We start from the raw sequence: 54,111 nt of genomic DNA, 5'->3' as shown, positions 1-54,111 counted from the left end.
AACGTACAACGGCGCGGCTGAGCACTGAACGTGCCCATCTCTGCCATCTGTCGTGCTCACTTCGCTACGCACAACAAATGACAGGAACACACACCAAGTTCTTTTCCAGAAAACCCTTCGGGTTTTTCTGAAAAACAACTGACTGGTGCTCAGCCGTGCCGTTAGACAACATATATAAAAGGCTTACTGAATGAATAATAATCTTGACAAATACAAAAAAGATTTGGAAAAACTTATTGCCAAAGGTAATAAACTTCATATGGCTATGCAATATGAGTGCTATTCAGATGATAGTGACGAAGCTGCAAAAACAGACGAGAAAATAGCAAAAATAATCAAATCACTTCCAAAAGTCAATGACGAATACCAAGCTTGGTATTCAGAAGCGAAAGTTTTAATAAAACAACTACTTCCAGATAGATTAAATGATTTCACTCGTCATTATGAAAAACCAAAACCACGAAAAGATATTGACTTTGAAAACTATAGAATAGAAGATTATCTTCAAGGTCTACATGTTACGCGTGGTGGAAGTCACATAGTTGTAGACAAAAGTGCTGCAATTCCTCATTTCAAACAACAACAAGCAATTTTAAATGCTGTTTCATTACGCTTTGAAAGTACGCTTTTTGATATTAAACAATTAGTACAAGCTGATCTATTTGATTCAGAGCTTGAAACCGCTAGAGAATTAATAAAACATGGCTTTCTTCGTGGAGCCGGTGCTATCTCTGGTGTTGTTCTCGAAAAACATCTTGCACAAGTTGCAGTTAATCATAATGTTAAAACTCGTAAAAAAAATCCTACTATTAATGATTTCAATGAATTACTAAAAAATGAAGGTATTTTAGATGTTCCACCTTGGAGACAAATACAAAGGCTTGGTGACATCCGTAATCTTTGTGACCATAATAAAGAAAGAGAACCAACTAAAGAAGAAGTTGAAGAACTTGTTGATGGAGTAGAAAAATTCACAAAAACACTATTTTAGATAGTCTAACAAAACCTTGGAGAGAAATAGTTTACCCTGCGGGCAAAACTATTTCTCAACTCAAACGTTATGATAAGGAATTCATATGAAAAAGTTATCAATACTTGTAATTCTATTACTTTTAAATGGAGTACTAATGTCTAATGAAAATAAAAATAATGAATATATTCCGAATGATTACTTAGTTGATTTTATATTGCAGTCTATTCTAGAAAGTGTCCCTCATCCTTGGATAACAGCAAAAATGATAGTTACTATAGGAAAGAATGAAAAAAACAGAAATGTTATTGATACTAAATATACATTTAAACGATTAGAGAATAGTGATTTTATTCCATTTCAAGTAAAAAATAAATTTGGACCTATGAATGCAGCAAATAAGTTAAAACAACAAATGAGTGAAGAAGGAAAAAATTGGTCAACTGCAATTATCATAATTCATTCAACAGGGAACTATAAAGTTGACTACAAATGAAATTTATAAATCATAACAACACATTGGAGAGGAATATTTGACACTATGGGTACAACTCTCAATTCAAACGTTAAACATACAAAAGGATAAATTTGCCAGAATCAGATGATGATAGACAAAAAAGATTGTTAAAAGAGCTAGAAGGAAAAAATATTGCTCACTATTCTGTTTTGTTAGGAGCATGGATACAAACCAAAATGGAAAGAGACAAAACACTTGTAACTCTATCCTCTGCGGCTATTGGTTTGTTAATTACTGTATTAACAACCGTAGGTGTACAATCTATCTATGAAATAGTTTTATTTATCATTTCAATTGTCGCATTTATTATAACTATTTGGAGTGCATTAGTAATATATCAATTAAACTCAAAGCATCTTGAAGATGCTTTAAGAGGTTCTTCAGAAAGTGATCCAAACCTTGAAAAGTATGATAAACTTTCCATACGTGCTTTTATATCTGGGACAGTTTTTGCACTATTAGTTGGAACTGTATCAGCTTATAACAAAATAACATTAAAGGAAGAAAAAATGGGAAATCAAGAGCAAAATAAAAGTAAAACAGTCATGATAAATGATAGTATAAATGGTATCGCAGGATTAAGTCCTCAAAATATAGAAACAAAAAGTATTAATGGTGTTACAAACTTAAATCCTGAAACAATCCAACAGCCAAAAGCTGAAATTTCTCAACCTCAAGAGCAGAATGTAACAAGTAATGATACTAACTCTTCAAATGGCAAATAAACAAAAAGTTTAACAAAACATAGCACACCAATAAGATACCCTAGCGGGTACTTATTGGTGTATTCAAACGTTATACAAATAAAGGATTTAAATAATGGATAATTCAAACCAAAGACTAAATGATGTGTTCTTCTATGGATTATATATGGATGAAGAAATACTAAAAGCTAAAAATGTAGAACCTAGAAATAGAAGAATTGCTTTTGCAAATGATTATCAACTCAGAATTGGAAATATGGCAACACTCTTGAGAAAAAAAGATTCACAAGCCTATGGATTAGTATATTCATTAACACATGATGAAGTTAATGTTTTATATCAAAAATCAGGATTAACTGATTATATTTCAGAATCAATATTAGTTGAATTAGAAGATGGATCAAAAATTGCAACTTTATCTTGTATTTTATTAAATCCACCAGCAAGTGACGAAAGTAATCTTGAATATTTTAAAAAATTAAAACTATGTATGGAAAGTTATGATTTACCTGTACCAACTACAGTATAACAAAACATTGGAGAGAAATAAATTACCTTGTGGCTAATTTATTTCTCATTTTAACATTATGTTTATTTGGAGAAAATTTTGAAAATATCGATTTTTTATTACTCTGGTGCAGGAAATACAAAATTTGTTGCAAAAAAGATAACCAACTCATTTAAGAAAACACATAATGTCGTGAGTACAAAAATCAAAAGTAACCTTTTAGAAAGCACCGTAGATGATGACTTTGATGTGCTTGGCATTGGTTTTCCGATATATTTTAGAAATGCACCTGAATTAGTCGGTGAATTTTTAAAAACACTTGATGGCAAAAGTAGAAAAGTTTTCTTTTTTTGCACAAAAGGACTTTACTCCGGAAATGCTATAAAAAAGATAATGGAGTTATCAATAAAACAAAACTTTATACCTAGTAGATACATAGAGTTTTATATGCCAGGAACCGATGCGTTACTGTTGTTAGCAAAGAAAGGTTCTTTGCTAGAAAAATTTTTCAAATCAATTTACAGTCGTAATATAGAAGTTAAAATAGAGAAATTCACAAGCAATATTGTCAATAGTAATACAAATATACCAAATAAAAAATGGTACACCTTCTTGGACAACTTAATAGTAAAAAACTTTGAAAAAAAGTGGACAGATCAAAATAAAAAACTCATCCCCCAATTCTATTCAAAAAAAGATATATGTATCGGATGTATGAAGTGTGTCAAAGATTGCCCTAGAAATAACATTTTCTATGATCAACATATTCAATTTGGCTTAAATTGTGATACCTGCTTTTATTGTATACATAACTGCCCTGTTGAGGCAATCCAAATTGGAGATATCACAGAAAATACAGTAAGATATAATAAAGTAACAATTACAACATAACAAATCAGTGGAGCTAATAAATTACCCTGCGGGCAATTTATTAGCTCATTTTAAACGTTATGTTTCACTACACTTAATGAAAAGGCAAATTATGGCACAAACAAGTAAGAACATATTTACCAATCTGATGTCTATGGATGAAGCGACATGGGAGCGGCATGCTAGTCCTCTAAGTGTTTGGACGAGAGTGATCACAGGCCTTCCTGTAATACTTCTTTCGGCATGGAGTATAAAGTCTATCGGTTGGTGGAGCTTAATTCTGATAGCTATTTCATTTTTTTGGATTTGGCTGAACCCTAGATTATTTTCCCCACCAAAAAATACTAACAATTGGGCTTCAAAAGTAACCTTTGGGGAAAGAGTGTGGTTAAATCGTTCAGAACATCCGATCCCTGATCACCACAAGAAATGGGCAAACTTTCTTTCCATTGTTGCAGGTGTTGGTTTTCTAATAGCTATCATTGGCGCTTTTTTTCATATTTCTCTTCTTGCAATTTCAGGTGGACTTATTTCTTGGTTTGGTAAAATGTGGTTTTGTGATCGGATGGTATGGCTTTATGAAGATATGAGAATCACTAATAAGCAATATGATAGTTGGTTGAAAAACAAATAAACATAACCAATCGTAGCAGTGGACAGCAAGGGGCTAACACCCCTTGTTCCCTCCCTACGGTCGGCTGTTCCTGAAGACGAGCGTTCTATTATGCAAGGAGAAAGTTTTAAGAGGATTCAAGAATTAAACAGACAATCTGATTCAATAACAATAATCAATATTGGGTATGCAGGAAAAAATGTAACTTCTCAGTATATTACAGGAGCTCCTGAACATGAAACATCAAACTTAATTCTTTCTTTCTTAAATAATCCATAGGTTGTGACCATTGGTGCTGGCTTAATTCTAGCAGCCTTGGGCACATGGTTATGATTAAATTAAATGCTAACAAATCAGTAGAGCCAATAAATTACCCTACGGGCAAGCAAAAGGAGTATGTACCATTGAAATTAAATAAATTTAAATATATTTCTTCTTTATTGGCATTTGTAATATGGTCTATATGGACATATTTTGTTAACTTACAAAGTGATCATGTATTGATTTCTTCAATGACACAAGGTCTATATAGTGCTGTAGTGACACTTTTTATGATTTCTCTAATCCAATATTTTTATAATCTTTTACCTAAAAATGGAATTTATTTCGTATTACCTAGTATATTTACAGTTACTATTACAACAATTTTGATTGTTTTTATTCATTTATTAATTAATACCTATGATGTCTTTTATACTGTTTTACCAACTATATTTGTTGCATTTTTATTTTCACTTTACACGACAAAACAACTTACTAAAAAGGAACAAAATGTCTAATACCCAATCACGAAGACCTTTAAAGGTTAGAAGTACTACCTGGTCAAAAAACATAGCAACTTATTTGAGTAAAAAGAACATCACACCGAATCAGATTTCGATAGCAAGTATCTTTTTTTCAATACTATCTGCCCTATGTATTTTATTTATACCTGATGCCACATCTTTTGATATATGGTTATACTCAATTTTATCTGCGATATTCATACAAATGAGACTTTTATGTAATTTATTTGATGGAATGGTAGCTATTGAGGGTGGGAAAAATACCAACTCAGGTGAACTCTACAATGATATTCCAGATAGAGTATCTGACAGTATTTTATTTATTGCATTGGGTTATGCTATTTCACATATTGACTTAGGGTATTTAGCTGCACTGTTCGCAATAATGACAGCTTATGTTAGAGTTTTAGGTGCAAGTATGCATGCTGGTTCTATTTTTAAAGGTCCTATGGCAAAACAACACAGAATGGCTATTTTAACTATTGGATTATTATTAACACCTATAGAAATTATCTTTTTTGAACAATTCTATTTACTGTACATTGTATTAGTAATTATTACTATTGGGTCTTTAATTACTGTCCTGAATAGAATTTACACTATTTATCGAACTTTAGAGGATAAAAACAATGTTTAATATTGCACAAAATGCTCAGTATGCGATGTTGTCTATTATTATTTTATTAGTCATATCTACATTGATTTATATTTACAAAAAAAGAGCCAATAAACAAAAGGATTTTACAGAATTAAAATTACGTATACAATCATGGTGGTGGATGATTGCTATTGTTTTTTTCTCACTTAGTATTAGTTTCAAAACTGCTGTGATATTTTTTGCATTTTTATCATTTTTAGCACTTAAGGAATTTCTATCAATTATTTCAATTAGGCATGTTGATAGAAGAGCAGTTTTTTGGGCGTATTTATCAATTCCTTTACAATATTATTGGGTTAGTATTGGATGGTATGGCATGTTCATTATTTTTATACCTGTATATCTTTTTTTATTAATCCCTATAAGACTTGTTTTAATTGGACAAACAGATGGTTTTATTCGATCTTCAAGTTTGATTCATTGGGCAGTAATGCTCACTGTTTTTAGTATTAGTCATATTGCTTATTTGTTAGTATTACCTGTTCAAAACGAGCTTGCTGGAGCTATTGGACCTGTGCTATTTTTACTTTTTATGACTCAGTTTAATGATGTTTCTCAATATGTTTTTGGAAAAATGTTTGGTAAACATAAGATTATTCCAAAAGTAAGTCCAAATAAAACTTGGGAAGGCTTTCTTGGTGGTCTTGTTACCATTACAATTATCTCTGGCTTTCTAGCACCTTTTCTTACTCCTTTGAATACTTTTTATGGCTTTATTGCAGGGTTTATTATTGGAATTAGTGGTTTTTTTGGTGATGTGGTTATTTCAAGTGTTAAAAGAGATATTAAAATAAAAGACACAGGAACATTTATCCCAGGACATGGGGGTATTTTAGATAGATTAGATAGTTTACTATATACCGCTCCTTTGTTTTTTCATTTTTTATATTATGTAAGGTATTAAAGCTATGAAGAAAATTACAAAATTGTTATTTTTTGCTCTTATTATGAAACCTATCATTTTTATTATTCTAGGGTTAAATATTAAAAATAGGGATAAACTTCCCACAAAAGGTGGTGCAGTAATTGCACCCAATCATAATAGCCATTTAGATACTATGGTTATTATGAGTTTATATCCTTTGTCATTAATAGAGAGGATAAGACCTGTTGGTGCCGCTGATTATTTTATGAAAAATAAAATATTAGCGTGCTTCTCAATATATTGCCTTGATCTTATACCTTTGCATAGAGATGGATCTACATCAAAAGAAGAGTTGTTTACAAACTGTCATACTGCTTTAAACAACAAAGATATATTAATACTATTTCCTGAAGGAAGTCGTGGGAAACCAGAGCAGATGAGTCGATTAAAAAAAGGACTTTTTTATATGGTTAAAGATTTGGAAAATGTATCTGTTACACCTATTTATATGGAAGGACTAGGAACCTCATTACCAAGAGGTGAAGCTTTATTTGTACCCTTTGTTTGTAATGTTAGTATTGGTGATCCTATTGTAGTATTTGAAACCTCTAAACAGCTAAATACCGAATTAAATGAATTTTTTACTCATGCAATTACATAACAAACCCTAGCACCGAACAAAGTACCTTGTCAGTGAAGTCAAACGTTATAACAAAAAGGATTCAAATGGACAATTCAAGTCAAAGATTAAATGATGTATTTTTTTATGGATTATATATGGATGAAGAGATACTAAAAAGTAAAAATGTAAATCCAAGAAATAAAAGAGTTGCAGTAGTTCATAATTATGAATTACGAATCGGAAAAATGGCTACATTGCTAAGAAAAATAGATGCTAAAGCATATGGCTTAGTCTATTCTTTAACCCATGATGAAGTAGATATTCTTTATGCAAAATCAGGTTTAACTGATTATGTTGCAGAATCTTTACTAGCAAAAATTGATGATAAATCATCAATTCCAGTATTGTGTTGTAATCTATTGAATCCACCAGCAGAAGATGAAACTAATAATGAATATTATGAAAAACTCAAAAACTGTATGGAAAAATATAAATTACCATTCCAAGGCTCCGTGGTATGAAATAAAAGATGATCTTCCTCAATTTAATAAAAGGCCACCAAAAACACTGGAATCTCAAAGCAAATAGCACAAGACATTTTTTATTATTCGACAGTTAACTGTAAAAACTTATTTTGATATAATATTCGTTAAATAATTATAATTTAAAAGATACTTATGAGAAATGCTACAGAAAAAGATTTAGAAGATATAGTTACCATATATAACTCAACTATAGCAACAAGACAATCAACAGCAGATACAAAAGAAGTGTCTGTTGAATCAAAACTAGAATGGTTTAGAGAACATAATCCTGAAAAAAGACCTTTATTAGTTCATGAAGATAATGATAAAATTGTTGGTTGGGTTAGCTTTCAATCATTCTATGGTCGACCTGCTTATGACAATACTGCTGAAATAAGTATTTATATCTCCCCTGTCTACAGAGGAAAAGGCTTAGGTCGTTTACTCTTAGCGGAGTCTCTTGAATTAACCACATCACTATCCATAAAAAATATAGTTTGCTTTATCTTTTCACATAATCTAGCAAGTATTAAACTTTTCAAATCCTTTGGATTTGAAAACTGGGGCAAACTTCCAAATGTTGCCGAGATGGATGGAAAAGAATATAGTTTGTCTATTATTGGAAAACGTGTTAATTAATAAATTTGGAGGGAATCATCATGATTCTTTAACTGATAAAGAATGTATGGAAGCATTTAAATATGCAGAAGAAACAGATTGTATTATTAGCTAATTAAAAAAAGTACAAATACATAGAAACGACACATGATATATTTTTTTTTAATGCAATCAGTGCTATCATCCATGATTATTTTGTGATTATAACACTACGAAAAATAGGTAAAAATGTTTTTTAGTAAAGCCAGTGAGTTATATTGAAAATCTCACAAGTTGCTTAGTTCAGAAGGAGCACATCTGAAAAGTCGCTCCTAACAAAAGTAAACAGAAGGGATAAAGATGTTTATAGTGTCATTAACTTATATAGGTGACTTAAAAGAGGTAGATAAAATATTATCTGAACATGTAGAATATTTAAAAGACCAATATGAAAAAGGTAATTTTATCGCATCAGGAAGAAAAATACCAAGAACAGGTGGAATCATATTGTCAAAATTGGATAATATAGAAAAACTAGAAGAGGTTTTAAATGAAGACCCATTTAAAATCAATAATCTAGCAAAATATGAAATTCAAGAATTTATACCAAGTATGACAAGTGATGAATTCTCGAATTTAAAGGAAGTATAACAAAGCAATAAATGGTTTATATTATTCAATTTTAAACATTTAAAATGGTATTTTATTTTATCATCTATAGCATTTTCATTCTTTCATGTTTTTCATTCACTATTTCTTTATAACTGATTTTATTAATTTACTTTATAAGAAGATAAAAACTAATTTATGATAATATTAGCTAATATTAAGTTATCTAACATGTAAAGGAATACTATGTCTTCGTTAAGTATTAAAATCAAGGCTTTGATTATTTTTCTAATTTCTATTTTCTTTGTGGCGGGCACCTCATTGATTGTAGTTATTTATAAAACAAATCAGCTAGGGCAAACACAAATCAAAGATGAGAAGCAACTCATTGTAGATATGAGTAAAAATGAACTCAAATCCTATACTATAATGGCAGAAAAAGCCATTAGTGTCTTATATGAAGCTTCTGCTTCAGAAAAAAATATTGCCCAACAAGTTAAAAATGATGCTTTAAAATTTAAAAAAATCTTAGATGACGTCTACTCGGTAAATAAAGATACCCTCTCTCAAGAAGAACTCAAAATGTTGCTTTTTAGTCTTATTAATGGCTATCGATACAATAAAGGTATTGGGTACTTTTATGCTTATGATATGAACGGTGTCAATGTTGCACATCCTATCAAAAAATCACTTGTGGGTAAAAACCTTATTAACTTTCAAGATAAAAAAGGTAATTTTATTATCCAAGACATCATAAAAGCTGTAAAAAATGGCACAGGAACTACAAAGTTCATTTTCCCACACCCAATAACGAAAAAAAATGAACTTAAATTTTCCTATAACTTCTACTATGAGCCCCTAGGTATCATTCTTGGCACGGGTGATTATGCTTCAAATATAAAAAAACATTATCAAGATCAAGCAGTTAAAATTTTAGAAAAACTTCGTTTTACAGATGATAACTCTGGATATTTTTATGGTTTAACACGAGATAACAAAGGCAATTATGTCCATGCTTTTCATGGTGTTGCTCCTTCACGACGAGGTTCAGCTAGTCCACTTACTGCGGTTGACACAAAGGGAAGACTTTTTAAAAAAGAGTTAGTTGAAGGCGCTATGAAAAATCCTAAAGAAGGGGTTTTTGTACCTTACCTAACAGAGCATCCTGTCACGAAAAAAAATGCTGAAAAAATAACCTATGGAAAATACTTTAAAGCGTGGGATTGGACACTTATCTCTGGAATTTACCTTGATAAGATTGAAACACATGTTGAAAAACAGAGTAAAAAAATTAATTCCAATATTGACACAATGATCTTTGGAACAGTTGTAGCAGGCCTCATTGTTGCACTTTTAGCTATTATAGCAATCTATTTTCTCATTACACGTCTTATTGCTAAACCATTGTTCAACCTTCAAGAAGCAGCAAACAACTTAGCATCAGGTGATGGAGACCTTACCAAAATGCTAGAAATTAAAAACGATGATGAGATAGGTAAAGCATCTCAAGAGATTAACAACTTTATAGAGAAAGTACATTCAACTATCATTCTCGCAAAAGACACAAGCGCTGAAAATGCTTCTATTTCTCATGAACTCTCAACAACAACTCTAGAAGTTGGAAAACGTGTAGAAGAGTCTACAGCTATTATCAATGATACAACCATGATGTCAAATAACATCAAAGAAGAGATTGCTACTTCAGTCACAAAAGCTAAAGAGAGCAAAGAAGAAGTCATTAAGGCCAATGAAGAACTTAAAACTGCTCGTGGATTTGTCCAACAGTTAAGTGAACGAGTTCAAAATAGTGCACAAACAGAGATGGAACTTGCTACTAAGATCCAACAACTTAGCAGTGATGCTGATCAGGTCAAAGATGTTCTAACAGTTATCAGCGATATTGCTGATCAAACCAATCTTCTAGCACTCAATGCTGCCATTGAAGCCGCGCGTGCAGGTGAACATGGACGTGGCTTTGCAGTTGTTGCAGATGAAGTTCGTAACTTGGCAGAACGTACCCAAAAAAGTTTGATCGAGATCAATGCGACAATCAATGTTATTGTTCAAGCTATTACAGATAGTAGTGAACAAATGAATGAAAACTCTAAAGAAGTGCAAGAGTTAGCCTTGATTGCAGAAGATGTTGGTGAAAAAATCAATACAACTGTTGATATCATGAATACAGCAACAAAGCTTAATGATAAGACAGTTACAGACTATATTAACACTGGTTCAACGATTGAAGTAATCGCTACTAAAATAGAAGAAATCAATACTATTTCAACACAAAACACTAGAAGTATTGAAGAAATTGCAGGTGCAAGCGAACATCTAAACTCACTCACTGAAAAACTTAACGGTATTCTAAATAAATTTAGAACTTAATAAAAAGCTTCAAAAAAAAGCCTTTTACTCTCCTGCTTTTTAACTAAAGCAGGAGAAAAATCAAAAAATACAATATCTATTTTCTATCGATACTAAATTTTCCAGCACCTATAAACATTAAAACAATAGCCCCTAACATAAAAAGAAGTGGCGTTTCGATAATAAGTCCACCTGTTTTTGCATTTAGTGCAAATAATTTAGAAAAATAAACTAAATAAATAGCAAATCCTAAAGTAAACGCATATATAGCACTACTAATTCTTGTATAAAGACCTACTATGATTAAAATAGGCACTACAATTTCACCTATGTAAACCCCATAAGCAAAAAACTCTGGAAAGCCTCCACGAACTACAAGTCCTTTTATCCCAGCAATACCACTTTCATATTTTTTATATCCATGAAATAGCATTAAAATACCTAACATAAGTCTTAATATAAGCTTGCCTATATCTGCACTTAAAAGACTCCCTAAAAAATTTTCTAATGATCGCATAAAAAGCTCCTATATAATTTTTTGTTATATTACTCTATTTTTACTTTGAAAATCATTATTAATTATAATATCAATATTTAATACAAATTGTATATAAAATCAAGTTTCTAAAAAACCACAAAGTTTAAATTAAGCACAGAGTGTTAAAATCTCATTTGTCATATAAAAAATAACAAAAGGACTATTAAAATGAATGAATTACGCTCCCCTGCTTACTGGGTTGGTCACTTCTTTACTATTGCTGCTACTATTGTGGGTGTATATTATGCTGCTATTGTTGGTTTTGATACTGCTTTAAAACTTGATTTAGTTAAAGCAGACAGAGGAACATACTATGTTGCAGAATCAATGTACCAAGAATTAGACTTTAATGTCAAAAACATGGACAAATACATTGAGCGAGTAAAAAAAGAGAGATATGTATATAAAGAACATCTTGCAGGTATTAAACTTAACGATTATGTATTTCAAGCTGCAAAATATTCTGAGTCTACATTTGAGCTAGAACCTAAACTTTTAACAGAAGTATCTATTTACTATTTTTCAGTTGGTAATGCTATTAAAAACTATTATGACTCAGGTATGAAATCTCCTAGTAGTTTGATGAGTGTGGTCAAAAGAGAGACTAAAAAACTCAAAAAGCAAAAGACATTAGAACGTTTAGCTGCATACAACAAAGCTCTTGCTAAAACTGTAGAAGATAGAGGCGTCAGCCTTACGCAACCTAGTTTTAAACTATAACTTATTTAAAAACACTGCTACTTAAGGGGTTTAATATACTTAAACCCCTTAAAATTTAACTTTCTTATCACTGAATATTACTACATGTATAGAAAACATACATCATTTAATTGAATAATTAATTATATAACTGCCTATTTTTTATACATTTTAAAGTTAATTTGCTTATTTTATTAAGATATAATTTTTACTTTAAATTAAGGATTAGGATTAAATTATGTCATCTTCGTATAGTTATGTCTTTGGACAAAAAACTTACACTTTTAAAAACTTAGCTGATTTAATGGCAAAAGCTACTCCAAAAAGATCGGGAGATATTTTAGCTGGTGTTGCTGCATCATCATCTCAAGAGAGAGTTATTGCACAAATGAGATTAGCAGAAGTTCCACTAAAAACATTTTTAACTCAAGCACTTATCGCCTATGAAGATGATGAAATTACACGATTGATTATGGATGAGCATGATGCAAAAGCATTTGAGCTTATATCTCATCTTACTGTAGGAGATTTTAGAAACTGGCTTTTAAATGATACTACAACTGTTGAGCTAATCAAACAAGCAAGAGCAGGTATAACTCCTGAAATGGCAGCGGCTGTAAGTAAAATCATGAGAAATCAAGACTTAATTTTAGTGGCTAAAAAATGCCCTGTAGTGACAGCTTTTAATAATACTATTGGATTAGAAAATCACTTTTCAACAAGACTACAACCAAATCACCCAACAGATGATGTAAGAGGTATAACTGCAAGTATTTTAGATGGTTTATTATATGGAAATGGTGACGCTGTTATAGGGATTAATCCTGCAACTGACAATGTTGAACAAACTATAAAACTTTTAAATGTCATGGACCAAATCATCACAAAATATGAAATCCCAACACAGTCTTGTGTTCTTACACATGTAACAAATACTATTGAAGCCATTGAACAAAATGCTCCTGTTGATTTAGTTTTTCAATCAATCGGAGGGACAGAAGCAACAAATTCAGGATTTGGGGTTGATTTAAAGGTACTCAAAGAAGCTCAAGATGCTGCTTTATCACTCAAACGTGGTAAGGTAGGAAACAATGTTATGTACTTTGAAACAGGTCAAGGAAGCTCCTTATCAGCTAATGCAAGTTTTGGTGTAGATCAACAAACATGTGAAGCAAGAGCATATGCAGTTGCTAAAAAGTTTGACCCACTTTTGGTAAATACTGTAGTTGGTTTTATTGGACCTGAATATCTTTTTGATGGAAAAGAAATTACAAGAGCAGGACTTGAAGACCACTTTTGTGGAAAGTTACTTGGTATCCCTATGGGATGTGATATCTGTTATACCAACCATGCTAATGCTGACCAAAATGACATGGATAACTTACTAACATTACTTGGGGTTGCAGGATGTAATTTTATCATGGGTATACCTGGTTCAGATGACATTATGCTCAACTACCAAACAACTTCTTTTCATGATGCACTTTATACAAGAAAAGTACTAAACCTCAAACCTGCTCCTGAGTTTGACGCTTGGCTAAAAAAGATGGAGATATTTACAAATACTGACACTTTTAGCTTAAACAACAACATCCCTTCAGGCTTTTCTAAATCACTTGAAAAAGTTATAGGACTAAAATAATGCCAAAGAAAAAAAATCTCCCTTTAGAAAAAACAACTTCTAATGTTGTAGAAAATCCTTGGTCAGTGCTAAGAGAATTTACAGACGCAAGAATAGGACTTGGTAGAGCTGGAATCAGTCTACCTACTTCACATCTGTTGGATTTTCAATTAGCTCATGCCCAAGCACAAGATGCGGTTCATTTGCCATTGGATATAGAGTATGTATGTAACCAAATCGACAATACTTCTTTTAGTGTAAACCTAACGAGTAAAACAGTACATAAATCTGACCTTCAAAAAAAAGGTCATGAAACAATCTTACTACACTCTCAAGCAGTAGATAGATTTATGTACTTACAACGTCCTGATTTAGGTCGTAGGTTAAACGAAGAATCGGCTAATTTACTCAAAAATATACAAACTCCAGAGTATGACTTAGCGATTGTCATAGTAGATGGTTTATCATCTTTAGCAATTAAAGAAAATGCTGTTAATTTTATAGACAAGTTAGCACAAACACTCTCCAAAGATAGTGCAACATGGTCTCTAGCTCCATTTACTATAGTAGAACAAGGAAGAGTTGCTGTTGGTGATGAAGTTGGTTCGCTTTTAAAAGCAAAAGCTACTTTAGTTCTAGTAGGCGAAAGACCGGGACTAAGTTCTCCTGATAGTCTTGGGTTATATCTTACCTGGGACGCTAAGGTTGGCCTTCCTGATGCAAATAGAAATTGTATCTCAAATGTAAGATTAGATGGATTATCTTATGACGAGGCTGTAAAAAAAACGTTTTATCTACTAAAAGAATCTCGAAGATTACAACTTTCGGGAGTAAATTTAAAAGATAGAACAACAAGTGATGAAATAGAACAAATTCAAAGTGAAGAAAATTTTCTTCTAAATTAAAGGATAAAAAGAGTGAAAGAAAATCAATTAGATCAAGATTATCTTGCAAAAAGACAGTTAAAAAGAGGAACAGCTGGGTGGATACTTCTCGCTGGTTTAGGTATTTCGTACGTTATTTCAGGTGATTTTGCTGGATGGAACTTTGGTATAGCAGAAGCTGGTTGGGGTGGATTTGCAATTGCAGCGTCATTGATGGCAGTTATGTATTTTTGTTTAGTTTTAGCACTTGCTGAAATGTCAGCGGCAATACCAGCTGCTGGTGGTGGATATAGCTTTGCTAGACAAGTTATGGGACCTGCTGGTGGTTATTTAACTGGACTTGCTATTCTTATAGAATACGCCATTGCTCCTGCTGCAATTGTTATTTTTATAGGCTCTGCTGTAGAAGCTTTACTTGGCATCAATGGCCCGATTATTTATGCTCTTTTTTATGGTGTGTTTATTGCTATACATCTTTTTGGTGCTGGTGAAGCGTTAAAAACTATGATGGTTATTAGTGGATTAGCTGTATTTGCTATCATCGCGACTGCTGTTGCATTGATTGGTGATTTTGACTCAACAAAGCTATTTGATATCGCAGCATCTGCTGATGTTGTAGGCGCAACAGAGTTTTTACCATTTGGTTGGCATGGTGTTTGGGCTGCATTACCTTTTGGTATGTGGTTGTTTTTAGCAGTTGAAGGTGTTCCTTTAGCAGCTGAAGAAGCAAAAGATCCTGCGAAAGATGTTCCAAAAGGTATCATCGCAGCAATGTTTTTCTTACTTTTCTCAGCAGTATTAGTTGTGTTTTTACTTGCAGGTGTTGCAGGAGCTGATGCGATAGGTAAGAGTGCTGTTCCTTTAGTAGATGCTTTAAATATCCATGGCAATACAACTTTAGCAACTGCAGTTAATGTTTTAGGACTAGCTGGTCTTATTGCTTCATTTTTCTCTATTATCTATGGTTATAGTCGTTTAGTATTTGCTCTTTCAAGAGCGGGTTATTTACCAAGATTTTTATCATTGACAAGTTCAAAGAAAACTCCAACTTGGGCTTTAATTGTTCCAGGTGTATTAGGATTTCTTGCATCTTTAAGTGGTGAAGGTGACCTTATGTTAGGTATGGCTGTTGTTGGTGCTACTATCTCTTACGCACTTATGGCTATAAGTCACATCTTACTAAGAATCAAAAATCCAGATATGCCTCGTCCATACAAAACTCCTGGTGGAATCTTTACTTCAGGAATTGCTTTAGTATTGTCTTTGGTTGCATTGACTGGTGTTTATGCGTTTGATCCAAGAGCATTTAACTATACTATTGTTTTATATGTGATTGGTGCTCTGTATTTCTTCTTATATAGTAAAAACCATTTAGTTGCTAAAACAGCTGAAGAAGAGTTTGCTATGCTTGAAGCTGCTGAAGCAGATTTAACTCACGAGTTAAGCGAAAACTAAAACTCTAAGTACTACAGATTTTAAAAGTCTGTAGTACTCCTTCATCTAATATTTAATTTGGTATAGTACACTACATGTAAGCATCTTTTAAAAGGAAGATAATTGAGTACCAAATCACTACAAACAGATAAAAGTATTTATCACCAACTAAGACTTGCTCTACAACAGTACTCAACTATAAGTGATAGTAGTTTTACCCAACTAAAAGAGTTTCTAACCATACAAAATGTTAAAAAAGGCGAGATATTACAAGATATTTACTCACCTGCAAAATATCTCTATTTTATATCCAAAGGTATTTTACGCACTTACTACTTAAATGAAAATGGCACGATTTATACTAAAAACATTTTTAGTGAAAACTATTTTTCTGCCTCAAAAGTTTCACTTCTCACAAAAGAAAATTCTTATTTGTGTATTGATGCTTTAGAAGAGAGTACTCTTGTTTTTATTGAGTATGAGGGGTTTAGAAAACTAATAGATACAAATGAAGAGTTTAAAACATTTTATATAAATTATCTAGAACAAAACTGGATAATACTCAAAGAGAAAAACGAAATTTCCCTCATTTTAGATGATGCCCTGCAACGGTATCAAAATTTTTTAGAAAAAAATCCAACTATAGAAACTAGAATCCCACTCCATCATATAGCAGATCATTTGGGCATAACACCCACACAACTTAGTCGCATAAGAAAAAAGTTAAAACAAAATCAACATATGTAAATGATAATATATTTTAAATCTACTAATATTCTTCAAAAGGATATTTTATGCAAAACAGATTAAACTCACATCTTTTAGTTCTATTGGCTACTTTACTCATTGCAGGCTCTTTTATAGCCTCACAAAAACTCTCTGGAGTCATTGACCCTATCTCTCTTACACTATGTCGATTTGTATTTGCTTCACTGATTTTAGCACCCTTTATATTGATACAAAAAAAGTATCGTACAAAAGTACTCGCAACTCTTCCAAGAGGTATGATAATTGGACTGTTTTACTCTGCATATTTTATAGGACTCTTTAAAGCTTTAGAGAGTACAACAGCACTCAACACAGGAACACTCTATACACTCGTACCTTTACTTACTGCTATTTTCGCCATCTTTTTTTTAAAACAAAAAATCAATTTCATGCAATTTGGTATTTATCTTATAGGGATTGTAGGAACATGTATTGTTGTGTTTAAAGGGGATTTAGAGCTTTTTTATAATTTTAAGTTAAACCAAGGTGATACTATCTTTCTTTTTGCGATTTTTTCTATGACTCTCTACGCAATCAGTACAAAACTTTTTCATAAAAAAGATGATGAACTCATAGTTTTAGTTTTTACAACTTTACTCAGTGGCATAATTTGGATGTTTTTAGCTGTTGTTTTTATGGATATAGCTTTAGAGTGGTACAAAATCACTGGTAATTTACTCTTTCACATGCTTTACCTCATAGTAGGAGCAACGCTTTTTAGCGTCTATCTTTACCAACAAGCCTCTATAAACATAGGACCAAAAAAAGTTATGGCGTATGTGTATCTAAATCCTGCAGCTATTGCTTTGCTGTTGTACCTTTTAGAAGGACAAATGATTGATATAAAAGCTTTGATAGGCATTTTTATATCCACAATAGCTACAGTTTTGCTTTTACTAAAAGATTAATACACCCAGCCTAGAGTAAATCCCTACTGTTTTCATTGCTATTGCCATAATCTTCATAACTAAAACCTATAGGTAACACCTACACCAAATTTCACAGAGCGAGATTTGTCAAAACCTATAGAGTTTGGTTCCCCTTCGTTAAAAGCAGATGATTTTGTACTTGCTGTAATTTGGGGGACATCTAAAAATGACAAACCTGCAGTTAAATCTAAAGTCCATTTTTTTGAAATCTTTTTAGAAATACCTGCTTCTAGCTTCACTTGTTTTACCCATTTACTTTTACTTAGTTCACGATCTATGTCCATTGGAACTACTATAGTATCTTTTTGCTTACCCGTATATTTCAAAGATGCCCGATAACGGCTATAAGTTCCAGTAAAATAAGTCGAATATGATTTTTGTAAAGATTCAAGTTTGAATCCGATTGTCGCACCATGATAAGTTCCTTTAATACTTTCATCCAGATCCATTGTATTGCTTGGAGTTTGCAGTTCATATGCATGGGTTGTAAAACTTTGATCTATACTTATATGAGAATATCCGATTAGAGTATAAAAGGTTGTATTTTTATTTACTTCATAAGGTATCCCACTTATAAGTTCTAGCCCCTTATGTTCAAAATCTCTTGAAGTGCTCACAACAAAATCATCTCCTAAACCTAATCCTATAGAACTTGTACTCCCATCTATAGGAAAATATCCAACACGATAGTCAGTAGAGTAATCAAATATATTATTCCCATTTGAAGAAGATGAATGATCGAATCCTTTGATTTCATAAAAAATTTTTTTCTTTTTTTCTTCTATTCCAATAGTAAATTCGGAAAGAATAGAGTTATCTTTGTTACCAATTGTTGGAAGATAGTGTAGAAAGCCTGAACCAATAGCACCCGTAAGTCGTAAAGCCATAGGAGCATAATCAGGCAACTTTATAGAGTAATATGAAGCAGATGGTTTTACATAAAAATCATACCCTTCATTATCCTTTGCATTTGCACATTGAGGCATTACCAAAGAACTTAAAAAAAACATAGAAAATAACATTTTGCATGTTATTGCAACTCTATTTGTTGTAAACTTTCTTGGCTCTTCACCTTGTACTCTATGCATCACTTCTCTTTCCATATTTTGCCCTTTGTGTTATATAAATTTTAGTATATTTAAAAAAAATGAAGAAAAAATGAAGATTATGAAATTATTCTTCATTTTTCTTTCAAAACTACGACTCATATTGCTTTTAAAATACATCGTTTGTATTCACTTTATATCCCTGACCCGATAGGTTTTGGATGAGATTTTTAGAACTTTTTTTTCTAATAGCTTTTATGGTTGTTCTTAAAATATCTAGAGTAGGATACGTTGAGGGTATACAGTTAAAAATCTCTTCGTATGCCACAACCCGCTCTTTGTTATCTATAAGATACTCCAAAACTATAATCTCCATATTGGTGAGTTTGACTTCTTTTTCATTTTTATGGAGCATTTTGTCTTTTTTGCTGTATAAAAAGCCATCAATCAAATAAGTGTTTTTATCATTTTTGATTGTAGTTGTGGCAAATGAGAGGGCTATGAGAAGGTCTTGTTCGTTAAAAGGTTTAACCAGATAATAACATGGCATAGTTGCACTCACCTCTTTTATAGTGTTGTTATCATTGTACGCTGTGATATAGATGATTTGTATAGGTAGTTTCTTTTTGCGTATCTCTTGTGCAATAGCAATACCATCAATCTCCCCTTTTAGTTTAATATCCAAGCAAAGGATATCTATACTAGAAATACTCTCTTCATGAAAAAGTTGTGCCAACGCTTCTTGGGCAGTATCACACCTACATACTACCTCATGTCCATTTTTTACAAGCAAGTCATTAAGATACTCTGCGGTGATAAACTCATCTTCGACGATGCCTACTTTATAGCTCATAATACATACTCCAAGGTAAATTTAGTGCCCTTATCTTTCTCATACATGTAATGGCTTTTTTTGTCTTTTGAGATGATTGAGTGGATGATTTTTATACCCAAAGAGTCTGTCTCTTTTGTCTCTCCATCAAATCCAATACCGTTGTCTTTGACAACCAATACTATTTTTTTCTCATCTTTTGACATAGAGACCAGGATGGTTTTGTCTTTTTGCTCATCTTTAAAAGCATGTTTGAGAGAGTTAAAAATCACTTCGGAGATTATAATACCTATATTGGACGCCGCATCTAAATCGATTGTAAAGGATTCTATCTGGCTTTGAAGATCAATATCGTCCAATACCCCTTCGCCAATACTTTGTATAAGTTGCTCAAGATACTCTTTGGCATCAATATTTTCAACAGAATCTTTTGAGTAGAGGTGTTCATGCACAAAAGCGATAGAGCGTATACGCCCCATGATATTTTGTAACATGCCTTGGGCTTGAGTATTGTTGCTTTTCATGGACTGAATACCAAGCAATCCATGGATGACTTGGAGGTTGTTTTTAACCCTATGATGTATCTCTTTGAGTAATACCTCTCGCTCTTTGACCATGTCTGACAAGGTTTTTGTCTTTTCGTTGACCATACGCGATAGACGATTTGACTCATCAACTTGGAGTGCTAAGTTCTCCTCTTGTAAACTGTTAATTTTACTCGCTAAAAGAATAGAAAAAAGTGTGATTTCTATGATGGAGCCCAAAAGAAAAATATGTTTTGTAAAAAAAGTATACGGCAAAAGCCCTGCAGCAACAGCTCCTGTAATCACATAAGATAAGATAAAAATACTAAAAGCGGCAAAATAGAGTTTTGCCCCTTGGACATTTTTATATATAGCAATACCACCCAAAACCAGTAATCCTAAGGATTCAAAAAGAAGGTAGTTGTTGTAGTACTTAAATGCACTCATATCGGTCAGTACATTTATGGCAAACAGGAGTAAAATAACATTATTGAGATAAATCAAAATCTTTGATTTGGGGTATATCTCTTTTATGCGCAGTATATTATAAGCAAAGAGTGAAAGAAAGGCGAAAAAGCTTATGAAAAAGATATAGGAGAGGTAGTACACTGCATAAGGAAGTATAAGGCTGATATCTCCACTAAATGTAAGTACGGTCATAAACATACTAAACACATACATCACATAATAAAAATAGTTTTTATCCCGCAAGGAGAGAAAAAGGAAAAGATTATAAAGAAACATCACTCCAACAGCACCATAATAGACCATATACATCGACTGCATCTTGCTACCTTGGGCATAATAACTCTCCGTATCAAAAAAAGTAAACTTCCCATGCATCGGTAAACGCGTTTGTAAATCTATCTTTATGCTCTTTTTCTCATGAGGGGCAAACTTAACCCGAACAGTTGGAAATATATTTTTGATTTGTCTGTCTTTTACATCTACTTCCAATCCACTTTTAAATATTCTGTTGTCAAAGCTAAAATCAACTCGCTCCATGGATGTAGCAGCAAATTGCAGATAGTATTCTATGGGTTCATTCGTAGTATTCTGCGCTTCTATCTCAAAGCTATACTTCTCGTTGGTGTATCCATAAGAGAAATCATTTGAAATGACTGTATTGGTATTGAGGTTTTTCATACTAAAAGTATTGTACTTACCAGATTGGGTGAGTTCAACCCCAAAAAGCTGTATAGAAAGTAGGATTATGAGATGTAAAATTTTGATGTTTTGTCCTTAACTAAGCATTTCTTACAATTGGCTCTTTATAGTATAGAGAAACTAAAACTATCTTTTATTTTATGATAAATATATATTATAGATTATATAATGAAATTTTAAAATTGTACATGACATTTGAGACCAATTTTGTTTTTTTTACTAAAATAAGAGGATTTTTATGACATCACATAGTTTTGGACCAAAGAAGATAAAAAAACTTTTTTCTGTTTTTGGTGTATCCTCAACACTTTATAACTTTCTTATTGAATCACTTGGACCTTTAGGAATTACTCAAAAAGAGATTACCGCACACATGGGTGAAACACCTTTAATGGTAAAGGGATTTGAAGAGCGTGTCTCAATAATCAAAGTTTTAAAACTTTGGCAAGCTATCGAAACCCTCTATCCTCACTCAGATATTGGCATGCGTATTGCAGAGCTTTTTACCCCAGAAAAAGCCGGTATCATTGGGCAGCTTTTTATGCAAACACAAACACTTAGTGAATCTGTAGAGATGATGCGTCGTTATCTCTCTCTTATAATTGGCAGTATCACATTTGATTATGTGGAAGAAGGGGAGCATTCGGTTTTTTATTTTGATGCTTTCCCAAACTTGCTTGTCCCTAAAAGTGTCATTGAGTGTTATGTATTTATCTGCTATTTTTGGTCTTTAAAGTATTTACAAACAGATGAACTTCCTGTTTTAAGAGCCTCTTTTTCCTACGGTAAACCTTTACATGTAAAGAGATACAAAGAGGTTTGTCCTAATACTATTTTGAATTTTAACGCATCTAGAAATTATGCTGTTTTAGAAAAAAGTATATTTTACAAAGCTAACAAACAGTTTTGCTCAAACATATACAAACTAATCATTGAAGATGCAAACAAACTAGAATTTCACAAAAAGAGTAACACTCCTTTTTCTAGTGAAGTTGCAAAAGCTATACAAGAACACATTTATCTTGGAAATATAAATCTTTCTACCATCGCTTTATCACTTGATATCTCCACTACGACTTTAAAACGAAATCTTCAAAAAGAGGGAACAACATTTAAAATTCTCTTTGAATCAGTTAAAAAAGAGCTTTCTTTACTGATGCTTAAAAATAAAAATCTCAATGTCGAAGATATCGCTTTTTTTCTAAATTATAGTGAATATAGCTCTTTTTTTAGAGCCTTTAAAAAATGGCACGGAGTTACACCTTCGTATTTGAGGAATCAAGAGTAAGCCTAATTTTTGACTCTAAAAAAATCTTTTAACACATCATACTCTAAAGGTTTAGCATAAAGATACCCTTGAAAACAATCACACCCGAACTCTTTTAATAGCTTTTCTTGCTCTTTTGTTTCAACACCTTCAGCTAAAATAGCCAAATCTAGATTTTTACCAATCGTAATGATATTTTGTACCATTTTCTCTGAATTGATATCGTGTAAGATTGTATCAATAAAGCTTTTATCTATCTTTAATTCATCAATAGGCAATTTTTTGAGCATACTTAAAGAAGAGTATCCTGTACCAAAATCATCCATAGAGATAGAAAATCCCATTGCTCTAATTTTTTCTAAAAGAGGTAAAATATACTCAATATCTTCAATAAAAAGACTCTCTGTAATTTCTAAACATAAAGAAATATGTGATAAATCTAAATGATCTGTTTCTTGTATCAATCTTTCTAAAAAATTAACTTCGATAAACTGCTTAATTGAGATATTTAAAGAGATTTGAAACGAAATTCCAAGTTCTAGTTGCAAAGTTCTCATCTCACTTAAAGTTCTATTCATAATAAAATATCCAAGTTGTGGCATAAAGCCTGATGCTTCTGCTATAGGGATAAAAATATCAGGAGGAATAATTCCTAGTTTTTCATTTTTCCACCTTACAAGAGCTTCTACACCATAAATATTTCCATTGTTGTCAATTTGTGGTTGATAAACCATATGAAACTCATTTTTATCAAGTGCTTTACGTAATTCATGTTCAACACTCATACGGTTTAAATAACCTGCTTGCATAGTATCAGCAAAAAGACGAACACTGTTTCTATGTTTTTTAGCTTCATACATGGCAATATCAGCTGCTCGTAAAAGCATATCTAAAGTATTTCCATTTTCAGGATATTTTGCTATGCCTATACTCACTCCAATCACAAAATCAAACTCCTTAATATGATAAGGTTTCGAGATTTCATCTAACATAATTTGTGCATAAGAAAGTAATTTTTTATTATCAGTATGGTTACTTAGGATAATAAACTCATCACCCCCTTGTCGAATCACAATACTATTGCGATCGACTAAACTAGTTATACGCTTTGTTAATTCTACAAGGAGTATATCTCCAAACTCATGACCAAAACTATCATTAACATTTTTAAAATGATCCATATCAAGATAACAAAGACTAAAAGGAGGGGCTCCTGTATAAATCCAATCTTGAATATTTTGTTGTAAATAATTTCTATTAGGTAAGTTTGTCAATACATCATGCGTTGCTTGAAAAACTAAGTCCTTTCTTCTTTTTTCTTCTGCCTTAGCAATCATTCTAAATAGAAAAAACAAAATAATATGGATAAAAATAAAAACAAATATATACCCAAAAAATATTCCCTTAAAATCACTTATAATTTTGTCATGGTCTACCTCTGAGAGTATCCAAAGCTCATAACGAGGATTGTATTTGAGTGTAGCTTTTACGAGTTTACCAACTTCATTTGCTACATTTAATTCATAAATAATAGGTTTTTGTTTTATCTCATTAAATGGTATGCCATATTTTTGGCTAATAGTTGTCAAAATATTATCCATAAAGTTATGAGGTAAAGGAGTTTGATAAAGTTCTTTTGGAGTTTCATGACTAGAAGATTCGTACTGAAGATACTGGTCACGATCACGAATCAACATCACTTTGTTATAATCCCCAATTGAAAGATTTTCAGTAAATATTTTAAAAGCTCCCTCAATAGCAAGACCTGCTGTCATGACACCTGCTAATGTACCGTCTTTATCATAAATACTTTTGCGAATAGGAATACCCCAACGCCCACTTGCAGCAACAAAATAACTTCTTCCAAGAACCATCTTTTTTTGTGTCATTGTGTACTCAAAGGAATCTTTACTTGCTTCTAACTCTCTTAGATTTGGGAGTTTTACTTTATTAAAATTAGAACTTACAGTTTGATAATTTCCATCAGTATCTACAAAACCAAATGCAATAATAGAAGGGTTTAATACAAGTAACCTATCCATGACATGTGAATCATTGTCTTTTAAAATCTGATGGCCTAAAATATTGAGTGTCATCTCTTGCGAAAGAAAAAGCGCATGTGTTGCATTAGAAACAAGTTTGACAAGGTTGGTTTGGCTAGCAGAATACTCTTTATGAACACTATGCCATTTAAAATATGAAGCTATACATAAAAAAATAAATGCACCTGCAAAAAGTATGTAAAAAATCAACCATATATTTTTTCGAAATACCGCCAAAACTACTCTCCAATTATCCTGTATGCAACATCATATCATATTTTATTATTATCCTACAAATACTGAGTCCATTATGAAAGACAAAAAATTTATAAAAATCCTATATTTTTTAATATATAATACGACATTTATAAATTAGGATTTTGTGATGAGACAAGATATATCAAGATATACAAAGAAAATTTTTTTAATTCCCCCATTCTATTTCTTTGTGTGCATATTTATAACAATCATACTCTATTTTTTTGATTATAAAATAAAACTATTTCCAACACCTTTTTATATTTTTACAAGTATCCCCATTATGTGTATTGGTATATATTTTATAGTTGCTTCATATTTTTTATTTCAAAAAAAAGACACCACTGTACTTTATAATAAATCTACATCCGTAGTAGCTGATGGTTTGTATAAAATATCTAGAAATCCCATGTACTTAGGTTTTCTTTTAGTTTTAATAGGCTTTTCATTATTAAGTGAAAATCTCATCTCATTTATATCCCCTATTTTATTTTTTCTCGTTATTCATTGGATGTTTATTCCCTATGAAGAAGAGAAAATGGAAGAAGAGATGGGAGAAGTCTACTTAGAATACAAAAAAAAGGTAAGACCTTGGCTATAATTAAGTAAACTACCCTTTACATGTAAAGGTTTGTTAGTATCTAAAACTGGAGAAAACTAAAGTGATTGTTTCTTTGCCAAACTATATATTTGAAAATGAAGAGTTATACCAAATAATCAGCGATAATAAAATAGTAGTAGCAAAATCTTCAAAGTATAAAAAAGACATGCTCTCTTTGCGAAACAGCCTGCATCTTGCTATATTACTCATAGATGGAAGTAAAATTTTACACTTGGACAATACTGATATAAGTATAGATACAACAGATGTATTGTTCCTCTCTCAAGGTAATTATTTTATTAGTGAAATTATAGGAGATAAAAACAACTTTGAATCAATTTTGATTTTTTTCGATGATGAGTATATTTTAAATTTTGTTAAAAAATATAATATAACATTAGAAACTACTGAACAAAAAGATATCTTACCTTTAAAAAGAGATGAACTCATACATAATTGTATTTTAACGCTCAATCAATATTTTAAAAACAATGTTAACAATAGCGTTGATTTAGTAAAACTAAAACTTGACGAACTTTTCTTATATTCACTTTCAAAAGATAAAAAGCAATTTGGTGCATTTTTAAATCATCTCCTTAGTACCAAAGCTTCAAGAACAAAATATATCCTTGAAGCAAATCTAGATATTATCAACACTGTTGAAGATATGTGCAAACTTACACGCCTTACTATCAAAGCACTTAGAAAAGAGATGATGCATCTTTATAATGAAAACCCAAAAGAGTGGTTAGATAAAAAAAGATTTTCAAAAGCTATTTTTTTACTTAAAAGCAGTGATGAATCAATCTCGCAAATAGCTACATCTTGTGGATATTCTAGTGTCTCTTGGTTTATTAATCAGTTTAAAAAATACTACAAAACTACTCCTTTAGTATTTAGGGAACAAAACTTATAAAATAAACGCTTTTTCTTATACACTCATTTTTAAAATTCATCTATAATTTCCTTAAATAAATACAAAGGAGTACAGATGAAATCTGAAAGATTTAAAAAAGGCTGGGAAAAACTAAAAGAAGTTGATGGAGATGCAGGAGAAAAGGTAATAGAATCTTTAAAAGATATCGCCCCTGAGTTTGCTGACTTACTCATAGAATTTCCTTTTGGAGATATATACACAAGAGAAAACCTAGATTTAAAATCAAGAGAGATTGCTACTATTGCTGCACTTACAGTTATGGGCAATGCAGCACCCCAGCTCAAAGTCCATATTCACGCTGGGCTTAATGTTGGTTGCAGTAAAAAAGAGATTATAGAAATCATAATGCAAATGGCAGTTTATGGAGGTTTCCCTTGTGCTTTAAATGGCCTGTTTGCAGCTAAAGAGGTTTTTAATGATAGATAAAAGATATGAGTTTTTAATCTTTAGTTTACTCGTAACAATGTTTATGTCTCTTGTTATTTCAGGGGTTCTTGTAATTGTAAACTTAGGTTTAGTAGATAATTTTCCTATAGTGTGGTTCAATGCTTGGATAAAAGCTTGGATTGTTGCATTTCCTTCTGTTCTTGTAATTATTCCCATGGTAAGAAAGATGATTGTTAAAATTGTAAAATAGAAGAGATTTTATTCTCTTCTATTTTATTAAATAGCCATATAATACCTTCTTTATCAAAATTTTTATATAATACGCATTAATTAAAAACAAGGTAAATTATGGCAACCAAAAAAAACACTTCTAGTGTAGATACGAAAAATGGAGATAAAATAGCTGCTTTTGGAACACAAGCAACCGCTGCTATTAAAGCAGGTTTTACTCCAAAAAGTTATGAAAAAGAAGATCAAATCGTCAATGCTAGAAAAGCTGCAAATGTAGAAGCAAAAAAAGCCAAAGCAAAGAAAAAAGCGAAACTAGCAAAAGCTTCACGCAAAAAGAACAAAAAATGAAAACCATAACAGTAGCTCACTCACCAGATGCCGATGATATTTTTATGTACTATGCTATCCGTTTTGGATGGGTTAATTTAGAAGGTATAAAATTTGACAACATTGCCCTTGATATTGAAACACTCAATGTAGAAGCTTTTAAAAATACTTATGATGTTACAGCGATTAGTTTTGCACTTTATCCTAAAATTAGAGAAGAGTATGCACTTTTGACAACAGCTGTAAGTTTTGGTGAAGGCTATGGCCCTAAAGTTGTTAAACTAAAAGACAAAAAACTCAAAAGAAACTTTAAAGTAGCCTTGAGTGGTGAACACACTACAAATGCTATGCTTTTTAAAATCGCTTATCCTGAAGCACGCATAATTTACAAAAACTTTTTAGAGATAGAAGATGCAGTTTTAAATGGTGAAGTGGATGCTGGTGTTTTAATCCATGAAAGTATACTCACCTTTGATGATAAACTAGAAGTAGAACGTGAACTTTGGGATATTTGGTGTGAACTTAGTGGTGGGGATTTACCTCTACCTCTTGGAGGAATGGCACTACGTCGTTCTATTCCAATCAACCGTGCTATTGATTATGAAGACACTCTTATAAAAGCTGTAAAAGTAGCCACTACTCACGCAAAGCCTCTTTCAAAAATGCTCCTTGAGCGTGATTTAATCAGAGTGGATGCTCCAACTTTAGAAAAATATCTTAGCATGTATGCAAATGCAGACTCCGTTGCATTAAATGAAATTCAGTACAAAGCTATAAATAGACTCTTTGAAATTGGATATGAAAATGGCTTTTATGATACACTTATAAAAGCTGAAGATTTTTTAATACCAAGAGAGTATAAAGAGTTAAGGAATAGCTAAATGCATAAAAGTTTAGAGTTTAGACCTGACCCCTTTTTAGGGAAAGGAATTTTTATGGAATTTACTTCTTTGAAAAGGAGACATTAAATGGAAGCAAAACTCATAGGTCTTGGTGTTGAGACATTTAAACTAGCTCTTTTGATGTCCTTACCTATGCTTATGGCTGGACTTATGGCTGGACTTGCAATATCTATTTTTCAAGCAACAACACAAATCAATGAAATGACTCTAAGTTTTGTACCTAAAATCATACTCGTTATTATAGTTGCGATTTTTACTATGCCTTGGATGATGAATATGATGATTGAATTTACACAAAGAGTTATCAATCTAATTCCTAGTTTTATCTTTTAAATGAAATCTATAGACCTTAGCTCTTATACTAGTATAAAAATAGGTCCGATTGTTCATGTAGAAGTTCTAAAAAAAGCTTTACATGTAGATAAAAACACTATTATTCTAGGAGGTGGGAATAACCTCTTAGTCTCCTCAAATCCACCAAAATTTGCTATGCTAGGAAAAGATTTTAACTTTGTACATGTAAAGGATAATCTATTACATATAGGAGGTGCCACTCCTAGTGGAAAGATTCTCTCTTATGCTAAAAAATACAACATTGCTCATTTTGAACTTATGCAAAAACTCCCTGGAACTCTTGGTGGAATGATAAAGATGAATGCTGGTTTAAAAGAGTGGGAAATTTTCAACTATTTAAAAGCTATTAAAACACAAAATGGTTGGATAGAAAAAAAAGATTTAGAGTATGGCTATAGGTATACAAATATAGATGGAACTATCTATGAAGCCTCTTTTGAAATACATTCTGGTTTCGATAAAAGTCTTTTAGAATTTTTTAAGAAATTAAGAGACAATCAACCAAATCTACCTAGTGCAGGTAGTTGTTTTAAAAATCCAGCAAACAATTTTGCAGGAAAACTTTTAGATGAATCTGATTTAAAAGGTTTTAAGGTTGGGAATATGGCCTTTTGTGAAAGCCACGCTAATTTTTTAGTAAATCTTGGGAATGGTACCTATGACGAAGCTATAAAACTCATAGAAATTGCAAAAAAAAGAGTTTTTGAAAATAGTGGTATTGTTTTAGAGATGGAGATAAAAATTATAGATAAAATCTAAAAATTTGTCCTAGGATTTACATCTATTTCATCTAACTTAGCAAATCTTTTCAATCTATACGCATCAATCGCACATCTTCCTATCATTGCCGCATTGTCTGAACAAAATTGCATATCAGCTACTAAAAGTTGCATTTTATCTGTTTGACAAAGTTTTTCTATTTCACTTCTTAAGTACTTATTGGCACTTGCTCCACCAACAATAGCAAAATTTTTAAAACTATTAGTCTGCAAAATCTTTTTTAGTTTATGTATAAGATGTTTTGTTGCAACATTTTGAAAAGAGGCACAAATATCATTTTTAGCTTCTGGGTTTTCTTCTATTGCTAATCTTACTTGATTTTTCAATCCTGAATAACTAAAAGCAAGTTTTGGAGTTCTTAAAAGTGGCACTGTAAAATCAAACTTTGTGGCATCTCCACTTAAAGCTGACTTCTCAACAACAGGACCTCCAGGATATCCAAGCCCAAGCATCTTTGCTACCTTATCAAAACTCTCACCAAAACTATCATCAAGTGTAGTTGCAAGAACTTCTATTTCGTCATAACTCTTTACATGTAAGACTTGTGTATGTCCGCCAGAAACCAATAAAACTCCTAAAGGAAATTGAACCTCTGGTTTATCTATAAATAAAGAGTATATATGCCCTTTTAAATGATTTATAGGAAGTAGTGGGATATCGAGTGAAAGGCTAAGTGCTTTTGCCATACAAACGCCCTCAACCAATGTCACAGAAAGTCCCGGTTCATTGGTCACAGCAACTGCTTTTAAATCTTTAAAATACTTTTTTGTCTCTTCTAGTATATTTGGTAAAGCAATAGCATGAAGACGAGCTGCAAGTTCAGGAACCACCCCTCCATACTGGGAGTGGTCTATCTCTTGAGAAATCTTTTTATGAAAAAGTAGTTTAGCATCCCTAATACGTGTGATTGCTATGGAGCTATCATCACAACTACTCTCAATACTCAATATCAAACTAGGCTCCAAATTCAACTAAGAACATTCCTAAAAATTTATTCTTAACTTTCCTATCATATACTTCAACTCTAAATCTTTTACCATCTTTATCAATAGAATATCTTTTAAATATATATTTTTTTCGAATATTCAGTCCTGACTCATTTTTATGTTTTTTATTGACATATCCAATGACATTAACCCGTACTCTTTTGTCAACTTGGACATTAAAATACTTTTTTACTTTTACTAAACTCCCCAAAGTCACATTTTTGACTTTTCCATCAACATTTACCTTTAAATGCCCATCAAATTTATCATACTCTAAATACTGAGGTACTAAAGTAGTAAGTCTACGATTACCATAATAGACTATATACTTTCCTTTTTCTTCAATGACAGTCATCACAGGTGAACTTGGTTTAAAACTTATTTTAGCCCCTTTTTCAACTGGAAAATAAGTTATGTGCGAGCGAATACGTGAAAGTGGTATAAATATCTTTTTATTATTAAAAGATATATAGATGTCATTATCTATAACATCCTTTAACTCCCTTGCATTGAGTTTAAATTTTCTTGTATACTCAATACCCATAATATCCATAAATTTTTCAAGTGCTAAAAGTTTATAATACACCCTTTCATGAACAGGCAATGATTTACTAGACTCATTTCCAAATGCAGCTTTGCCCTTACCAATAGCATAATAAGTCAAAGTTTTACTCATCTCTTTTTCTTCGTAAGTTTTTTTAAGATGTGTTTTTGTATTTTTTGTATGAAAAATATGCTCTTTTTTTAATAAGTTTTTATTAATATGCTTATCTACTTTTTTTGCAATCTCTTGTAAGTTCCCATAAGCGATACCTTTAACTTTTGCTTGATCAATGATAGTAGCTTGACCCCATTTTGAAGGGCGATGTTGTTTATCAACATATTTTTTTCTATAAAATCCACTTCCATCATGAAGATTGACAATCATCTTAATATTTTTTTCTTTAATAATCTTTTTCATTCTATCTATGGAATGAAAATCTGGGTCATTATTAGAAAGTTTTGCAAATTTTCTATTCATATCACCATTTGGACCACGATTACTTTTTATGATAGAGTAAAAGTTAAAATTTGGAACAATCCAAACAGAACCTTTCTTTATATCATAATGTGTGGAAAGAAGAGAAGCAGCCATAAATCCACCAGGCTCATCACCTTGAATTCCTCCAACTATAAATAAGGTATTATTGTCATCTTGTTGACCTTTTTTTATAAGAGTAAAATCAAATCCATCCGCAAAAACTAATCCTGTAAAAAGTATAAATATACTAAATAATCTTAACATGCCAAGGCTCAAATCTAACTCCATCTTTATTATTTATTGTGTATCTCATTGATATATACGATAATTGTCTTAATCTCCAGAACTCTTGAGTTCTTGCAAAAGAAACTGTAAAGTTCTTATAACCCCACCCTTTTTTCCCAATATCAAAATCACCTATAGAATGATAAGAATATGCAGGAGGTGCAAGTGAGCGAGAAGCTAACGTTAAATTGCCTTGTGTTCTTTTTATTTTATTGAAGTATAAATTCATTTGCTTTGGAATACCTCTTACACCTGAAGTAAGTATAAGTGAATTTCCTACATCTGAAATCACTCTATTGTAAGATTCATCAGAGTGTCCACGAAAAAGATAATGCCCTGTATGTTTTATTTTCATTACTTCTTTTTTATTAATATTGGTGGTAAGTGTTGGCATAGTTCTTTTTCCATAAAAGCCATGTTCACTTGGATCTGCGTAAAATATCTCTTCTATGAAAGCTAATTCTTCTTTAGTAAACTGTCCTATTTTAGAGTATCTAGTGGCCGTTTTTAACATATCATCAAATGATAATATATTAAAATGTCCATATCCTACAGCTCTTTTTACTAATTCAAGTTTTTTTTGAATACTCAAAAATACAGATAATTGTTTTTGATCTAACCAAACTGCATTATCTTCTTGTTTTACATTTGACATTGCAGACAAAGAACTTGCTGCAAGTAATCCTAAAAATGCTCTTCTATGCATCTCACACCTAATTAAAATGATTTTATCAAACAAAAAGTCATTATACCATTTTTTATATACTATTAGTTATTTTCACACTAAAATAAAAAAATACCTTTTAGTTGATTTTCTAACACTCAACAATATTAACTGCAAGTCCACCTTGCGAAGTCTCTTTATATTTATTCATCATATCTTTACCTGTTTCAAACATAGTTTTGATAACATTATCAAGCGAAACAAAATGTTTTCCATCTCCATTAAGTGCCATACGTGCAGCATTTACTGCTTTCATAGCAGCCATTGCATTTCTCTCTATACAAGGGATTTGAACCAAACCACCAACTGGGTCACATGTAAGTCCTAGATTATGTTCCATTCCTATCTCAGCAGCATTTTCTACTTGCTCAATCGAACCACCCATTGCTTCTGCAAGTGCTCCTGCTGCCATAGAACAAGCAACACCAACTTCACCCTGACATCCCACATCAGCTCCACTTATTGAAGCATTTTTTTGGTAAAGAATACCGATTGCTCCTGCTGTTAGTAAAAACTTGACAATTTTATCTTCATCATATTCTTTAAGTGAATTTCCTAAAAACCTATTCATATACTGTATAACTGAAGGAATTACTCCAGCAGCTCCATTGGTTGGTGCCGTTACTATCTTTCCACCACAAGCATTTTCTTCATTGACCGCAAGGGCCCAAAGGTTTATCCAGTCCATCACTTCAAGTGGATCAATCATTGAAAAACCATCTTTACTTTTGAGTCTATTAAAAATTTCGTTTGCTCTTTTTCTAACACCCATCTTTGGTAAAACACCTGTTGTTTCACACCCTATTTTTATACACTCTTCCATAACTTTCCATATCTCAAGAAGTTTTTCTTTTACTTCTTCCTCACTTCTGATACTCTTTTCATTTTCCATCATCAAAGTACTTATACTTAATGAATTTTCACGGCACTTCATTAATAATTCATCAGCTGAGTTAAAAGAATATGGTAAAGTAACACTCTCTTCATTTTCACTTTTACCTATATCCTCTTCATCCAGTATTGCACCTCCACCAATGGAATAATATGTTTTAGAAAGTAGAACTTTTCCATTTTTATCAAAAAAATGAAGCTTAATACCATTGGAATGAAAATCTAAAAATTTATTTGCATATAAAACTAAGTCTTTTGTAAAGTCAAAATCAACTCTTTTAATTTCTAAAAGATTGATTTTCTTATGTTCTAATACCTCTTCAAAACGTACTTTTGCTATTTTCATATTTATATTCTCTGGATTCATCCCTATCAATCCAAGAACGACAGCTTTATCACTACTATGTCCAATTCCTGTTGCGCCTAGTGAACCAAATAATTCTATTTTTATCTTGTGTGTATCTTGTAAAACATCTTTATCTTGTGCTATATTTACAAATGCTTGTGCTATTTTCATAGGTCCTACAGTATGAGAACTTGAAGGTCCAATCCCTATTTTAAAAATTTCAAACACTGAATTCAAACTATTCCTTTTTCTAAAAGTATTTCAACCTCATCAAGTGGCAAAGGTTTACTAAAAAAATAACCTTGCATTAAATAACATTTTTGACTCATCAAAAACTCTTTTTCTTTATGTGTTTCAACCCCTTCAGCTAAAACTTCCATACGAAGTCCATAAGCTAAGGCAATGATAGCCTCTGCTATAGCCTGATCTTTATAGCTACCTATAATATTTTTTATAAAAGCTCTATCTATTTTTAACTTCGTAATTGGAAACTGTTTTATATATGATAAAGATGAGTATCCTGTTCCAAAATCATCAATAGCAATAGCGATATTCATTTTTCTTAATTGATTTAAAATTTCTATAGATTTTGTTGGATTTTTCATGGCATATCGTTCTACTATTTCAAGCTCTATCCACTCAGCTTTACAAGATGTCTCTTTTAACATTTTTTTAATATAGTTAACAAAACCTTTACTTTCTAACTGTCTTGCTGCAATATTAATAGAAATTTTTTCAAGTCCATAACCTTTTTCTTTCCATTTAACCATTTGAGTGAAAGATTCATAAATAACTCTATTGCCTATTTCAACAATCAAATTACTATCTTCTGCTATTGGCATAAACTCATCAGGAAATATCAAACCTTTAGAAGGGTGTAACCATCTTATCAGTGCCTCAACCCCCACAATTTTTCCACTTTTTGTATTGACTAAAGGCTGATAATGAGATAAAAACTCTTTTTTTTCTATTGCTTCATGTAAAGATTTTTCTACTTCTATTCTTCTTTGTATTTCATCATTTATTTTATCTGTAAAAAATTTATATCTATTTTTCCCATTTTCTTTTGCTTTATACATAGCAATGTCTGCATTTTTTAAAAGTATTTGTACTTCTTCTCCATTATCAGGATAAATACTCACACCAATACTCAATGAAACTTTATGTTCAATTTTATTTAATAGTATTGGTTTTTTCATTGATTGTTGTATGATATCTAGTACTTTAGTAATATTTTTTGCATCTTTACAATTATCTAAAAAGATTATAAACTCATCTCCACTTAATCTAGCAACCATATCTGATGATCTTACAGAGTTTTTAAATCTCAAAGCCACTTCTTGTAGCAAAATATCCCCAACATCATGGCCTAAACTATCGTTTATACTTTTAAAATTATCTATATCAATAAACATTACAGCAATTTTAGTATTATCCCTTTTTGCTCGAAGTATTGAACTTTCTAACTTTTGAGACAATAGAATTCTATTTGGTAAAGAAGTTAAACTATCATGTCCTAATTGATAAATTAACTGTTCTTTTTGTTCTGAAGTTTGAATATTTTTATCAATTAAATCTTCATGATATAACTTTAGTATTCTTCTTAGTTTTACAAAAACAAAGAGCGTTGCAATCATTACTAATACTGCAATTATAAGAGTCATTATACTTATGTCTTTTATAGTTTTATTTAATTTTTTTTCAAGTAATTTATCTTTATTTGTTATTTTCTGAAGTACCTCTTTATAAGTAAACCCTGTTCCAATTACCCAAGAGAGTTCTGGAATATCTTTTATATATGAAGTTTTGAGTTCTTGCTTTTTTATAGTAGGGTCATATATTGATATATACGTCATAAAAAAACCCTCTTTTAGTAATTCTGCACCTTTTATCATATTTTGAACAATATGCACATCATTAGTAACTGTATCCCACATATTAGTTCCAATAAGGTTTGTTTGAATATGAGAAATAACTTTGCCACTATAATCAAAAGCAAAGATATAACCCTTTTCACCATACCTTGTATTAAATAAAAGTTTTTTCATCTCTTCTCTAATACTTTCATTGATATCTTCTTCATACCTAGCAGTCCCTATAAAAATACCAAGTGGTTCAAACTGTTTTATATAACCAATCTTCTTCTTTAGTTTCACTTCATTAGGTTTATTCCAATACCACTCATGAAAACCCTCTTTTTTCTCTCTTATCAGTTGTAAAATAACTTCCATTGTAGATGTCTTTTTTACATCTTTAAAATCATGTATGTTCCTGCCTTCTAAAGATGGCGTAGGAGGCAAAAGAACAACATTTCCATCAAAATCATATATAAAATAATATCCGCTTAAATTATCAAAAAACCTTATATCTCTAAGTCTGTCTTTTATCTTTTGTAAAATTTCTTTTTTAGAAAGATTTTTATTGTTATTATATGTATTTTCTATCATTTTTATTGGAAAATTTGCTAAACGTTTTACTTCATTTCTAGCTTCTCGTTTTAATATTTTTTGATTTATTCGTATAAAATTGGAAGCTTCAATAATTCTTTCTTGTATATCTGTTTTTGATATTTTAATAATTTCTGAGCGAACATCTCTCAAGTCATCTTCAAAATTAGCTTTTTGTTGTTCAATAAATATTTCAATAAAAAGAAAAGCAGTGATAAGTATTCCCAAAAGTGGCAAAATAACTATCCATTTAGTTAAATTTTTATTTTTTTTATAATCCATTATATATGCCTTCTCTAATACTTAATGCTATTATACACTAATTCAAAATTCTTTTGATGAGCTTATATAGAAGTTTTTCTCTCTTTTTATTAGTGTTTTTTACAGTAAATTATTCATAATTTACTCAAAATATTATATATGATACAATAGCGCTGATAAAAAGAATTGATTTTATTCAAGGGATACCCAATATGCAAGAGTTATGGAACGAAAAATTTTCTCGTGATGGATTTCTTTACGGTACAGAAGTTAACAGTTTTATAAAAGAAAATGAAGACATTTTTAAAAAAGATTTTAAGGTTTTATGCTTAGGTGAAGGGGAAGGAAGAAATGCTATATTTTTAGCAAAAAAAGGTTTACATGTAGAAGCTTTAGATGCTTCTGATATTGGCCTAAAAAAACTTCAAAAACGCTCACTTGAAGAAAATGTTGCTATTACTATAAGGCATACACTTTTAGAAAACTGGCAACCTCATGGTAAGTATGATGTAATCCTCTCTACATATACTCATGTTGATCAAAATGAACAAACAGATATGTTTGTAAAAGTATTAGATGGTTTAAAAAGTGGTGGTTTTTTTATAGCAGAATTTTTTAGTATAGACCAACTTCATTTTGAAAGTGGAGGGCCAAAAGATATAGAGTTACTCTATGATTTGGGAAACTTATATCAACTATTTTTTAATCTTCCTTGTACCATTTATAAACTCTCTCAAGAGATAATTGAACTTAAAGAAGGTAAAGGTCATAATGGGGAAGCAAGCGTTATTAGGATAATTTTAAAAAGAAACTAACTTTAGCTTTACTATCTCACTTGGGGCTAAAATTCTTATAGGTGGTCCCCAATATCCTGCTCCTGCATTTACAAAAATTTGCGTTTTTTCAGAGTGTTGATACAAACCAGCAAGATAAGGTTGGTCCAATAAAACCAAAAGTCCAAAAGGGAAAATTTGACCTCCATGCGTATGCCCACTCAAAATCAAATCTATCTTTTCATTTTTCAACTCTTTTGTAATTTTTGGCTGGTGAGCTAATAGAACCGTAGGTAAATCTGGATTTACCTGTAAAAGTGCTTTTTGTAAGTCAGGTTGCAATAAATCAAGTCTTCTTCCCATTAAATCTGTGATGCCTGCTAAATTTATTTGGTTATTTATAACTAAACTTTCATTTTCTAAAACCTTTACATGTAAAGATTTTAAATGCTCACATATAGCTTCAACTCCATGAAAATACTCATGATTTCCACTCACGAAATAGACACCATATCGAGCTTTTATATCTTTTAAACTCTCCAATTTATCCCCAATTTGACTTACATGTAAATCAACCAAATCACCAGTAATCACTACTATATCAGCATCAAGAGTATTTATCGGCTTTACTATAGAATCAAAAAACTCTTTTCCTAAACTTTTTCCAATATGCACATCACTAATTTGCACTATGTTTAACTCTTTTTTTAAGCCTTTTATCTTTACTTCCACCTCTTTTATAATAGGCTTTTTAAAACCATTTATAAACCCTCGCAACATATAGGAAAAGGCTAAAATCAACATAGTCACATCAAGTATGGTTTTTAACATCAATCTTCTTGATTTATCAAAAGGGACTTTGCTTAAAGGTATGTGAAAAAGGTCATAAACCAAAGAGATACAAAAAAGCATAAAAGAGATACCAATAAAAGAGGAAAAAAGAAGATATAAAGAGATATCCATATCACCTGAGCGGAGTTTGAAAAAGAAAAGAAGTTCACACAAACTTATGATTATAATAGACCATTTAATCAATTTTGTATGGTTTTTAAACATCTCTATTTTACAAAGAAATCGACGATAAACATAAAAATTTATCCCCAACAATACAAGTGTAGCAACAATGGCAAATAAAATACGAAAAATACTCATTTATAATCTTTTTAATAGATTATATAATCTTTTTTTAAATATAAAATATATTCTATAACTTAAATGAAATTTCTGCCTATTGCTACAACAATAACCCCTAAAACCATAGAAGCTAATATGCTTTTAGTTTTATACATGCAAAGTGCTATAAAAGCAGTCGCTACAAAACCTAAAAGTCCTTCTTTTAATATAGCAGGGGCTATGAGGGATAATAAAAGGGTTGATGGCAGATAATCCAAAAATACTTTTACATTTCCTTCATTTTTTAATCTATTGGAAAAAACAAGACCAAAATAACGCAGGCTATATGTTCCAATGGCAACACAAAAGATAATAAAAAGTGCATTTAAATCTATATTATTCATCTTCATCCTTGTGCAAATATACAGCACTAAAAGAGCCTGCAAGTGCTCCAAAAACTATATAGAACTTTCCAGCTATAAAATACTCAGCTACAATGGCTACCAAAGCAGCTATAACCCAAGGGATGAGATTGTTTTTTCCATGATACATGTTGAAAGTAAGTGCTGTAAAGATAGCGACAAAAGCAAAATCAAGTGCGTACTTAGAAGGATCACTTATAAACTCTCCAAGAACAAATCCAGCACTTGTACTAGCACTCCAGATAAGAAGCAAACATACACCACCACCAAACAAAAACAGAGGTGTTATATCTTGCTTTTTAGCCTTAGCGATAGTTACCGCCCAGTTTTCATCTGCACACAGATGCATATAGGCAAGTTTCTCTTTTTTGGAACTGTTCTGAAACAGTGTACTTAGAGATGCTCCTATCAAAAAGTAGCGAAGATTTATCATAAGAGCTGCTAAAATGATACCAAGTACATTCAAGCTATCACTCCACATTTCAATTATAATCATTTGTGAAGAGCCTGCAAATATAAAAACATTCATAAGCATCATCTCATAAAACTCAACTCCTGCTTGTGAACTCATCATGCCACAAACTGAACCATACGCTGCAACACTAAAACCTATTGGGATATTGGCTACAAAGCCATTTTTAAAATCATTTTTCATGAGAGTATTTTATCTTTACATGTAAAGATAAATCTTGGACGAGATTGCTATTTAAAAAAATTTTGATACTGTTTTGGAGTAGCCCCTGTTACTGCTTTAAACCTTCTATGTAAATGGCTTTGATCATTAAAGCCACAATCGTATGCTGTAGTAATGATACTCTCACCTTTTTGTAAAGAGTGTTTAGCCCTTTCAAGACGTCGTAACATGAGATAAGCGTGTGGGGAGATAAAAGTCTTTTCTTTAAAAAGTCTCAAAAAGTGATATTTGGAGACATCAAGTTCACTTGCAATATCATCAAGACTCAAATTAAGCTGATAATTATCATTCATATACTCTTTGGCTTTTTGAATCATTGTATCATGTGCTGTTAATTTAGTATATATCTTAGCACTTGTGTTTTCTAAAAATATTTTATTGAGTAATTGCACTAATCGGCATTCAAAATCTAACTTAGAAATTTGCTTTTGCTCATCTTGTTCTACAAGATTTAAAAGTTTTTGAGCTAATTGTTTATCTTCTAACAGTCCTTTATTGAAAAATATCTCTTTATTATTAAAACTATTATGCAGAAGTTTTTGAATATATGAGGGTTTAAGATATATAGAATAAGATTGATACTCGTTTTTATACTGACTAGCATTAGAATGAACTTCATCGGGATTTATAAAAGTTACATAAAAATTATTTATTTTTTGTTTTGAACCTTTTAAAAAAGAGTCCATCACTCCATGTTTAATTATGCTAACAGTATGTTCATCATGTATGTGCTTATCAAAACCACAATTATTTAAATGTGATTTATAAAAAGTTACATCTTCTTGTATATTTGGTTGCCAAAATTTGACACTATAGCTACTTTTTTTATCTTCCATAAAAAATTATATCATTTTTTTTACAATAAAAATTGTATGAAATTGCTAGTTTATTTTGACATAAAGCACAATTACTATGTAATATACTCATACGCAGTTACTCCATAAACACTTTTAAAATGCCTATTTAAATGAGAAAGATCTGTAAAACCAAATTCCACAACAGTTGCATATAAGTCTTTTGTCATATCAAGATGTTTTTTTGCATGAATCATCTTTGAATTTAAAAAATATTGGTATGGAGTTATTCCCGTATTAGATTTAAATATGCGAATAAATTGAAATTTTGATAAATTCAATTCTTTTGATATCTCATCAAGGTCTAAAACTTTATCAAGATTGTAGTAAATAATTTCTTTTGCTTTTTTAATAAGTCCTATCTCTTTTTTATAATCTAAGCAAAAATCTTTTGAAGTAAAATTATCTATTACATTCAAATATAATTCATTACATAAAGCAATATCTTTGTTATTTAAGATTGAAAAAGAAAGGTTTAATATATCATTTTTTAACTTTTCTTGATAGACAATAGGCTGAGTAAACTTAACAATATCTTTTTTTTCTAAAGCCTCTAAAAATAGTTTTGGTTTAATATATATCATTACATAATCTAAACCTTCTTGATACTCTTTTGCATGTCCATCATGAACTTGTTCAGGATTAAAAAGCATTACTCCATTTTTATAAGATGCATGAAAATTTCCATCTAAATAATACTCTTGAACACCTCTTAAAGTTACCCCCAAAGCATACTCTTCATGAGAATGTTTTTTATATGTAAATTTACTCATACTTGCTGATAATGCAGTAATATCAAGTTTATTTTTGTATATAAATTTATCCATTTTTCACTCAAAAATTAGTTATTCCTGAAATCATAATAGCACAATATACTAAAAATAACGACATAAATGTATTTGTAATTTTTTGATATCTTTGTAAAAATACTTTCAAAATACTACCAAAAAGTACCCACGCAAAATATGACATTGTACCTATTATAAATACAATAAATGCAAATAAAAACAATTCATCAAAAGAGCTATGATAAGGCATAACAAAACTTGGAATCACAGTTACACAAAACAAAACAACTTTAGGATTTATAAATTGCATAACAAACCCTGTTTTAAAAGAAGCAAAATCTTTTTTACTATTTGATGAACTATCCATTGTATAGATTTTATAAGCCAAATACAAAATATAAATTGCCCCAATAATTTGCATTATTATGATAAATTTTGGTAATACTGTTGCTAATACTGAATTTAATACAACAGATAATATCATGATGATACCAAATGCTATAGAAGAACCATAGCAAAAATTTATTGCTTTTTTTATTCCATAATTATGAACAGTTGATAGAGTAACAATATGTGTTGGTCCTGGTGAAAAAGTTATAATAAAACAATAAATTATAAAAGATGTTATACTCATAACTACCCCTTTGATTTCAGAATAGTTCATTATATATTTTAATTAATATTTAGCATAGTACATTATTGCAATCATATTAATATATCTAGTATAGATTTTAAAATGAAGAGCTCTATACGAACGTTGAAGTTTGAACTTTATGTGATTTATTAAAAAAAGGGAAGACTACGCCTTCCCTTAAAGTCTATTTTATACTTTTAAAATAAGTTTTTGTTTCGCTTGATATCACTTTTGAAAGAATAAGAAGTGCTAAAAGATTTGGTATAGCCATCAAACCATTTGCGAGGTCTGAAAAGTTCCAAACAAATTCTAACTTCATCATCGCACCCACCATAACTACTGCTATGAAAAGTACACGATATAGTCTTACAAATTTTTCACCAAAAATAAACTCAAATGCTTTTTCACCATAATAACTCCAACCTAAAATTGTAGAGTATGCAAAAAGTACAGTTGCTACGATGATAACATATCCACCGATATCCCCTAAATGATATGAAAAACTTTGCATTGTCAATAATCCTGCACTCACGCCCTCTTGCCAAAATGGAGAGATAAGGATAATAAGAGCTGTCATAGTACAAACAACTAGTGTATCAATAAAAGTTTGAGTCATACTCACTAGTGCTTGTTTTGCTGGGATATTTGTTTTAGCTGCAGCTGCTGCGATTGGTGCTGAACCAAGACCTGATTCATTTGAAAAAACACCACGAGCCACACCAAATCTAATAGCTGCTGCCATTGTAGCACCTGCAAAACCACCACCAGCTGCAATTGGATTAAATGCATGATAAAAGATTAGACCAAAAGCTCCACTAATTTTATCTACATTCATAACTAAAATAGCCACTGCACATACAATATAAGCAACAATCATTACAGGAACCAATTTTGATGTATATTTACCTATAGATTGAATTCCACCTAAAATAACAACAGCAGTAAAAGTCAACATAATAGTACCTGATACCCAAGTTGGGATACTCATTTGAGAATTAAGAAGTGTTGCAACTGCATTTGATTGAGTCATATTACCAATACCAAATGCCGCACATGCTGTAAAAATAGCAAATGCCATACCAAGTTTTGGTAGTTTTGCACCATCTCTAAGATAGTACATTGGACCACCTTTCATACCATTTTCACCAACTTCACGGTATTTAACAGCAAGAATTGCTTCAGAATATTTTGTTGCCATTCCTACAAGTCCTGTTACCCACATCCAAAAAACAGCTCCTGGTCCACCAAGAGTAATAGCAGTTGCAACACCTACGATATTTCCGATACCTACCGTTGCAGCAAGTGCTGTCATGAGTGCAGCAAAGTGAGAAATATCTCCTTCACCCTCTTCTTCTTTTAAAAAGATAAGTTTTATAGCATGAGGTAATGCCCAAAATTGCATACCTTTTAAAATAATAGTAAGATACAGCCCAGTTCCAACTAATAATATAAGCATAGGTGGGCCCCATACTATACCCGAAAGTGTTGAAACTAAATTCTCGATATACTCCATATATTCCCTTTTGTAAATTTTTTCTATTAAAGATTAATAACCATCAAAATGTTTTGTTTTTGGTAAAACTAAATTTAAAATAATCCCCACTATAGCTCCAAGACCAATTCCTGAAAATGCTACGCCACCAAAATTAAAAGTCATACCACCAATAGCAAAAACCAAAATCATAGAAACAATAATCATATTTCTAGGATCTGCTAAATCAACTTTCTCTTTTATAAGTGTTTCCATACCAATTGAAGCAATAATACCAAATAAAAGTAGCATAACTCCACCCATAACAGGCATAGGAATAGTCGAAAGAAATCCACCAAGTTTTCCTACAAATGCTAAAACAATTGCAAAAATTGCAGCCCAAGTCATGATTGCTGGATTGAATGCTTTTGTCACAGTAACCGCCCCCGTTACTTCAGAATAAGTTGTATTTGGTGGTCCACCAAAAAGTGCTGCCGCTGAAGTTGCAATACCATCACCTAAAAGAGTGTTTTTAAGTCCTGGTTCTTGTAAATAATCTTTTTTTGTTACATTTGAGATAGCTAACATATCCCCTATATGCTCAACTGCTGGTGCAATTGCAATAGGTAAGATATAAATAATAGCTTCCCAGTTAAATTCAGGTGCCACAAATGCTGGCATAGCAAACCAAGCAGCATTTGTTACTGCATCAAAATTGACAATCCCAAAGAAAAGTGCCACTACATAACCAGAAAAAATACCACAAAGAATAGGCAATAATCTAAAAATTCCTTTTCCCATAAGTGTTACTAAAACTGTAACTGCTAAAGTGATAAGCGAAACCGTTATAGCCACTGGAAACTCAACAATAACAGTACCATCAGCTAATTGTCCCATAGCCATATTTACAGCAACTGGAGAAAGAATAAGACCAATTGTCATAATAACTGGTCCAACAACAACAGCAGGAAGTAGCTTATGTAAAAAGCCTGAACCTCTTAAACGCACTATAAAACTTAGTATGACGTAAAATAAACCAGCAGCGAAAAGTCCTGACATAGTCCCAGCAATTCCCCATGTTTTTACCCCATAAATAATTGGAGCTATAAAAGCAAAACTAGAAGCTAAAAAAATTGGAGGAACTGTTTTTCTATTTACTAATTGAAATAGAAGTGTTCCAAGACCTGCTGTAAACAGCGCAACATTTGGGTTAAGTCCGGTAAGAATAGGGACTAAAACAAGCGCACCAAACGCAACAAACAAAAACTGAAGACCAACAATGCTATCTTTCAAGCGAAAGTTATAATCCGTACTTTGCATATACTACCTTTTATTAAATTTTATTTATTACAATAAACTCTTACTTCTTTATCAATTTCAAATATTTCATTTAAACTTTTTGGATTGATGTTTTCAAAATACCTAAATGCTTTTTTTGTAAACTCTGCTAACTCAAGTATATTTAATTGTCCTGCAAAAAATTTATTTATTGCTATTTCATTTGCAGCATTTATCACGACACCTCTATGAGGTTCTTTTAAAATTTCATCTTTTATTTCCCAGATAGGGTATCTCTCTTGCGTAATTTTTCTAAACTCAAGACTACCAGCTTTACATAAATCTACAGGAGGTAAGATTTGCTCATCTACTTTTCCAAGAAGTGCATAGGATATAGGAAGTTTCATATCTGCATTTGCCATATGCGTGGTTGAGCTTCCATCTTTAAAGTTTATCATAGCATGCATAAGAGATTTTGTTTCCATAATAGCATCTAATTTATCTATACCAAATAACCACTTTGCTTCAAGAAGTTCAAAAAGTTTATTAGTCATCGTTGCACTATCGATGGTTATTTTTCTTCCCATAGACCAATTTGGATGTTTTAAAGCTTGTGCAGGAGTTTGAAGCGCTAACTCATCAAGTGGTGTATCTCTAAATGCACCACCACTTGCCATAATAGTCATACTCTCAATTTCTCTTCCATTTAAAAGATACCACAAACCAAAATGTTCACTATCTATTGGTGTTATCTCTTTACAATTAAGAAGATGCCCAGCAACAACTAAAGACTCTTTGTTTGCAAGTGCTAATTTTTTACCAAGTTCCATTGTTTTTAAAGTAGGAGCAAGTCCTGCAAAACCAACCAAAGCATTAACTACTAAATTTGAAGATGCAATTTCAAGTATTTCTAAAATACCCTCATTGCCATAATATACATTTTTATGCTCAACTTCTTTTACAAATTCTTTCGTTGCTACGCAAACATATTTTGGGTTATGTTTTTTTATCTGTTCATTTAAAAGTTTTACATTAGTTCCTGCAACTAGTGCTTCTACATGTAAAGAAAACCTTATAGCAACTTTAAGGGTATTTACCCCAATTGAGCCAGTAGAGCCTAAAAGTATCACCTACGATAATCCTCGAAGAATTACAAACATAAAAATAACTGCAAAAAGGTACCCATCTAATCTATCTAAAAAACCACCATGTCCAGGGAAAATAGTTCCACTATCTTTTACTCCTGCCTCACGTTTTAAATAACTTTCAAACAAGTCACCCCAAACAGAAGATGCAGAAACAAGTAAAGAGGTTACAAGTGCTATTTCTACAGGGTAAAAAACCATACCGATAAACGTACCTGCAATGGTAGCTATAAAAATTCCACCTACAACACCTTCCCACGTTTTATTTGGTGATGTTGGAGAAAAAGGAGTTTTACCAATACTTTTACCTACAAAATAAGCCCCAGTATCAGTAGAAGCTACAACTACAACTAGCCAAATAAGTATTGACATCCCAAAATCTTTATAAAGAGTTAGAAGAAACAGCATAGAAATAGATGGATAAAGAAATGGAGCTAATGCTTCATATTTTACATCTTTCTTATGCGCCATAGTAGCTATTAAAACAACTAAAACAATAAAAATCAGCTCTATTGGGTGAGGATAAAAAGCTGCTGCAATCCAAATTAATAAAGCATAAACGTAAAATTTATTATCTTTCTCACCAAAAAGTTTCATCGCTTCATAAAAAGCAAACATATAACAAATGCCAAGAATTGCCCATGTTAAAAATAGGCTATCCATAATAGCCATTAAAATAGCAATTCCCATAAGAACTAGACCAGTTAGGACTCTTTCTTTATTAGAATCATATATTTTTTTAAAGTCCATAGTTATCCTAATTGTAATTTTCTTCTATATTATCCAATAAATAGTGAGTTTTTGCTTAGAGTATTTTAGACTCTTATATCTAATAATGAAGTTGGTGGAGTTTCATCATCGTCTGATTTTTTTAATCTTTTGTGTTTAGTATCTCTTGTAATTTGTTCTTCTTTAGCACCTGTTTCTTCTTCATTTTTCTCTTTTTCGTGCTCTTTTTCTGGATCAATTTTATATGTTTCTTCCGTAGGTCTGATTTCGCGTACTTCTTTACCTTTTTCGTTAGTAGCAGCACTTGCCGCAACATTTTGCATATCGATTCTATTTTGAAAATCTGTCTGCTTTACTGCAGCTGCATTCATGTTTTGATTTGTATAAATCGCTCCACCTATTGGACTTACTGCCATAATATTTCCTCGTTTTCTTTTCTAATCCTTATCTACATGTAATGTTTTATAATCTACATAATTCACGTTTGCACCATCTCTTATTTTAACGTTCCTTCTTTGAGTATAATCGACCAAATATGAACTTTTTGAAGTTACAGAAAAATCTACACAAAGCTTTGCTGCAAAATTTAATACACTTTGAGGCACTGTATCTTTATCTGTTCTTATTATAACATGAGAAGAAGGAATATCCTTAATATGTAACCATATATCCCGTTTTTTTGCCTCTTTTAGTAACTCAATGTTACCTTTTTCATTTTTGCCCAACATTACTTTAAATCCCTCTATAAAAAAACTTTCATAAGAGACTTGTAACTTTTTAGTTTTTTTAGAATGTCGCTGGCGAGGAAGAAGTATGTTTATCTCGGATTCATCACTTGCACTCTCTATTGCACTTTGCATTTTTTTATAAAAATCTATTTTTTCGTTTAAATTTTCTCTCTCTTTATAAAGTGATTTTGCTTTTCTTTTTAATTTTTTTGAACTATCAAAAAGTATATTTCCAATCTCACTAGGAGTTCTTGCTTCTTTTGGCACGACTATCTTGACAAGATTTCCTTCAAAATCTTTTAATTCTATCTCTTGTTGATACGCTTTTACAAGATGAAGATTACTTAAAACCAAAGTCCCCCAAAAATTAAGCTTTTCACTTTTTGCTAATAATTCTTCTTCGTTATCTAGCTTATTTAAAAGTTTTTGTAATTTATCTATTTTTTTTTGAAGAAGTATCAATCTTTGATTTTTGATTTGATTGAGTTTAATTTGTGCACGTTTTGTATACTCATTATGTAAGTAAACTTCTATATCTTCGCCTATATTTGAAGGTTTTTCTTCAAACTCCCGTACAGGTAACTCTTCTAAATGCTCTCCAACTTTAATCGAGCGATATGAAACACTAGAGTCAATGTGTCTTAGTGCTTCTAAAACAATATCATTATCGTCTAAAACAATAGCATTAGTATTACGTCCTGTAAATTCAAATTGCAAAGTTGTTGTTTGTGCTTTATAACTTGAATTAGAATTTACGCTCATACGTAAAATCCGATTCCCCTCACTTACGTCCAAAGAGATAATACTACTTCTATTAAATCTTTTATACAAAACTACATCAAAAGGAGCATTATAAACTTTGGCACGTCTATATTCATCTTTTTTAAAAATATGAGAATCTCCCCTTTTCATATCAAAAAAAAGTACTTCTCCTTTGTCAAATACTATTTTTATAATGCTATCGTCAACTCTACCAATAGAAGAGACTGCTTTAAATTTTTTTAAATATTGGGTTACTTGGATTAATTCATTTCTTTTCATTTTTCTTTCTCCTTTTATCTGAACAAGTCCAGACAAAATTCCTTTCACTAAAGCTTCAACTTTGTTGAGATTTTCTTTACCTTACTTCTTCTTTATCTGAACAAGTCCAGACAAAATTCCTTTCACTAAAGCTTCAACTTTGTTGAGATTTTCTTTACCTTACTTCTTCTTTATCTGAACAAGTCCAGACAAAATTCCTTTCACTAAAGCTTCAACTTTGTTGAGAATATTTGTATCTTATTTCTTTTTTTATTTGGGATTATATCATTAACTAAACAAAAACTACACATTATTACTATATAATAAAAATATATGATTTTATAAGGGGTATATCATGAAAAGAAATGTTGGAACATTAGATAGATTTTTAAGGTTGATGATTGGTATTCCTATTATGGTTTATGGTTTTTTTCATTCTATTATTCTATTAGTTGTAGGTGCAGTTATCTTTATCACAGGAGCTCTAGGCTGGTGTGGACTTTATACTCTAATAGGATTGGATTCTTGTAAAAGTAAAAATAGCGGTAAAGACTGCGAACTATAAATGTCTAAATACCTTAGATATTTTTTGATGATAAATAAAGAAGGAAATTGCTTTCCTTCTTTATCATATATATTTTAGATACAGTTCCACTCTGCTGGCCCAGTAGTGTGAATAGAAACACCCTCTGTATCAACAGCAACAGTAACAGGCATGTCTTTTACTTCAAATTCGTAAATAGCTTCCATACCAAGTTCTTCAAATGCAACTACTTTAGCATCTTTAATTGATTGTGAAATCAAGTATGCTGCACCACCAGTTGCGATTAGATACATTGATTTGTATTCTTTAATTAGGTCAATAGTTGGTTGCTTTCTTTCAGCCTTACCAATCATTCCCATAATACCAATTTCCATCATGTCTTTAGTAAATTTATCCATTCTTGTTGAAGTTGTAGGTCCCGCAGGTCCAACTTTTTCATCTCTTACAGGATCAACAGGTCCAACATAATAAATAAATCTATCTTTTAGCTCAACACCATTTGGAAGAGGTTTATTTGCATTTTTGTACTCAACAATTTTCTTATGCGCAGCATCACGTGCAGTTAAAATTTTTCCTGAAAGAAGTAGAGTGTCACCTGATTTAAATTGAGATAAATTCTCTTTTGTTAAATCTTCGATATTTACTTTTTTAATAGTATCCATTGGCAATTCAAGATCTGGCCAAATATCTAAATCTGGTTTTTTAAATACTGCTGGTCCATCACCTTTTAATTTAAAGTGAATGTGTCTTGTTGCCGCACAGTTTGGAATCATAGCAACTGGTAAAGAAGCAGCGTGACATGGGTAGTCTAAGATTTTAACATCTAAAACTGTAGTAATACCACCTAATCCTTGTGCACCCGTACCAATTTTATTGATATCTTCATATAATTTTAGTCTTAATTCTTCTAAAGCATTTTGAGGACCTCTTGCTTTAAGTTCATGAATATCTACTTGACCCATTAAAGATTCTTTTGCCATTAGCATAGATTTTTCAGGATTTCCACCAATACCAATTCCTAGTATTCCAGGAGGACACCAGCCAGCACCCATTTGTCTTACATTATCCATAACCCAATCATATACAGAATCACTTGGATTTAAAACAGTAAATTTAGATTTATTTTCACTACCGCCACCTTTTGCAGCAACTGTGATTTCAATCTCATCTGAATTATCCACAGTATAATGAATTACTGCAGGAGTATTGTTTTTTGTATTTGTTCTTGCACCTGCTGGATCAGCTACGATAGAGTATCTAAGAGTATTAGATGGATCTTGGTAACCTAAAGCAACACCTTCATTAATAATATCTGTTAATTCATCTGTAATTTCTAGATTTGCTTTTGTTCCTACTTTAATAAAAACATTTACAGAACCAGTATCTTGACAGATTGGACGATGTCCCATAGCACACATTTTTGAGTTTATAAGAATCTGACCAATTGCATTTTTAGCTGCTTCAGACTTTTCTACTTCATAAGCCTGAACCATACCTTTTACAAAATCCTCTGGATGATAGTAAGAAATATACTGAACTGCGTCAGCAATACTTTGTTTTATGTCATTTTGTGTAATTTTTCCCATTGACCTCTCCGTGTTAAATTTTGTCAATTGTATCAGTACATAGGGGATATTTTTAGGATATAATTTATAAAAAAAAGGTAACTCTATGATTTTAGATTATGAAAAGATTAATGAATTAGACAGATATAAAGTTATGTCTGATACAGTAGTACCAAGACCTATCGCATGGATAGTAACTGAAGATGATGGTATTATCAATGCCGCACCATTTTCATACTTTATACCACTTTCAAGTAATCCAGCAACTCTGATAGTGGCAATTGGAGAGAAAACTCCAGGTGTCCCAAAAGATACTTTAGCCAATATACAAAAAAATAAAAAAGCTACTATTTGTTTTCCAAACAAAGACAACCTTGAAAAACTAAAATTATCTGCAACCCCACTTAGTAAAGAACAAAGTGAAGTTATACAATACCACATAGAGACACAAAAACTCTTAAAAGATTTCCCACCAATGATAAGTTCTTCTCAGAGTGCATTGTTTTGTAACTATTATAGTACAGTACAACTCCCAGGTAAAACTACCCCTATTATTTTAGAAATCAAAAAACAGTTTATAGAAGACAATAGAATAGATGAAAATTCTCATATACATGTAGAAAATGTAGGAAGATGTGGAGCATTTTTTTCTGCTATGGTTAAAATTTAATAAAAATTAATTTATTTTATTAGTATAAAATTTAAATATTTTTTTAATAAATAGCTATTTTTACGCAATCTATGTTATAATTTTTTCGCATGATATTTAAAAGATACTATCTAACATCCAAAAATCAAGGGAGAGCTATATGCTTAGCTTTTTAAAAAACACAACGAAAAAGAACATTGAAGAAGAGTGTCAAAATCCTATTGTCACCCTTCTTTTGAAAAAATCTGAAATCAATAGTGCTAAGCTAAAGAACCTCTCAATAACACCAAAACTTGTTATGGGCTTTATCTCACCATTACTTGATTTTTCAGAAATTTCATCACAAATTAAAAGTGCCTTGCCTTCTGAAACGACTCTCATACTTTCTTCAACGGCTGGCGAACTTTGTAGTTTTGATAAAACAATCCCTTTAGATAATCTCTACTCAGAAGATAACACTGAAAATATAGTTCTCATGTTATTTGATTCAACTATGATAAGTGATGTTTTTGTTGCAACGATTCCTCTTGAGAGTGAGGATATGGCTACAAGTTCTTTAAGTGCAAACCAAAGAATTGACAATATCGCAAAAGAGATCAAAAAAATTAAAGTTCCTTTTAAAATAAATCACGAAGATACCATTGGATATACCCTCATAGATGGTCTTTCTGCAAGTGAAAGTTTTTTTATGGAAGCAGTATACAATGTAGGTAATTTTCCTTGTTTACTTGTAGGAGGAAGTGCTGGTGGTAAACTCGATTTTCAAGCAACTTATATCTATGATGGCAAACGAATTTTGCGTCATCATGCAATAGTTACATTTATTAAATTTAAACCACAATACCGTTTTAGTATTTTTAAAAGTCAAAATTTTAGAAAAACTTCTACAAAATTTACCATTCTTGAAGCCAACTCTATTAAACGTACAGTTACTGGTATCTTAGATACTCAAACAAATAAACATATTAGCTTCGTAGAAGCTTTGTGTTCCCACTTTTCTTGTTCAGTAAATGAACTTGATGCAAAACTAGCTAATTTTACTTTTGCTATAGAAATAGATGATGAACTTTATATACGTTCAGTTGCATCAGTAGATGATAGCACTGTACATTTTTATTGTGATATTGAAGCAGGAGAAGAGCTTTTTCTTTTAGAAAAAACAGATTTTGTAAATACAATACAAGGTGACTATGCACAATTTAGTAAAAACAAACCAAAAGCTATTGGAGCCATATTTAATGACTGTATTTTAAGGCGTCTTTTTAATGCCACTTCACTTAACAATCTTCACACTTTTAAAGATGTCCCTGTCGTTGGTTTTTCTACTTTTGGAGAACTTTTGGGAATCAATATTAACCAAACACTTACTGCTATCTTTTTTTATAAAAAAGATAAAGATGAATTTATAGAAGGGGAGTATCTTAGTGATTTTGTTCAAAAATATGCTGGGTTTAAAAGCTATTTTCTTCTGAGAAAAATCAATCGTCAAATGATGGTTGAAAATATCAATAATGCAATGCTTGTTCAAATGAAAGAAAGTATGCCGGTTATCCAAAGCATAGGAACTACTCTCTCTCATGCCGTTGATGCTATTAATCAAATCGAAAACCAACTCTCATCAGTCAAACAACAATTTAGTAATTTTTCAACTGATATGGAAGAAAGTAGTGAAAAAAATGCTCAACTTATAGTAGAGTCAGAAAATCTCACTACCTATGTTCATGATATTCGTTCTGTTCTAGGAATCATTTCAGATATTGCAGACCAGACAAATCTACTAGCACTGAATGCAGCAATTGAAGCGGCACGTGCAGGAGAACATGGACGTGGTTTTGCTGTTGTAGCCGATGAAGTACGAAAACTTGCAGAGAGAACACAAAAAAGTCTTCTTGACACAAACGTATCTGTAAGCACTGTTGTTCAAGCTGTTGAAAATATTAGTGGCACTATGAAAGAGATAAGCGATGGTATTACAGAGATGTCAACAAGTAGCTCAAATTTATCTGGTGAGATGAATGAGCTTTCTAGTAAAAGTAAAACTATTTCAAAAGAGTTACAATCACAATCACTACTAACTGATGAACTCAATAATGAACTTGAGAAATTATCAGTATATGAAAAAACACTTGATATATTAAATAAAAAGTAAAAAATTATCTTTTGAGAAGCTTATGTTTTAAGTTCCTCTCTTAGTGCATTTCTTGATGCCCTATCCACAAGTGTAAAAAACTTATCTCTATTATCTTTATCCTTTTTGGGCTTATGTCCTTTGATTTTAATAAATTGACATTGCAATAAATCTGTAATTTTATAGAATTCTTTATAGAGTTCATGGTTAGATATTTTTTTGTTTTTAGCACTTAAATAACTGTTTTTTTCAAACTTTTCACGTCTGGCTGGTAAACCTAAAATATTTTGACAATCAGTAAAAACAATCAACTCAGATTCTTCTATACTTATCTCATTTAAAGCCCACAATAAAGTTTCTAATTCTAATTTCGTTGAAGAAGTATTTTCAAATTTTTTAAGCTTTATATCGTGTTTTAAAGACTCATTGTAAATATCATTTTCTCTTACATGTAAATACGCCCCAAAACCTATATTTTGTTGAGGATTAACACTACCATCAGTAAATAAAAGTTGTTTTTGTTTCATCCTGCTAGTATAGCATATGAAAACATTTACATGTAAAGCTTTTTTGCTTTACATGTAAAAACTGTTTTATTGTCCTTTTCTATACTCTATGATATCTTGAACACTGATAATTGGCATAGAATGTTTTTGTGCAAATACTTTAATCTCATTTGCTTTTGCCATTGTTCCATCAGGATTTGTTATTTCACACAATACTGCATAAGGCTCTAAATTGGCTAATTTCATCAAATCAATACCAGATTCCGTATGCCCTGCTCTTCCTAATACCCCATCTTTATTGGCTCTTAAAGGAAATACATGTCCAGGAGAAACAATTTTAGAAACACCATCAGCAGAAATCGCAGATTGTATTGT

59 protein-coding genes (1 of these 59 cut by a window edge) are annotated in these 54,111 nt (G+C 31.3%); 34 read left to right on the top strand and 25 right to left on the bottom strand.

Features of this window, described 5'->3' with window-relative positions; all coding sequences use genetic code 11:
- The first annotated feature begins 190 nt into the window (after positions 1–190).
- The 15 genes from K354_RS0108660 (at position 191) to K354_RS0108585 (ending at position 11,227) form a co-directional block, all read left to right on the top strand.
- Positions 191–991, top strand: a complete 801-nt coding sequence (locus K354_RS0108660; RefSeq protein WP_024955108.1) for a hypothetical protein — start codon at positions 191–193, stop codon at positions 989–991.
- A gap of 85 nt (positions 992–1,076) precedes the next feature.
- Positions 1,077–1,466 (top strand): hypothetical protein, encoded by a 390-nt coding sequence (locus tag K354_RS0108655; RefSeq protein WP_024955107.1) that lies wholly within the window; start codon positions 1,077–1,079, stop codon positions 1,464–1,466.
- Positions 1,467–1,558: 92 nt separating this feature from the next.
- Positions 1,559–2,212, top strand: a complete 654-nt coding sequence (locus K354_RS0108650) for a hypothetical protein (RefSeq protein ID WP_024955106.1) — start codon at positions 1,559–1,561, stop codon at positions 2,210–2,212.
- Positions 2,213–2,306: 94 nt separating this feature from the next.
- Positions 2,307–2,720 (top strand): gamma-glutamylcyclotransferase family protein, encoded by a 414-nt coding sequence (locus K354_RS0108645; RefSeq protein WP_024955105.1) that lies wholly within the window; start codon positions 2,307–2,309, stop codon positions 2,718–2,720.
- 78 nt (positions 2,721–2,798) lie between these two features.
- On the top strand, positions 2,799–3,590 hold the full coding sequence (locus K354_RS0108640) for an EFR1 family ferrodoxin (RefSeq protein WP_024955104.1): 792 nt from the start codon (positions 2,799–2,801) through the stop codon (positions 3,588–3,590).
- 91 nt (positions 3,591–3,681) lie between these two features.
- On the top strand, positions 3,682–4,203 hold the full coding sequence (locus tag K354_RS0108635) for a DUF6653 family protein (RefSeq protein ID WP_024955103.1): 522 nt from the start codon (positions 3,682–3,684) through the stop codon (positions 4,201–4,203).
- 18 nt (positions 4,204–4,221) lie between these two features.
- Positions 4,222–4,461 carry a hypothetical protein gene (locus K354_RS15005; protein WP_156928222.1) on the top strand — a complete coding sequence of 80 codons (240 nt, stop codon included), beginning with the start codon at positions 4,222–4,224 and terminating at the stop codon, positions 4,459–4,461.
- Between the two features lie 125 nt (positions 4,462–4,586).
- The gene (locus K354_RS0108625) at positions 4,587–4,961 is read left to right on the top strand and encodes a hypothetical protein (protein ID WP_037940556.1); all 375 of its coding nucleotides are present in this window, start codon (positions 4,587–4,589) and stop codon (positions 4,959–4,961) included.
- A 211-nt stretch (positions 4,962–5,172) separates the two neighbouring features.
- The gene (locus K354_RS0108620) at positions 5,173–5,604 is read left to right on the top strand and encodes a CDP-alcohol phosphatidyltransferase family protein (RefSeq protein WP_342665258.1); all 432 of its coding nucleotides are present in this window, start codon (positions 5,173–5,175) and stop codon (positions 5,602–5,604) included.
- Complete coding sequence (locus K354_RS0108615) at positions 5,597–6,529, top strand: phosphatidate cytidylyltransferase (protein ID WP_024955100.1); 933 nt, start codon at positions 5,597–5,599, stop codon at positions 6,527–6,529. The genes K354_RS0108620 and K354_RS0108615 overlap by 8 nt, the downstream gene beginning before the upstream one ends.
- A 4-nt stretch (positions 6,530–6,533) precedes the next feature.
- Positions 6,534–7,151 carry a lysophospholipid acyltransferase family protein gene (locus tag K354_RS0108610; protein ID WP_024955099.1) on the top strand — a complete coding sequence of 206 codons (618 nt, stop codon included), beginning with the start codon at positions 6,534–6,536 and terminating at the stop codon, positions 7,149–7,151.
- A gap of 65 nt (positions 7,152–7,216) precedes the next feature.
- The gene (locus K354_RS0108605) at positions 7,217–7,633 is read left to right on the top strand and encodes a gamma-glutamylcyclotransferase family protein (protein ID WP_024955098.1); all 417 of its coding nucleotides are present in this window, start codon (positions 7,217–7,219) and stop codon (positions 7,631–7,633) included.
- 156 nt (positions 7,634–7,789) lie between these two features.
- The gene (locus K354_RS0108600; RefSeq protein ID WP_037940533.1) at positions 7,790–8,275 is read left to right on the top strand and encodes a GNAT family N-acetyltransferase; all 486 of its coding nucleotides are present in this window, start codon (positions 7,790–7,792) and stop codon (positions 8,273–8,275) included.
- Between the two features lie 318 nt (positions 8,276–8,593).
- Entirely contained in the window at positions 8,594–8,884 is a 291-nt protein-coding gene (locus tag K354_RS0108590) for a YciI family protein (protein WP_024955096.1), read from the top strand.
- A 204-nt stretch (positions 8,885–9,088) separates the two neighbouring features.
- Entirely contained in the window at positions 9,089–11,227 is a 2,139-nt protein-coding gene (locus K354_RS0108585; protein ID WP_024955095.1) for a methyl-accepting chemotaxis protein, read from the top strand.
- Between the two features lie 76 nt (positions 11,228–11,303).
- Here K354_RS0108585 and K354_RS0108580 read toward each other — a convergent pair whose 3' ends face one another.
- On the bottom strand, positions 11,304–11,723 hold the full coding sequence (locus K354_RS0108580; RefSeq protein ID WP_024955094.1) for a DoxX family protein: 420 nt from the start codon (positions 11,721–11,723) through the stop codon (positions 11,304–11,306).
- 189 nt (positions 11,724–11,912) lie between these two features.
- Here K354_RS0108580 and K354_RS0108575 point away from each other — a divergent pair, with 189 nt between their 5' ends.
- From K354_RS0108575 to K354_RS0108550, 6 genes are all read left to right on the top strand, one after another.
- Positions 11,913–12,464 carry a hypothetical protein gene (locus K354_RS0108575; RefSeq protein WP_024955093.1) on the top strand — a complete coding sequence of 184 codons (552 nt, stop codon included), beginning with the start codon at positions 11,913–11,915 and terminating at the stop codon, positions 12,462–12,464.
- A gap of 217 nt (positions 12,465–12,681) precedes the next feature.
- Positions 12,682–14,085, top strand: coding sequence for an ethanolamine ammonia-lyase subunit EutB (locus K354_RS0108570; protein ID WP_024955092.1), 1,404 nt, complete (start codon positions 12,682–12,684; stop codon positions 14,083–14,085).
- Positions 14,085–14,969 carry an ethanolamine ammonia-lyase subunit EutC gene (gene eutC, locus K354_RS0108565; protein WP_024955091.1) on the top strand — a complete coding sequence of 295 codons (885 nt, stop codon included), beginning with the start codon at positions 14,085–14,087 and terminating at the stop codon, positions 14,967–14,969. The genes K354_RS0108570 and eutC overlap by 1 nt, the downstream gene beginning before the upstream one ends.
- Before the next feature lie 12 nt (positions 14,970–14,981).
- Positions 14,982–16,403 (top strand): ethanolamine permease, encoded by a 1,422-nt coding sequence (gene eat, locus K354_RS0108560; RefSeq protein WP_024955090.1) that lies wholly within the window; start codon positions 14,982–14,984, stop codon positions 16,401–16,403.
- A 102-nt stretch (positions 16,404–16,505) separates the two neighbouring features.
- A complete protein-coding gene (locus K354_RS0108555; RefSeq protein WP_024955089.1) occupies positions 16,506–17,129 on the top strand; it encodes a Crp/Fnr family transcriptional regulator in 624 nt (207 codons plus the stop codon).
- Positions 17,130–17,176: 47 nt separating this feature from the next.
- On the top strand, positions 17,177–18,058 hold the full coding sequence (locus tag K354_RS0108550) for a DMT family transporter (protein ID WP_024955088.1): 882 nt from the start codon (positions 17,177–17,179) through the stop codon (positions 18,056–18,058).
- A gap of 59 nt (positions 18,059–18,117) precedes the next feature.
- Here the strand turns inward: K354_RS0108550 and K354_RS0108545 are convergent, their stop codons facing one another.
- From K354_RS0108545 to K354_RS14910, 3 genes are all read right to left on the bottom strand, one after another.
- Entirely contained in the window at positions 18,118–19,182 is a 1,065-nt protein-coding gene (locus K354_RS0108545) for a hypothetical protein (RefSeq protein WP_024955087.1), read from the bottom strand.
- Between the two features lie 112 nt (positions 19,183–19,294).
- On the bottom strand, positions 19,295–19,978 hold the full coding sequence (locus tag K354_RS0108540; protein ID WP_024955086.1) for a response regulator transcription factor: 684 nt from the start codon (positions 19,976–19,978) through the stop codon (positions 19,295–19,297).
- Entirely contained in the window at positions 19,975–21,627 is a 1,653-nt protein-coding gene (locus K354_RS14910) for a 7TM diverse intracellular signaling domain-containing protein (RefSeq protein ID WP_084607348.1), read from the bottom strand. The genes K354_RS0108540 and K354_RS14910 overlap by 4 nt, the downstream gene beginning before the upstream one ends.
- Before the next feature lie 259 nt (positions 21,628–21,886).
- On the opposite strand from K354_RS14910, the gene K354_RS0108530 reads away from it, so the two are divergent.
- Positions 21,887–22,936, top strand: a complete 1,050-nt coding sequence (locus K354_RS0108530; protein WP_024955084.1) for a helix-turn-helix transcriptional regulator — start codon at positions 21,887–21,889, stop codon at positions 22,934–22,936.
- A gap of 2 nt (positions 22,937–22,938) precedes the next feature.
- On the opposite strand, the gene K354_RS0108525 is transcribed toward K354_RS0108530, so the two are convergent.
- Positions 22,939–25,167 (bottom strand): bifunctional diguanylate cyclase/phosphodiesterase, encoded by a 2,229-nt coding sequence (locus K354_RS0108525; RefSeq protein WP_245600594.1) that lies wholly within the window; start codon positions 25,165–25,167, stop codon positions 22,939–22,941.
- Positions 25,168–25,342: 175 nt separating this feature from the next.
- Between K354_RS0108525 and K354_RS14705 the strand changes: the two genes are divergently transcribed.
- The 8 genes from K354_RS14705 (at position 25,343) to K354_RS0108480 (ending at position 29,713) form a co-directional block, all read left to right on the top strand.
- The gene (locus K354_RS14705) at positions 25,343–25,816 is read left to right on the top strand and encodes a methyltransferase family protein (protein ID WP_024955082.1); all 474 of its coding nucleotides are present in this window, start codon (positions 25,343–25,345) and stop codon (positions 25,814–25,816) included.
- A gap of 73 nt (positions 25,817–25,889) precedes the next feature.
- A complete protein-coding gene (locus tag K354_RS15000; RefSeq protein WP_169733426.1) occupies positions 25,890–26,732 on the top strand; it encodes a helix-turn-helix domain-containing protein in 843 nt (280 codons plus the stop codon).
- Between the two features lie 75 nt (positions 26,733–26,807).
- Entirely contained in the window at positions 26,808–27,179 is a 372-nt protein-coding gene (locus K354_RS14995) for a carboxymuconolactone decarboxylase family protein (protein WP_024955080.1), read from the top strand.
- On the top strand, positions 27,169–27,390 hold the full coding sequence (locus K354_RS0108505; protein WP_024955079.1) for a DUF2798 domain-containing protein: 222 nt from the start codon (positions 27,169–27,171) through the stop codon (positions 27,388–27,390). The genes K354_RS14995 and K354_RS0108505 overlap by 11 nt, the downstream gene beginning before the upstream one ends.
- Before the next feature lie 98 nt (positions 27,391–27,488).
- Positions 27,489–27,719, top strand: a complete 231-nt coding sequence (locus tag K354_RS0108500; protein WP_024955078.1) for a hypothetical protein — start codon at positions 27,489–27,491, stop codon at positions 27,717–27,719.
- The gene (locus K354_RS0108495) at positions 27,716–28,579 is read left to right on the top strand and encodes a menaquinone biosynthesis family protein (RefSeq protein ID WP_024955077.1); all 864 of its coding nucleotides are present in this window, start codon (positions 27,716–27,718) and stop codon (positions 28,577–28,579) included. The genes K354_RS0108500 and K354_RS0108495 overlap by 4 nt, the downstream gene beginning before the upstream one ends.
- A gap of 87 nt (positions 28,580–28,666) precedes the next feature.
- A complete protein-coding gene (fliQ, locus tag K354_RS0108485) occupies positions 28,667–28,933 on the top strand; it encodes a flagellar biosynthesis protein FliQ (protein WP_024955076.1) in 267 nt (88 codons plus the stop codon).
- A complete protein-coding gene (locus tag K354_RS0108480) occupies positions 28,934–29,713 on the top strand; it encodes a UDP-N-acetylmuramate dehydrogenase (protein WP_024955075.1) in 780 nt (259 codons plus the stop codon).
- On the opposite strand, the gene tsaD is transcribed toward K354_RS0108480, so the two are convergent.
- From tsaD to K354_RS0108455, 5 genes are all read right to left on the bottom strand, one after another.
- A complete protein-coding gene (gene tsaD / locus K354_RS0108475; protein ID WP_024955074.1) occupies positions 29,710–30,687 on the bottom strand; it encodes a tRNA (adenosine(37)-N6)-threonylcarbamoyltransferase complex transferase subunit TsaD in 978 nt (325 codons plus the stop codon). The two genes, K354_RS0108480 and tsaD, sit on opposite strands and share 4 nt — an antisense overlap.
- 1 nt (position 30,688) lies before the next feature.
- Complete coding sequence (locus K354_RS0108470) at positions 30,689–32,029, bottom strand: M99 family carboxypeptidase catalytic domain-containing protein (RefSeq protein ID WP_174377781.1); 1,341 nt, start codon at positions 32,027–32,029, stop codon at positions 30,689–30,691.
- A complete protein-coding gene (locus tag K354_RS0108465; protein ID WP_024955072.1) occupies positions 31,989–32,732 on the bottom strand; it encodes a M15 family metallopeptidase in 744 nt (247 codons plus the stop codon). Before K354_RS0108465 ends, K354_RS0108470 begins: the two co-directional genes overlap by 41 nt.
- A 109-nt stretch (positions 32,733–32,841) precedes the next feature.
- Positions 32,842–34,215, bottom strand: coding sequence for an L-serine ammonia-lyase (locus K354_RS0108460; RefSeq protein ID WP_245600596.1), 1,374 nt, complete (start codon positions 34,213–34,215; stop codon positions 32,842–32,844).
- A 5-nt stretch (positions 34,216–34,220) separates the two neighbouring features.
- A complete protein-coding gene (locus tag K354_RS0108455) occupies positions 34,221–36,716 on the bottom strand; it encodes a bifunctional diguanylate cyclase/phosphodiesterase (protein ID WP_024955070.1) in 2,496 nt (831 codons plus the stop codon).
- Positions 36,717–36,907: 191 nt separating this feature from the next.
- Here K354_RS0108455 and K354_RS0108450 point away from each other — a divergent pair, with 191 nt between their 5' ends.
- Positions 36,908–37,510: an SAM-dependent methyltransferase gene (locus tag K354_RS0108450; RefSeq protein WP_024955069.1), complete on the top strand. Its 603-nt coding sequence runs from the start codon at positions 36,908–36,910 to the stop codon at positions 37,508–37,510.
- Here K354_RS0108450 and K354_RS0108445 read toward each other — a convergent pair.
- From K354_RS0108445 to K354_RS0108385, 12 genes are all read right to left on the bottom strand, one after another.
- Positions 37,496–38,620 (bottom strand): metallophosphoesterase, encoded by a 1,125-nt coding sequence (locus K354_RS0108445; RefSeq protein WP_024955068.1) that lies wholly within the window; start codon positions 38,618–38,620, stop codon positions 37,496–37,498. The genes K354_RS0108450 and K354_RS0108445 overlap by 15 nt on opposite strands.
- A gap of 59 nt (positions 38,621–38,679) precedes the next feature.
- On the bottom strand, positions 38,680–38,985 hold the full coding sequence (locus tag K354_RS0108440) for an AzlD domain-containing protein (protein ID WP_024955067.1): 306 nt from the start codon (positions 38,983–38,985) through the stop codon (positions 38,680–38,682).
- The gene (locus K354_RS0108435) at positions 38,978–39,658 is read right to left on the bottom strand and encodes an AzlC family ABC transporter permease (RefSeq protein ID WP_024955066.1); all 681 of its coding nucleotides are present in this window, start codon (positions 39,656–39,658) and stop codon (positions 38,978–38,980) included. Before K354_RS0108435 ends, K354_RS0108440 begins: the two co-directional genes overlap by 8 nt.
- Positions 39,659–39,705: 47 nt before the next feature.
- Entirely contained in the window at positions 39,706–40,533 is an 828-nt protein-coding gene (locus K354_RS0108430; RefSeq protein ID WP_024955065.1) for a helix-turn-helix domain-containing protein, read from the bottom strand.
- Between the two features lie 74 nt (positions 40,534–40,607).
- On the bottom strand, positions 40,608–41,378 hold the full coding sequence (locus K354_RS0108420) for an AraC family transcriptional regulator (RefSeq protein WP_024955064.1): 771 nt from the start codon (positions 41,376–41,378) through the stop codon (positions 40,608–40,610).
- A gap of 7 nt (positions 41,379–41,385) precedes the next feature.
- Positions 41,386–41,973, bottom strand: a complete 588-nt coding sequence (locus tag K354_RS0108415; RefSeq protein WP_024955063.1) for a LysE family translocator — start codon at positions 41,971–41,973, stop codon at positions 41,386–41,388.
- A 184-nt stretch (positions 41,974–42,157) separates the two neighbouring features.
- Complete coding sequence (locus tag K354_RS0108410) at positions 42,158–43,486, bottom strand: alanine/glycine:cation symporter family protein (protein ID WP_024955062.1); 1,329 nt, start codon at positions 43,484–43,486, stop codon at positions 42,158–42,160.
- 33 nt (positions 43,487–43,519) lie between these two features.
- Positions 43,520–44,764: a uracil-xanthine permease family protein gene (locus K354_RS0108405; RefSeq protein ID WP_024955061.1), complete on the bottom strand. Its 1,245-nt coding sequence runs from the start codon at positions 44,762–44,764 to the stop codon at positions 43,520–43,522.
- Positions 44,765–44,784: 20 nt separating this feature from the next.
- Positions 44,785–45,852 (bottom strand): 1-deoxy-D-xylulose-5-phosphate reductoisomerase, encoded by a 1,068-nt coding sequence (gene dxr, locus K354_RS0108400; RefSeq protein ID WP_024955060.1) that lies wholly within the window; start codon positions 45,850–45,852, stop codon positions 44,785–44,787.
- Complete coding sequence (locus tag K354_RS0108395; RefSeq protein WP_024955059.1) at positions 45,853–46,617, bottom strand: phosphatidate cytidylyltransferase; 765 nt, start codon at positions 46,615–46,617, stop codon at positions 45,853–45,855.
- A 65-nt stretch (positions 46,618–46,682) separates the two neighbouring features.
- Positions 46,683–47,012 carry a hypothetical protein gene (locus K354_RS15165; RefSeq protein WP_024955058.1) on the bottom strand — a complete coding sequence of 110 codons (330 nt, stop codon included), beginning with the start codon at positions 47,010–47,012 and terminating at the stop codon, positions 46,683–46,685.
- A gap of 21 nt (positions 47,013–47,033) precedes the next feature.
- Complete coding sequence (locus K354_RS0108385) at positions 47,034–48,365, bottom strand: NFACT RNA binding domain-containing protein (RefSeq protein WP_024955057.1); 1,332 nt, start codon at positions 48,363–48,365, stop codon at positions 47,034–47,036.
- Between the two features lie 334 nt (positions 48,366–48,699).
- Here K354_RS0108385 and K354_RS0108380 point away from each other — a divergent pair, with 334 nt between their 5' ends.
- Complete coding sequence (locus tag K354_RS0108380; RefSeq protein ID WP_024955056.1) at positions 48,700–48,909, top strand: YgaP family membrane protein; 210 nt, start codon at positions 48,700–48,702, stop codon at positions 48,907–48,909.
- Positions 48,910–48,983: 74 nt separating this feature from the next.
- Here the strand turns inward: K354_RS0108380 and K354_RS0108375 are convergent, their stop codons facing one another.
- Entirely contained in the window at positions 48,984–50,474 is a 1,491-nt protein-coding gene (locus K354_RS0108375; protein WP_024955055.1) for a fumarate hydratase, read from the bottom strand.
- Between the two features lie 85 nt (positions 50,475–50,559).
- Between K354_RS0108375 and K354_RS0108370 the strand changes: the two genes are divergently transcribed.
- Together K354_RS0108370 and K354_RS0108365 are read left to right on the top strand one after the other, a co-directional pair.
- Positions 50,560–51,123, top strand: coding sequence for a flavin reductase family protein (locus K354_RS0108370; protein WP_024955054.1), 564 nt, complete (start codon positions 50,560–50,562; stop codon positions 51,121–51,123).
- A 139-nt stretch (positions 51,124–51,262) separates the two neighbouring features.
- A complete protein-coding gene (locus K354_RS0108365) occupies positions 51,263–53,251 on the top strand; it encodes a methyl-accepting chemotaxis protein (RefSeq protein ID WP_024955053.1) in 1,989 nt (662 codons plus the stop codon).
- A gap of 20 nt (positions 53,252–53,271) precedes the next feature.
- Here K354_RS0108365 and K354_RS0108360 read toward each other — a convergent pair whose 3' ends face one another.
- Together K354_RS0108360 and ribB are read right to left on the bottom strand one after the other, a co-directional pair.
- Positions 53,272–53,757 carry a ribonuclease HI gene (locus K354_RS0108360; RefSeq protein WP_024955052.1) on the bottom strand — a complete coding sequence of 162 codons (486 nt, stop codon included), beginning with the start codon at positions 53,755–53,757 and terminating at the stop codon, positions 53,272–53,274.
- A 66-nt stretch (positions 53,758–53,823) separates the two neighbouring features.
- Positions 53,824–54,111, bottom strand: partial view of a 3,4-dihydroxy-2-butanone-4-phosphate synthase gene (gene ribB, locus K354_RS0108355; protein ID WP_024955051.1) — the 3' portion only. 342 nt of this gene lie beyond the right edge of the window; only the last 288 of its 630 coding nucleotides appear in the window; the start codon falls outside the window, past its right edge — the gene reads right to left on this strand; its stop codon occupies positions 53,824–53,826.

This window comes from Sulfurospirillum arcachonense DSM 9755 (assembly GCF_000597725.1).
Classification (GTDB): Bacteria; Campylobacterota; Campylobacteria; order Campylobacterales; family Sulfurospirillaceae; genus Sulfurospirillum_A; species Sulfurospirillum_A arcachonense.
Note: the sequence above shows the minus strand (reverse complement) of the source record. Positions and strands in the feature narration are given on the sequence as shown.

Coding starts and splice junctions, on each gene's coding strand:
- K354_RS0108660 (WP_024955108.1), top strand. CDS start 191: ATGAATAATAATCTTGACAAATACAAAAAAGATTTGGAAAAACTTATT.
- K354_RS0108655 (WP_024955107.1), top strand. CDS start 1,077: ATGAAAAAGTTATCAATACTTGTAATTCTATTACTTTTAAATGGAGTA.
- K354_RS0108645 (WP_024955105.1), top strand. CDS start 2,307: ATGGATAATTCAAACCAAAGACTAAATGATGTGTTCTTCTATGGATTA.
- K354_RS0108635 (WP_024955103.1), top strand. CDS start 3,682: ATGGCACAAACAAGTAAGAACATATTTACCAATCTGATGTCTATGGAT.
- K354_RS0108620 (WP_342665258.1), top strand. CDS start 5,173: ATGAGACTTTTATGTAATTTATTTGATGGAATGGTAGCTATTGAGGGT.
- K354_RS0108615 (WP_024955100.1), top strand. CDS start 5,597: ATGTTTAATATTGCACAAAATGCTCAGTATGCGATGTTGTCTATTATT.
- K354_RS0108610 (WP_024955099.1), top strand. CDS start 6,534: ATGAAGAAAATTACAAAATTGTTATTTTTTGCTCTTATTATGAAACCT.
- K354_RS0108605 (WP_024955098.1), top strand. CDS start 7,217: ATGGACAATTCAAGTCAAAGATTAAATGATGTATTTTTTTATGGATTA.
- K354_RS0108600 (WP_037940533.1), top strand. CDS start 7,790: ATGAGAAATGCTACAGAAAAAGATTTAGAAGATATAGTTACCATATAT.
- K354_RS0108590 (WP_024955096.1), top strand. CDS start 8,594: ATGTTTATAGTGTCATTAACTTATATAGGTGACTTAAAAGAGGTAGAT.
- K354_RS0108585 (WP_024955095.1), top strand. CDS start 9,089: ATGTCTTCGTTAAGTATTAAAATCAAGGCTTTGATTATTTTTCTAATT.
- K354_RS0108580 (WP_024955094.1), bottom strand. CDS start 11,723: ATGCGATCATTAGAAAATTTTTTAGGGAGTCTTTTAAGTGCAGATATA.
- K354_RS0108575 (WP_024955093.1), top strand. CDS start 11,913: ATGAATGAATTACGCTCCCCTGCTTACTGGGTTGGTCACTTCTTTACT.
- K354_RS0108570 (WP_024955092.1), top strand. CDS start 12,682: ATGTCATCTTCGTATAGTTATGTCTTTGGACAAAAAACTTACACTTTT.
- eutC (WP_024955091.1), top strand. CDS start 14,085: ATGCCAAAGAAAAAAAATCTCCCTTTAGAAAAAACAACTTCTAATGTT.
- K354_RS0108550 (WP_024955088.1), top strand. CDS start 17,177: ATGCAAAACAGATTAAACTCACATCTTTTAGTTCTATTGGCTACTTTA.
- K354_RS0108545 (WP_024955087.1), bottom strand. CDS start 19,182: ATGGAAAGAGAAGTGATGCATAGAGTACAAGGTGAAGAGCCAAGAAAG.
- K354_RS0108540 (WP_024955086.1), bottom strand. CDS start 19,978: ATGAGCTATAAAGTAGGCATCGTCGAAGATGAGTTTATCACCGCAGAG.
- K354_RS14910 (WP_084607348.1), bottom strand. CDS start 21,627: ATGAAAAACCTCAATACCAATACAGTCATTTCAAATGATTTCTCTTAT.
- K354_RS0108530 (WP_024955084.1), top strand. CDS start 21,887: ATGACATCACATAGTTTTGGACCAAAGAAGATAAAAAAACTTTTTTCT.
- K354_RS14705 (WP_024955082.1), top strand. CDS start 25,343: ATGAGACAAGATATATCAAGATATACAAAGAAAATTTTTTTAATTCCC.
- K354_RS14995 (WP_024955080.1), top strand. CDS start 26,808: ATGAAATCTGAAAGATTTAAAAAAGGCTGGGAAAAACTAAAAGAAGTT.
- K354_RS0108505 (WP_024955079.1), top strand. CDS start 27,169: ATGATAGATAAAAGATATGAGTTTTTAATCTTTAGTTTACTCGTAACA.
- K354_RS0108500 (WP_024955078.1), top strand. CDS start 27,489: ATGGCAACCAAAAAAAACACTTCTAGTGTAGATACGAAAAATGGAGAT.
- K354_RS0108495 (WP_024955077.1), top strand. CDS start 27,716: ATGAAAACCATAACAGTAGCTCACTCACCAGATGCCGATGATATTTTT.
- fliQ (WP_024955076.1), top strand. CDS start 28,667: ATGGAAGCAAAACTCATAGGTCTTGGTGTTGAGACATTTAAACTAGCT.
- K354_RS0108480 (WP_024955075.1), top strand. CDS start 28,934: ATGAAATCTATAGACCTTAGCTCTTATACTAGTATAAAAATAGGTCCG.
- K354_RS0108470 (WP_174377781.1), bottom strand. CDS start 32,029: ATGGAGTTAGATTTGAGCCTTGGCATGTTAAGATTATTTAGTATATTT.
- K354_RS0108465 (WP_024955072.1), bottom strand. CDS start 32,732: ATGCATAGAAGAGCATTTTTAGGATTACTTGCAGCAAGTTCTTTGTCT.
- K354_RS0108455 (WP_024955070.1), bottom strand. CDS start 36,716: ATGGATTATAAAAAAAATAAAAATTTAACTAAATGGATAGTTATTTTG.
- K354_RS0108450 (WP_024955069.1), top strand. CDS start 36,908: ATGCAAGAGTTATGGAACGAAAAATTTTCTCGTGATGGATTTCTTTAC.
- K354_RS0108445 (WP_024955068.1), bottom strand. CDS start 38,620: ATGAGTATTTTTCGTATTTTATTTGCCATTGTTGCTACACTTGTATTG.
- K354_RS0108440 (WP_024955067.1), bottom strand. CDS start 38,985: ATGAATAATATAGATTTAAATGCACTTTTTATTATCTTTTGTGTTGCC.
- K354_RS0108435 (WP_024955066.1), bottom strand. CDS start 39,658: ATGAAAAATGATTTTAAAAATGGCTTTGTAGCCAATATCCCAATAGGT.
- K354_RS0108430 (WP_024955065.1), bottom strand. CDS start 40,533: ATGGAAGATAAAAAAAGTAGCTATAGTGTCAAATTTTGGCAACCAAAT.
- K354_RS0108420 (WP_024955064.1), bottom strand. CDS start 41,378: ATGGATAAATTTATATACAAAAATAAACTTGATATTACTGCATTATCA.
- K354_RS0108415 (WP_024955063.1), bottom strand. CDS start 41,973: ATGAGTATAACATCTTTTATAATTTATTGTTTTATTATAACTTTTTCA.
- K354_RS0108410 (WP_024955062.1), bottom strand. CDS start 43,486: ATGGAGTATATCGAGAATTTAGTTTCAACACTTTCGGGTATAGTATGG.
- K354_RS0108405 (WP_024955061.1), bottom strand. CDS start 44,764: ATGCAAAGTACGGATTATAACTTTCGCTTGAAAGATAGCATTGTTGGT.
- K354_RS0108395 (WP_024955059.1), bottom strand. CDS start 46,617: ATGGACTTTAAAAAAATATATGATTCTAATAAAGAAAGAGTCCTAACT.
- K354_RS15165 (WP_024955058.1), bottom strand. CDS start 47,012: ATGGCAGTAAGTCCAATAGGTGGAGCGATTTATACAAATCAAAACATG.
- K354_RS0108385 (WP_024955057.1), bottom strand. CDS start 48,365: ATGAAAAGAAATGAATTAATCCAAGTAACCCAATATTTAAAAAAATTT.
- K354_RS0108380 (WP_024955056.1), top strand. CDS start 48,700: ATGAAAAGAAATGTTGGAACATTAGATAGATTTTTAAGGTTGATGATT.
- K354_RS0108375 (WP_024955055.1), bottom strand. CDS start 50,474: ATGGGAAAAATTACACAAAATGACATAAAACAAAGTATTGCTGACGCA.
- K354_RS0108370 (WP_024955054.1), top strand. CDS start 50,560: ATGATTTTAGATTATGAAAAGATTAATGAATTAGACAGATATAAAGTT.
- K354_RS0108365 (WP_024955053.1), top strand. CDS start 51,263: ATGCTTAGCTTTTTAAAAAACACAACGAAAAAGAACATTGAAGAAGAG.
- K354_RS0108360 (WP_024955052.1), bottom strand. CDS start 53,757: ATGAAACAAAAACAACTTTTATTTACTGATGGTAGTGTTAATCCTCAA.